The organism is Soonwooa sp. (assembly GCF_032062245.1).
GTDB lineage: Bacteria > Bacteroidota > Bacteroidia > Flavobacteriales > Weeksellaceae > Soonwooa.
The window spans coordinates 1-57,671 of sequence record NZ_DAMBQF010000011.1; the positions used below are offsets into that span (position 1 = coordinate 1).

The 57,671-nt window shown below is 35.0% G+C and carries 54 protein-coding genes and 1 pseudogene (1 of these 55 running past the window's edge); 31 read left to right on the forward strand and 24 right to left on the reverse strand.

Going from position 1 to position 57,671, the window contains the following annotated elements; genetic code table 11:
- Positions 1–59: 59 nt before the first annotated feature.
- The 6 genes from RT037_RS07445 to pyrH form a co-directional block, all read right to left on the reverse strand.
- Positions 60–2,534 carry a tetratricopeptide repeat protein gene (locus tag RT037_RS07445; RefSeq protein ID WP_313029537.1) on the reverse strand — a complete coding sequence of 825 codons (2,475 nt, stop codon included), beginning with the start codon at positions 2,532–2,534 and terminating at the stop codon, positions 60–62.
- 150 nt (positions 2,535–2,684) lie between these two features.
- A complete protein-coding gene (locus tag RT037_RS07450; RefSeq protein WP_313029540.1) occupies positions 2,685–6,374 on the reverse strand; it encodes a phosphoribosylformylglycinamidine synthase in 3,690 nt (1,229 codons plus the stop codon).
- A gap of 344 nt (positions 6,375–6,718) precedes the next feature.
- Positions 6,719–8,146, reverse strand: a complete 1,428-nt coding sequence (gene purB / locus RT037_RS07455; RefSeq protein ID WP_313029542.1) for an adenylosuccinate lyase — start codon at positions 8,144–8,146, stop codon at positions 6,719–6,721.
- Positions 8,147–8,248: 102 nt separating this feature from the next.
- Positions 8,249–9,757 (reverse strand): FMN-binding glutamate synthase family protein, encoded by a 1,509-nt coding sequence (locus RT037_RS07460; protein WP_313029544.1) that lies wholly within the window; start codon positions 9,755–9,757, stop codon positions 8,249–8,251.
- 227 nt (positions 9,758–9,984) lie between these two features.
- On the reverse strand, positions 9,985–10,539 hold the full coding sequence (frr, locus tag RT037_RS07465) for a ribosome recycling factor (protein WP_313029546.1): 555 nt from the start codon (positions 10,537–10,539) through the stop codon (positions 9,985–9,987).
- A 101-nt stretch (positions 10,540–10,640) separates the two neighbouring features.
- Positions 10,641–11,345 carry a UMP kinase gene (gene pyrH / locus RT037_RS07470; protein WP_313029548.1) on the reverse strand — a complete coding sequence of 235 codons (705 nt, stop codon included), beginning with the start codon at positions 11,343–11,345 and terminating at the stop codon, positions 10,641–10,643.
- A gap of 165 nt (positions 11,346–11,510) precedes the next feature.
- On the opposite strand from pyrH, the gene porQ reads away from it, so the two are divergent.
- From porQ to RT037_RS07495, 5 genes are all read left to right on the forward strand, one after another.
- Positions 11,511–12,530 (forward strand): type IX secretion system protein PorQ, encoded by a 1,020-nt coding sequence (gene porQ, locus RT037_RS07475; RefSeq protein ID WP_313029550.1) that lies wholly within the window; start codon positions 11,511–11,513, stop codon positions 12,528–12,530.
- 92 nt (positions 12,531–12,622) lie between these two features.
- Entirely contained in the window at positions 12,623–13,294 is a 672-nt protein-coding gene (cmk, locus tag RT037_RS07480) for a (d)CMP kinase (protein ID WP_313029552.1), read from the forward strand.
- Positions 13,295–13,402: 108 nt separating this feature from the next.
- The gene (locus RT037_RS07485; RefSeq protein WP_313029553.1) at positions 13,403–13,780 is read left to right on the forward strand and encodes a YtxH domain-containing protein; all 378 of its coding nucleotides are present in this window, start codon (positions 13,403–13,405) and stop codon (positions 13,778–13,780) included.
- Positions 13,781–13,869: 89 nt separating this feature from the next.
- Positions 13,870–14,178, forward strand: coding sequence for a phage holin family protein (locus RT037_RS07490; protein WP_313029557.1), 309 nt, complete (start codon positions 13,870–13,872; stop codon positions 14,176–14,178).
- Positions 14,179–14,180: 2 nt separating this feature from the next.
- The gene (locus RT037_RS07495; RefSeq protein WP_312324154.1) at positions 14,181–14,675 is read left to right on the forward strand and encodes a phosphoribosyl-ATP pyrophosphatase; all 495 of its coding nucleotides are present in this window, start codon (positions 14,181–14,183) and stop codon (positions 14,673–14,675) included.
- A gap of 13 nt (positions 14,676–14,688) precedes the next feature.
- Here RT037_RS07495 and RT037_RS07500 read toward each other — a convergent pair whose 3' ends face one another.
- The gene (locus tag RT037_RS07500; RefSeq protein ID WP_313029561.1) at positions 14,689–15,426 is read right to left on the reverse strand and encodes an RNA methyltransferase; all 738 of its coding nucleotides are present in this window, start codon (positions 15,424–15,426) and stop codon (positions 14,689–14,691) included.
- On the opposite strand from RT037_RS07500, the gene RT037_RS07505 reads away from it, so the two are divergent.
- The 5 genes from RT037_RS07505 (at position 15,412) to RT037_RS07525 (ending at position 21,096) form a co-directional block, all read left to right on the forward strand.
- Positions 15,412–18,027 carry a BamA/TamA family outer membrane protein gene (locus RT037_RS07505; RefSeq protein WP_313029564.1) on the forward strand — a complete coding sequence of 872 codons (2,616 nt, stop codon included), beginning with the start codon at positions 15,412–15,414 and terminating at the stop codon, positions 18,025–18,027. The genes RT037_RS07500 and RT037_RS07505 overlap by 15 nt on opposite strands.
- 204 nt (positions 18,028–18,231) lie before the next feature.
- Positions 18,232–18,507, forward strand: a complete 276-nt coding sequence (locus tag RT037_RS07510) for a hypothetical protein (RefSeq protein ID WP_313029566.1) — start codon at positions 18,232–18,234, stop codon at positions 18,505–18,507.
- A gap of 3 nt (positions 18,508–18,510) precedes the next feature.
- Positions 18,511–18,798, forward strand: coding sequence for a cell division protein ZapA (locus tag RT037_RS07515; RefSeq protein ID WP_079665886.1), 288 nt, complete (start codon positions 18,511–18,513; stop codon positions 18,796–18,798).
- Between the two features lie 232 nt (positions 18,799–19,030).
- Positions 19,031–20,602, forward strand: a complete 1,572-nt coding sequence (gene rny / locus RT037_RS07520) for a ribonuclease Y (RefSeq protein WP_313029568.1) — start codon at positions 19,031–19,033, stop codon at positions 20,600–20,602.
- Between the two features lie 338 nt (positions 20,603–20,940).
- Complete coding sequence (locus RT037_RS07525) at positions 20,941–21,096, forward strand: hypothetical protein (RefSeq protein ID WP_313029570.1); 156 nt, start codon at positions 20,941–20,943, stop codon at positions 21,094–21,096.
- A gap of 189 nt (positions 21,097–21,285) precedes the next feature.
- On the opposite strand, the gene RT037_RS07530 is transcribed toward RT037_RS07525, so the two are convergent.
- Genes RT037_RS07530 through RT037_RS07555 form a run of 6 tightly spaced genes read right to left on the reverse strand, consistent with a single transcriptional unit; the run spans position 21,286 to position 26,904 of the window.
- A complete protein-coding gene (locus RT037_RS07530; protein ID WP_313029573.1) occupies positions 21,286–23,814 on the reverse strand; it encodes a YfhO family protein in 2,529 nt (842 codons plus the stop codon).
- A gap of 26 nt (positions 23,815–23,840) precedes the next feature.
- Positions 23,841–24,068 carry a hypothetical protein gene (locus RT037_RS07535; RefSeq protein WP_313029576.1) on the reverse strand — a complete coding sequence of 76 codons (228 nt, stop codon included), beginning with the start codon at positions 24,066–24,068 and terminating at the stop codon, positions 23,841–23,843.
- Between the two features lie 60 nt (positions 24,069–24,128).
- On the reverse strand, positions 24,129–25,172 hold the full coding sequence (locus tag RT037_RS07540) for a DUF6263 family protein (RefSeq protein WP_313029580.1): 1,044 nt from the start codon (positions 25,170–25,172) through the stop codon (positions 24,129–24,131).
- A 33-nt stretch (positions 25,173–25,205) separates the two neighbouring features.
- Positions 25,206–25,949 carry a 23S rRNA (guanosine(2251)-2'-O)-methyltransferase RlmB gene (gene rlmB / locus RT037_RS07545; RefSeq protein WP_313029583.1) on the reverse strand — a complete coding sequence of 248 codons (744 nt, stop codon included), beginning with the start codon at positions 25,947–25,949 and terminating at the stop codon, positions 25,206–25,208.
- An 18-nt stretch (positions 25,950–25,967) separates the two neighbouring features.
- Complete coding sequence (locus RT037_RS07550; protein ID WP_313029584.1) at positions 25,968–26,426, reverse strand: hypothetical protein; 459 nt, start codon at positions 26,424–26,426, stop codon at positions 25,968–25,970.
- Between the two features lie 4 nt (positions 26,427–26,430).
- Complete coding sequence (locus tag RT037_RS07555; protein WP_313029585.1) at positions 26,431–26,904, reverse strand: DinB family protein; 474 nt, start codon at positions 26,902–26,904, stop codon at positions 26,431–26,433.
- A gap of 265 nt (positions 26,905–27,169) precedes the next feature.
- On the opposite strand from RT037_RS07555, the gene RT037_RS07560 reads away from it, so the two are divergent.
- From RT037_RS07560 to RT037_RS07600, 9 genes are all read left to right on the forward strand, one after another.
- Positions 27,170–28,174, forward strand: coding sequence for a MoxR family ATPase (locus RT037_RS07560; RefSeq protein ID WP_313029587.1), 1,005 nt, complete (start codon positions 27,170–27,172; stop codon positions 28,172–28,174).
- A 61-nt stretch (positions 28,175–28,235) separates the two neighbouring features.
- Positions 28,236–29,099, forward strand: a complete 864-nt coding sequence (locus RT037_RS07565) for a DUF58 domain-containing protein (RefSeq protein WP_313029589.1) — start codon at positions 28,236–28,238, stop codon at positions 29,097–29,099.
- Between the two features lie 27 nt (positions 29,100–29,126).
- Entirely contained in the window at positions 29,127–30,032 is a 906-nt protein-coding gene (locus tag RT037_RS07570; RefSeq protein ID WP_409529548.1) for a hypothetical protein, read from the forward strand.
- 22 nt (positions 30,033–30,054) lie between these two features.
- Positions 30,055–31,050 (forward strand): VWA domain-containing protein, encoded by a 996-nt coding sequence (locus RT037_RS07575; RefSeq protein ID WP_312323187.1) that lies wholly within the window; start codon positions 30,055–30,057, stop codon positions 31,048–31,050.
- Between the two features lie 4 nt (positions 31,051–31,054).
- Positions 31,055–32,062 (forward strand): VWA domain-containing protein, encoded by a 1,008-nt coding sequence (locus tag RT037_RS07580; RefSeq protein ID WP_313029592.1) that lies wholly within the window; start codon positions 31,055–31,057, stop codon positions 32,060–32,062.
- A gap of 149 nt (positions 32,063–32,211) precedes the next feature.
- Positions 32,212–32,958, forward strand: a complete 747-nt coding sequence (locus RT037_RS07585) for a tetratricopeptide repeat protein (protein ID WP_313029595.1) — start codon at positions 32,212–32,214, stop codon at positions 32,956–32,958.
- The gene (locus RT037_RS07590) at positions 32,958–34,727 is read left to right on the forward strand and encodes a BatD family protein (RefSeq protein WP_313029596.1); all 1,770 of its coding nucleotides are present in this window, start codon (positions 32,958–32,960) and stop codon (positions 34,725–34,727) included. Before RT037_RS07585 ends, RT037_RS07590 begins: the two co-directional genes overlap by 1 nt.
- 45 nt (positions 34,728–34,772) lie before the next feature.
- Positions 34,773–35,375, forward strand: coding sequence for a MarC family protein (locus RT037_RS07595; protein ID WP_312323258.1), 603 nt, complete (start codon positions 34,773–34,775; stop codon positions 35,373–35,375).
- An 11-nt stretch (positions 35,376–35,386) separates the two neighbouring features.
- A complete protein-coding gene (locus RT037_RS07600) occupies positions 35,387–35,581 on the forward strand; it encodes a hypothetical protein (protein WP_313029599.1) in 195 nt (64 codons plus the stop codon).
- 69 nt (positions 35,582–35,650) lie between these two features.
- Here the strand turns inward: RT037_RS07600 and RT037_RS07605 are convergent, their stop codons facing one another.
- On the reverse strand, positions 35,651–37,324 hold the full coding sequence (locus RT037_RS07605) for a glutamine--tRNA ligase/YqeY domain fusion protein (RefSeq protein ID WP_313029601.1): 1,674 nt from the start codon (positions 37,322–37,324) through the stop codon (positions 35,651–35,653).
- A gap of 225 nt (positions 37,325–37,549) precedes the next feature.
- On the opposite strand from RT037_RS07605, the gene RT037_RS07610 reads away from it, so the two are divergent.
- From RT037_RS07610 to RT037_RS07625, 4 genes are all read left to right on the forward strand, one after another.
- Entirely contained in the window at positions 37,550–38,227 is a 678-nt protein-coding gene (locus tag RT037_RS07610) for a response regulator transcription factor (RefSeq protein WP_300674115.1), read from the forward strand.
- 73 nt (positions 38,228–38,300) lie between these two features.
- On the forward strand, positions 38,301–39,362 hold the full coding sequence (locus RT037_RS07615; protein WP_312323256.1) for a sensor histidine kinase: 1,062 nt from the start codon (positions 38,301–38,303) through the stop codon (positions 39,360–39,362).
- A gap of 179 nt (positions 39,363–39,541) precedes the next feature.
- Entirely contained in the window at positions 39,542–40,123 is a 582-nt protein-coding gene (locus tag RT037_RS07620) for an IS1096 element passenger TnpR family protein (protein ID WP_312323254.1), read from the forward strand.
- An 80-nt stretch (positions 40,124–40,203) separates the two neighbouring features.
- Entirely contained in the window at positions 40,204–41,553 is a 1,350-nt protein-coding gene (locus tag RT037_RS07625) for an alpha-amylase family glycosyl hydrolase (RefSeq protein WP_313029606.1), read from the forward strand.
- A gap of 6 nt (positions 41,554–41,559) precedes the next feature.
- Here RT037_RS07625 and RT037_RS07630 read toward each other — a convergent pair whose 3' ends face one another.
- Together RT037_RS07630 and RT037_RS07635 are read right to left on the reverse strand one after the other, a co-directional pair.
- Positions 41,560–41,856 carry a hypothetical protein gene (locus RT037_RS07630; protein ID WP_312324326.1) on the reverse strand — a complete coding sequence of 99 codons (297 nt, stop codon included), beginning with the start codon at positions 41,854–41,856 and terminating at the stop codon, positions 41,560–41,562.
- 20 nt (positions 41,857–41,876) lie between these two features.
- On the reverse strand, positions 41,877–42,833 hold the full coding sequence (locus RT037_RS07635; RefSeq protein WP_313029610.1) for a hypothetical protein: 957 nt from the start codon (positions 42,831–42,833) through the stop codon (positions 41,877–41,879).
- A gap of 83 nt (positions 42,834–42,916) precedes the next feature.
- Here RT037_RS07635 and RT037_RS07640 point away from each other — a divergent pair, with 83 nt between their 5' ends.
- The gene (locus tag RT037_RS07640; RefSeq protein ID WP_313029613.1) at positions 42,917–43,282 is read left to right on the forward strand and encodes a hypothetical protein; all 366 of its coding nucleotides are present in this window, start codon (positions 42,917–42,919) and stop codon (positions 43,280–43,282) included.
- A gap of 55 nt (positions 43,283–43,337) precedes the next feature.
- Here the strand turns inward: RT037_RS07640 and RT037_RS07645 are convergent, their stop codons facing one another.
- The 6 genes from RT037_RS07645 to RT037_RS07670 all read right to left on the reverse strand — a co-directional run bounded on the left by RT037_RS07645 (position 43,338) and on the right by RT037_RS07670 (position 50,704).
- On the reverse strand, positions 43,338–44,225 hold the full coding sequence (locus tag RT037_RS07645) for a pirin family protein (protein ID WP_313029616.1): 888 nt from the start codon (positions 44,223–44,225) through the stop codon (positions 43,338–43,340).
- Positions 44,226–44,311: 86 nt separating this feature from the next.
- A complete protein-coding gene (locus RT037_RS07650) occupies positions 44,312–44,527 on the reverse strand; it encodes an N-acetyltransferase (RefSeq protein ID WP_313029620.1) in 216 nt (71 codons plus the stop codon).
- Positions 44,528–44,641: 114 nt separating this feature from the next.
- Positions 44,642–46,093, reverse strand: a complete 1,452-nt coding sequence (locus RT037_RS07655) for an efflux transporter outer membrane subunit (protein WP_313029623.1) — start codon at positions 46,091–46,093, stop codon at positions 44,642–44,644.
- A complete protein-coding gene (locus tag RT037_RS07660) occupies positions 46,074–49,199 on the reverse strand; it encodes an efflux RND transporter permease subunit (protein ID WP_313029625.1) in 3,126 nt (1,041 codons plus the stop codon). Before RT037_RS07660 ends, RT037_RS07655 begins: the two co-directional genes overlap by 20 nt.
- Positions 49,200–49,222: 23 nt before the next feature.
- Positions 49,223–50,305 carry an efflux RND transporter periplasmic adaptor subunit gene (locus RT037_RS07665; protein WP_313029626.1) on the reverse strand — a complete coding sequence of 361 codons (1,083 nt, stop codon included), beginning with the start codon at positions 50,303–50,305 and terminating at the stop codon, positions 49,223–49,225.
- Between the two features lie 60 nt (positions 50,306–50,365).
- Entirely contained in the window at positions 50,366–50,704 is a 339-nt protein-coding gene (locus RT037_RS07670; protein WP_313029628.1) for a hypothetical protein, read from the reverse strand.
- 366 nt (positions 50,705–51,070) lie between these two features.
- On the opposite strand from RT037_RS07670, the gene RT037_RS07675 reads away from it, so the two are divergent.
- From RT037_RS07675 to RT037_RS07700, 7 genes and pseudogenes are all read left to right on the forward strand, one after another.
- On the forward strand, positions 51,071–51,418 hold the full coding sequence (locus tag RT037_RS07675) for a hypothetical protein (protein WP_312322824.1): 348 nt from the start codon (positions 51,071–51,073) through the stop codon (positions 51,416–51,418).
- Between the two features lie 192 nt (positions 51,419–51,610).
- Complete coding sequence (locus RT037_RS07680; RefSeq protein ID WP_313029630.1) at positions 51,611–51,928, forward strand: hypothetical protein; 318 nt, start codon at positions 51,611–51,613, stop codon at positions 51,926–51,928.
- Between the two features lie 278 nt (positions 51,929–52,206).
- Complete coding sequence (locus tag RT037_RS07685) at positions 52,207–53,043, forward strand: hypothetical protein (RefSeq protein ID WP_313029632.1); 837 nt, start codon at positions 52,207–52,209, stop codon at positions 53,041–53,043.
- A gap of 155 nt (positions 53,044–53,198) precedes the next feature.
- Positions 53,199–53,261 (forward strand): annotated as a pseudogene (locus tag RT037_RS13865) (hypothetical protein); the annotation flags it as partial.
- A 117-nt stretch (positions 53,262–53,378) separates the two neighbouring features.
- On the forward strand, positions 53,379–53,594 hold the full coding sequence (locus RT037_RS07690) for a hypothetical protein (protein WP_312322833.1): 216 nt from the start codon (positions 53,379–53,381) through the stop codon (positions 53,592–53,594).
- 6 nt (positions 53,595–53,600) lie between these two features.
- A complete protein-coding gene (locus tag RT037_RS07695; protein ID WP_312322836.1) occupies positions 53,601–53,771 on the forward strand; it encodes a hypothetical protein in 171 nt (56 codons plus the stop codon).
- 484 nt (positions 53,772–54,255) lie between these two features.
- On the forward strand, positions 54,256–55,467 hold the full coding sequence (locus RT037_RS07700) for a site-specific integrase (protein WP_209389117.1): 1,212 nt from the start codon (positions 54,256–54,258) through the stop codon (positions 55,465–55,467).
- A 205-nt stretch (positions 55,468–55,672) separates the two neighbouring features.
- Here RT037_RS07700 and RT037_RS07705 read toward each other — a convergent pair whose 3' ends face one another.
- Together RT037_RS07705 and RT037_RS07710 are read right to left on the reverse strand one after the other, a co-directional pair.
- Positions 55,673–55,918, reverse strand: a complete 246-nt coding sequence (locus RT037_RS07705; RefSeq protein ID WP_313029643.1) for a helix-turn-helix domain-containing protein — start codon at positions 55,916–55,918, stop codon at positions 55,673–55,675.
- 1,152 nt (positions 55,919–57,070) lie between these two features.
- Positions 57,071–57,671: the final stretch of a DUF3320 domain-containing protein gene (locus tag RT037_RS07710; RefSeq protein ID WP_313029647.1), read on the reverse strand. It continues 5,204 nt past the right edge of the window; 601 of the gene's 5,805 nt are visible here — the last part of the coding sequence; its start codon lies beyond the right edge, outside the window; it ends in the stop codon at positions 57,071–57,073.

The following is a 57,671-nucleotide window of genomic DNA, read 5'->3' on the forward strand; positions in this document are numbered from 1 at the left end:
AAAAATAATACTTTTACAAAAACAAAAGTTGCACTAGCAATTTGAGACCACCAAAAGTATTATAAATCGATGTCGTTATCCTCCGCATATTGTCTCCATTTTTCATAAAGTTTGGGATTTGCAAAGTCTCCACCCTCAGAATAATATGCTAAAAGTCGCTCTGTTGCATAAGGATAAGCATGATAGTTATTAGCTTTTTCGTAGTATTTAACGGCTTTTTTCGAATCTTGTTTTACACCATATCCAAAATCATAAAGAATCCCATAATAAATATTGGAATAAGAATCTTCGTAATCTTTTTTAAGATGTTTTAGGACGTTTTCAAAATCGCCTTTTTGATAGTAGATTTCGACAACATTGGCATTGTTACTGTACAACTTTCGGCTGGCCTCCTTGTAATATTCCAAAGCTTTGCCATAATCTTGGTCGACATGTTCTGCGTAAAAATACAAATCTCCAAGATTGCTCATCGCCATTCCATCGCCCAATGATGCCGCTTTTTCGTACATCTCAAACATTTTTGACACATCAAAATCATAACCAATTTCACATTGATAAAAATAACCAAGATTGTTAAATGCAACAGCATTATTAGTTTCGGCAGCTTTTTCCATCCACATTACCGCCTCTTTTGGTCGATAATAATCAGCTTCCTTATCGCTTAACAACAATCCCAATTCTATCATCGAATCTATATCGCCCAATTTTGAAGCATGTGTATAAAGTCGTATGGCGTCGTCAAATTGACCATCTTTTGCATAATTAATAGCCAAATTGAAAATGGTCGGCAAGTCAAATTTTAGTTCATAATCTTCACCAGAATTTTTGGTCCAATTCTCAAAAAAACAATTCCAAAATTTAAAATCTTGACCACGCAAATTGTAACGTTGCTCATTAATTTCACCATATTGCTCATCCGAAATTAACTTAAACTCATGATTTTCTAAAACCCGGAAAACTTGATTATGGTTAAATAAAACAAAATTCTCACCCAAATCTCCATCATTTTTCAAACTAAAAAATGGCTGACAAACCCAATCACATTTTTCGCTCAACTTTCGTCTTTCAACATCAAAAAACTGATTGTACTTTTGTGCTTTAACTCGTAAAAATGTCGCGTTTAAAACTTCAAAAGCTTTGTAATCAGAATTTAATTCAATCCAAAATTGATGTTCCAAAGCATGATACAATCCTTTACCAGAACTGGTTTTTATTCCCCAAGTATTTTTAATAATATATTTAAAATCGTCTAGAAAAACATCTTCGATTTCTTCATTTTCTAAAACATAGACATGCTTAACACCATCAAAAAGTCGCCACTTTTTATCTTTTTTAAAAGCGAAAGATTGATAATCGTCTAATAAAATGACTTTATCGATTTCGGTTTCTAAAATTTCTCCTTTAAAATTAATGATAGAAAACTTAGTCTGGAATTTATTTGGTTTTATTTGATAATAATTTTCTCCGATTTTAGAAATTGATTCTTCAACATATTCACCAACAAAAAAGCCTTTTTTAGTGTAGAATTTTCTTTTCTGAGTGCCTTTTTCTTTTGTAAAAAACAAATCTGAACAATAATCAATATCAAAAATGTTAGAACCTGAAACATTCAAAAGTTGCTGATTTTCGATGCCAAAAACTTGCCATATTCCGTTTTTAGAAACATTAAAATAAGCATAATTCAGAATCTCCAATTCATCGTATTCGCAAGGCAAAATCTGTTGATTCGTGTTACAATTAATAACTCCGATTTTACCATTCATGTGGACTTCCGCCACCGACATTTTATCAAAAGAATTAACATCGTAAGCGTCTTCGTAAATCGTCGGAACCAAAACTTTTCCATCCATGGCGATAAAACCAAAAAGTCCATCCTTTCTAACCAAAGCAATATTCGTATCGCTCCAATCGTAGATTTCATCATAGATTGGATCGATGATTTTAACTCCTTTACTTGTTTCTAAACCAAATTTTCCGTCAACTTCATAAACATTAACATTATTTTTTAAAAACAAATCGTACTCAAAATAACCCAATCCATAGTTAATCCAATCGGTTTCCATAATCTCCTGAAACGACTGGTAACCGGTCATAAAGAACTGCGGATTCAGAAAATTAAGATCTTGATGTTCAATAGCGGTTTCAAAATTTTTCCATTTGTTATCGATTTCCAAAACCCAATCTTTGGCTTGCTCTTTCGGAGATTCTTCATTCATCGTGAAGACGTCGCTGCCATCAATCTGAAATGTATCAAACGGCAAATCCTCCAAAAACTGGAACATTTGGTTGACAGGCTCATAATAAAACTTCTTGTAATGCCATTGGTAAGTGTCCGCGATTAGGTTAAAAAAACTTCGCAAACGACTGATACCTTCTTGTTTATCCGCAAACAATTGCTTGCCTTTTGCGCGCAAATTCCCCGAAACAAGCGGAACCAACAACAACGGAATTTCGTAATTCCACTCACCAAGATAATTGGGAAAAGTTTCTTTGCTTTTACTGTCGAGATTGTATAAATAAATGCGATGTGCCAATGTCTAAATTTTAAGTTCTAAAAATAAGAATTCCTTTTTCAAAAAGCTAAAAACTGTCTAACAATCGATGTTAAATAAATTTTAAAGTTGATAAAAAAACAAAAATCCGCCTTCGAAAAGACGGATTTTGATATCATTTATAAACTGATTTTATTTAAAATACTCCACTCCATTTTTGAAAATGTTGTGGTAATTTGCAGTTGGAATATTCTTCATTAAACCTTCAGCAAAACGTTCTGGATGTCCCATTCTTCCGAAAATCTTTCCGTCCAAACTCGTGATTCCTTCAATTCCGAATAAAGAATTATTTGGATTAAACGGCATTCCGTGTGCGATGTTTCCATCAAAATCGATGTATTGCGTTGCGATTTGTCCGTTTTTGTAAAGTTCGGTCAACACTTCTTCCGAAGCCATAAAACGACCTTCTCCATGAGAAATCGGAATCGTATATTCCAAACCTTTCATGCCTTTTAACCAAGGAGAATCTTCGTTTACGACTTTCACGTTCACCATTTGAGAAATATGTCTTCCGATGGCGTTGTGCGCCAAAGTTGGCGAATTTTCATCCAAATCACGGATTTCACCGTAAGGAAGCAAACCAGATTTCACTAAAGCTTGAAAACCGTTACAAATTCCTAAAATCATTCCGTCGCGTTGCAATAAAGTGTGAACAGCGTCTTTCATCTTTTGGTTTTTCAAAAGATTCACAATGAATTTTGCTGAACCATCTGGCTCATCACCCGCAGAGAAACCTCCTGAGAAAATCAAAATTTGAGATTGCTCAATTTCTTTTACCCAAGCATCGATGCTTTCACTCAGTTTATTAAAATCAAGATTGATCAACGGCAAACTCGAAACTTCCGCACCTTCTTTTCTGAAAGCATTTTGCGTTTCATACTCACAGTTCGTTCCAGGGAAAACTGGTGCGAAAACTTTAGGTTTTGCTAAGCCATGTTTTTTAAGATTGATTTTTCTTGGATTTGTAGAATTTAAGCTTTCATCAATATTAACAACGATTTTCTCCTTCTCAGAGGTTGGGAAAAGATTTTCGAAAGTTCCAACGAAGTTGGATTTGAGATTCGAGATTTGAGATTCGAGATTGTTGATGGTTAATACTGAATTTTCAACAACATTTCCGATTTTTTGTAAAGCTAGATGAGATAATTCTTCAACAGATTCAATGATTAATCCACCAATATTTTTCTCTAAAATTTGAGTTTCATCTAAAGAAACGGTCGCTCCAAGATTATTCCCAAATGCCATTTTAGCCAATGCAACTGCTACTCCACCTTCTTTGATGGTTTTTGCAGAAACGATGTTTTTTTGTAAAATTCCATCATGAATAAACTCGTACACGTCTTTTAAAACCTCATAATTTGGAAGTCCATTCTCGTCCGTTTGATGGTAAAAATGATACAAATGATTTCCTGCCAACTTGAATTCTGGCGAAATAATATGACGTTTCACGCCGTTTGCACAAGCAAAAGAAATTAAAGTTGGTGGCACATTAATATTCTGGAACGTCCCACTCATCGAGTCTTTTCCTCCAATTGCAGCCAATCCAAGATTCATTTGAGCATTGTAAGCTCCCAACAACGACGCCATTGGTTTGCCCCATTTATCAGGTTGATTTCCTAATTTCTCAAAATATTCTTGGAAACTCAAACGGATTTTTTTGTAATCGCCACCCATCGCAACAATTTTCGAAACGCTTTCTACAACAGCATTTGCAGCACCAACCATCGAGTTTTGACTCGAAATATCGGCATCAAATCCCCAGCTTGCCAAAGAAACGGTTTCAATATTTTCAGCATTCAAAATTGGAAGCGTTTGCACCGAGCCTTCCATTTCTGTCAATTGATATTTTCCTCCCAAAGGCATCGCAACCGTCGTCGCTCCAACCGAAGCATCGAACATTTCTAACAAACCTTTTTGCGAAGCGTTATTTTTATCTTTTAAAATATTTATAAAATTGTCTTCTGTAAACTCTATTTTTTCTGATTTTACATTTTCTAAGTGCAAAATCTCAACTGTTTGTGTTTTTGCACAACCGTTAGTATCCAAGAAATCACGGCTCAAATCTACAATTTTGTTACCTTTCCAGAACATTTGCATTCTTCCAGAATCGGTCACTTTTGCAACGACAACCGCTTTGATATTTTCTTTCTCGCAGAACTCAATGAATTTAGCTTCGTCTTTTGCTTCGATAACAACCGCCATTCTTTCTTGAGACTCGGAAATAGCTAATTCTGTTCCGTTCAAACCTTCATATTTTAAAGGCAAAACATCCAAATTAATTTCCAAAGAATCGGCGATTTCACCAATCGCCACCGAAACTCCACCCGCTCCAAAATCGTTTGATTTTTTGATTAAAGTCGTTACTTCAGGATTTCTAAACAAACGTTGAATTTTACGTTCTTCAACAGCATTTCCCTTTTGAACCTCCGTCGAAAGTGTGTGAATTGAAGTTTCGTCTTGCTCTTTCGAACTTCCCGTTGCTCCACCAACTCCATCACGACCTGTTGCACCGCCTAAAAGCACCACAATATCACCATTTTCAGGCTTTTCACGACGAACCCAAGTTTTCGGAACAGCTCCAACCACGAAACCGACTTCCATTCTTTTTGCTTTGTAGCCTTCATGATAAATTTCATTTACCATAGTTGTCGCCAAACCAATTTGGTTTCCATAAGACGAATAGCCGTTTGCAGCTTGTTTTGTAATCGTTCTTTGAGGAAGTTTCCCAAAAATAGTATCCGAAATTGGCTCTAAAACATTTCCAGCCCCCGTCAGACGCATCGCTTGGTATACAAATGCACGACCCGACAAAGGATCACGAATTGCGCCACCAAGACAGGTTGAAGCGCCACCAAATGGTTCAATTTCCGTTGGGTGATTGTGAGTTTCATTCTTGAATAACAAATACCAAGGTTCTTTTTTACCATCGTATTCAGCTTCGATTTCAATGGTACAAGCGTTGATTTCGTCTGAAACCACAAGATTTTCTAAGTTACCCGTTTTGCGGAAATATTTCGCAGCGATAGTTCCCAAATCCATTAAAGAAATTGGTTTTTTCTCGCGTCCTAAGAATTTTCTTTTTTCTAAATAATCGTTGAAAATGGTTTCTAAAGTCGATTTAAATTGACCTTTAAATTCAATTTCCGTTAATTCTGTTTCGAAAGTTGTATGACGACAATGGTCGCTCCAATACGTATCCAAAACTTTAAGTTCGGTTTCTGTAGGATTTCTATTTTCTGATTTAAAATGAGCTTGAATAAACTCTAAATCGTCCAATCCAAATGCAAAACCTATCTTATCATAGAAGTTTTTCAATTCATCTGAACTCCAATCTTTAAAACCATCATAAACGATGACTGGTTGTGGCTCGTTTTCAGCTGGAATTTCTAATTTCGATAAATCTTTTTCCTTGGATTCTACTTTGTTAATCAACAAATCCTTAATTTTTACCAAATCTGAATCGTTAATTCCTGAAAGTTCGATTAATTTTCCACTTCTAACTGTAGCGTTGCCATTTTGCGTCAACAAAGCAATACATTGCTCCGCAGAATCAGCTCTTTGGTCGTATTGACCTGGAAGAAACTCAGTTGCGAAAAAAGTGTTCTTCGCAGGATTTTCTTCGTGCAGAATATCAGTCACTGGATCCACAAAAGTAGAATTCACCACTTTTTTAAAATCCGCATCTTCAATTCCGAAAATATCGTAAACATTATAAGCTTTCACGCTTTCGATGTTGGGAACGACGTTTAAGATTTCCGAAAAAATCTTTGGACTTTCCACATCAAACAAGCCTTTCTTTTCTACAAAAATTCTTTTATTCATTTTTTATTAGATTCAAGAGCCGAGAATCGAGATTCTAGACTTTACTTTTTACTATATTTCTAATCATAGGATTTTGCCCCTATCTTATTTCGTCACTTCGAGTAGATTTTGAAAAATTCGTATCGAGAAGTTCTAATAAAAGTTCTCGATACATTTTTCTTCACTTTGTTCAGAAAAACACTCGAACTGACATTGTATTTCTACTTTTTGCGGTATGTTTTTCGCAGCCCGACCTGAGTGGAGCTCTTTATTATTTTTTTGAAAAAAAATAATAAAAGCGGGAACGGAGGGCGGAAATAGCTGCCATAATAAATAAAAATGCAGCCGACAAGACTGCATCAAATTTATACTTTTAAATCTGCTTCAAGACCAATAAGTTCCGAGTATTTATCCGTGATAGGCTTCGCCTCGTTTTGGATAAACTCTTCCGTCTGTATCGGCGCAAAACCAATGAAATTTTTCGGGTCCATTACTTCTGCGATCTTCGACTTGTCCATTTTTAGGGAAGTGTCATTCATTAATCTTTCGATTAAGTCGTTCTCTTTTCCTTCCATTTTCACTTTTTTGGATGCTTCCATTGAGTGAACACGGATGATTTCGTGGATTTCTTGACGGTCGCCGCCAGCTTTCACTTCTTCCATAATCACATATTCAGTCGCCATGAACGGTAATTCTTCCATAATGTGCTTGTGGATGCGGTTTTCATACACTACTAATCCGTCCATAATGTTATTCCAAATCAACAAAATGGCATCAATCGCCAAAAATGCTTGTGGAATTGTTAAACGCTTGTTTGCAGAATCGTCCAAAGTACGCTCAAACCACTGTGTAGAAGCCACCATCGCCGAACTTGACGACAACGACATCACGTATTTTGCCAACGCTCCGATTCTTTCAGAACGCATTGGGTTACGCTTGTACGCCATTGCTGATGAACCAATTTGGTTTTTCTCGAATGGCTCTTCAATTTCTTTTAAGTTTTGAAGTAAACGTAAATCATTCGTGAATTTATGCGCAGATTGAGCAATGTTTGACAATAAAGCCACCACTTTTGCATCAATTTTTCTATCGTAAGTTTGTCCAGAAACGCCGAAAACTTTTTCGAAACCGAATCTTCTTGACAATTCTTTATCTAAGTGTTTTACTTTAGAATAATCGCCGTTGAAAAGCTCCAAGAAACTCGCTGCCGTTCCTGTAGTTCCTTTCACACCACGGAATCTCAAAGTTTCTAAGAAAAACTCTAATTCTTCAAAATCCAAAATCAAAGATTGAAGCCACAAAGTTGCTCTCTTCCCAACCGTCGTTAACTGCGCAGGTTGGAAATGCGTGAAGCCCAAAGTTGGCATGTCTTTATATTTAATCGAGAAATCCGATAATTTTTTGATAACGTTTACCAATTGTTTTCTTACAATTTTTAAACCATCTCGGATTTGAATTAAGTCGGTATTATCTCCCACAAACGCCGAAGTCGCTCCCAAATGGATGATTCCTTTCGCCAACGGTGCAACGTCGCCATACGTGTGAACGTGCGCCATCACATCATGACGGAATTTTTTCTCGTAAGCCGCAGCCGCATCAAAATCGATGTTTTCTGCTTCTTCTTTCAGTTGGTTGATTTGCTCGTCTGTGATGTCTAAGCCTAAATCTTTTTCGATTTCTGCCAATGCAATCCACAATTGTCTCCAAGTTCTAAATTTATTATTCGGGGAAAAATTGTAAAGCATTTCCTCACTTGAGTAACGTTCTTCAAGAGGATTTTTGTAGGAATTCATTCTTTCTTTTTACTTTTTTAGATGTACAAAAATAAACAAAAAAAACCTGAATTAAAAGAATTCAGGTTTTATATATTGCTATCAAACAGTCATTAATATCGATTATCTTTTTCTAACATTACCAAGAATGTCTGGAAAATAAGTATCTGATAAATGTTCGAACTCGTCACCTCTCATAAACATTGAGGCGTCAACTTGGTCATAAGATGTTCTACCAGCCGCAGCAATCAACTCATTGCAAGTATGTAATGTATTCTTGTGGAAATGATAAACACGTTCTGCTTTGTCCGTAACATCAAGACCTTTAATCAACATTTTATTTTGCGTTGCAACACCCGTTGGACATGTGTTAGAGTTACATTGTAAAGCTTGGATACAACCCAAAGCAAACATAAATCCACGTGCGTTATTACAAGCATCAGCACCCATCGCAACAGCTCTCAAAATATCTAAAGATGTCAACACTTTTCCTGAAGCGATAATTTTAACTTTATCTCTAACATTAAAGTTTTTCAGCGTTGAGTTTACAAAAATTAAAGCTGGTTCTAACGGCATACCAACACCATCCGAAAACTCAGGCGGCGCAGCACCTGTACCACCTTCAGCACCATCAACAGTAATAAAATCTGGGTAGATTTTAAGAACATTCATTTGTGCACAGATTTCTTCAAATTCTTTAGTATCACCAATACAAAGTTTGAAGCCTACTGGCTTACCACCTGACAAATCTCTAAGTTGTTTTACGAATTGTAATAATCCCGCAGCATTCGAGAATGCATTATGCCCTGGAGGCGACAATACTGTGATACCTGGCTTTACGTGACGGATCGCTGCAATCTCCGGTGTATTTTTAACACCTGGAAGTACCCCACCATGACCTGGCTTAGCACCTTGAGAAAGTTTAATCTCAATCATTTTTACATTATCGATTGTAGCATACTTCGTAAACAATTCAGGGTTAAATTTCCCTTCATCATCACGACATCCAAAATATCCTGTACCAATTTGCCAACACAAATCTCCACCTTCCATATGATATGGAGAAATTCCTCCTTCACCAGTGTTATGATAGAATTGTCCTTTTTTTGCACCTCTGTTAAGCGAGATATGCGCTCTGTCAGACAAAGCACCAAATGACATTGCAGAAATATTAAATAAAGACGCACTGTATGGTTGCAAACAATCTGGTCCACCAATTGTCGTTCTTGGCAATTCGTGCGAAGGTGATTTAGCATAAATAGAATGCTTAATACCTTCGTATTTTCTATTGTTGATTTCTAGTTGAGTACCAAAAGCTACCGTGTCGCTAATATTTTTTGCACGACGATAAGCTGCCGATCTTTGATTTCTTGGGAAAGGTTTACCATCGGTTTCTCTCTCAATGAAATACTGTTGAATTTCGGGAGAAATCCCTTCCAGCATATAACGGAAAAGTCCTAATACAGGGAAGTTTCTCAAAATAGCATGTTTGGTCTGCGTGGCGTTGAAAATACCTAAGATGTAAATAGCAGCCAACGTAATTGGAATCCAATAATGGGCTTTGATAAGAACAGCAATAACTGTCGTTGCAAGGACTAATACCAGTCCCCATGTAAGGAATTTATCTCTCATTTTTAAGGGAAATTAAATTCCAGCAAATATAATATTAATATTTAATAAATAGTAAATAATTACATCATCTTGGACAAAAAAACAGATTGTGAATTTCAAAAAAATTCATAAATAAAATTGAGAATATGTAAATAATTTAAATCTTTAAAATCTTTTTGAAAAAAGTTTAAAAAAACTTCGTTTTTAGTACAAAAAAAAGATTTAGAAAATTTCTAAATCTTTTTTTTTTAAACTTTTAGAATCTCTGCTTCTTTAATTTTGAAAGCGTCATCTACTTTTTTAATATATTGATCTGTAAGATCTTGAATGTCTTTTTCAGCACCTTTTATCAAGTCTTCAGAAACGCCATCCAACTTTTTAAGATCCTTCATACCTTCTTGACGAGCGTTTCTAACAACAATTTTACTTTGCTCTGCTTCGCCTTTGGCTTGTTTTGCTAAATCTCTACGACGCTCTTCTGTTAAAGGTGGAACGTTAAGAATGATAACATCACCATTATTAGAAGGTGCAAATCCTAAGTTAGAGTTGATAATTGCTTTTTCGATAGCACTAACTGCTCCTCTATCCCAAGGTTGAATAGAAATAGTCATCGCATCTGGCACAGATACGTTAGCAACTTGGTTAATAGGTGTCATAGAACCATAATATTCTACCATAACATCTTGTACCATACTTGTTGACGCTCTACCCGCTCTGATTTTTTGAAAAGCATGATCCAAATGCTTAAGCGCAGCATCCATCTCTTCCTTTACTGATGCTGTGATGAGTTCTAATTCTTCCATTATTTATTTAAAGTTTAATAATTAACAATTCTGTTTTAAAATTTGAAATCCTGCAATAATAATTGTTTTAATACAAAAACTCCAAGTTTTTTGATTTATTATTAGTTAACCAATGTACCGATCATTTCGCCATCTACAAGACGTGCAAGATTACCTTGTTTGTTCATATCAAAAACGATAATTGGCAATTTGTTCTCATGACTCAAAGTAAAAGCTGTCATGTCCATTACTTTTAGATTTTTCTCGAAAACTTCCTCGAAAGAAAGACTATTAAATTTAACAGCATCAGCATTTTTTTCAGGATCGCTATCGTAGATACCATCAACTCTTGTCCCTTTCAAGATAACATCAGCATCGATTTCGATAGCACGAAGCGTCGCCGCTGTATCTGTCGTAAAATAAGGATTACCAGTACCTGCTCCAAAAATAACAACTCTACCTTTTTCAAGATGACGAACTGCTCTTCTTTTAATAAAAGGTTCTGCAACTTTATCCATTTCAATCGCTGACTGAAGTCTAGTTTTGATACCAGCATCTTCCAAAGCGCCTTGCAAAGCCATACCGTTGATAACCGTTGCCAACATCCCCATGTAATCGCCTTGTACGCGATCCATACCTTTTGCAGCACCAGCCAATCCTCTGAAAATATTTCCTCCTCCTATAACAATTGCAACTTCGCAACCTTTGTCTACAACTTTTTTAATTTCATCCGCATATTCCTTAAGACGATTGTTATCAATACCGTATTGACGTTCTCCCATCAAGGCTTCTCCACTTAGTTTTAAAAGGATTCTTTTATATTTCATCTTTTCTTTTTTATGAATTTTTAATTAAAAAATAATACGCTGATTACAAGCTTTCATTTTTTTTAAATTTTTACTGCTGCAAATATAAGGAATGCAACAGAATTACGTTATGAAGAAATAAGTTTAACGTCTAAATATTTTGTTAAATTTTAAAAAAATCTATTTTTGCAAATAAGAGAAGTGATTTTGAAGAAGATTTCTATTTTATCTTTAGCGATATGCAGTAGTTTGGTGTATGCACAGTTAGGTACCAATGTATATCCTTTTCTAAATATTCCTGTATCTGCCCGACAATCTGCTTTGGGTGGCGATGCTGTATCCATAAGAGATTACGATGTTAACATGACCGCGGCCAATCCGTCTTTAATGAATTTGGAAATGGATGATATGGTGTCTGTAAACTACGCTTCATATCTTGCAGATTCCAAAATAGGAACTATTAGCTATGTTAAAGATTTGGAACAAGGCCATCTTATTTCTATTAATGCGCGCTATATGGATTACGGAAAAATGCCTCGTACAGACGAAGCAGCCAACATTCTTGGAGATTTTTCTGCGATGGATGCCTCAGTTGGAGCTGGCTATGCTTATCAATTCGAAGACGAATGGACCATAGGTGCCAATGTTAATTTTGTAACTTCAAAAATTGACACCTACAGCTCGATGGCACTTTCTGCAAACGCAGGTGTTACCTATCACAATCCTCGCTCTAATGAGACTTTGACTTTAGTTGCTCGTAATTTTGGTTATCAATTCAAACCTTTTAATGGTGTTCGAGAAGATTTACCTTTTAGAATAGATTTGGGTTACACCAAAATTTTGGATCAATTTCCGGCTGCTATTACTGTGACATTGCACGATTTACAAAAGTTTAACATTTCGCAAGATTTCAATGTTAATGGACAACCTGTCAATTTTGGAAGAAAAGTATTAGATCATTTATCTCTTGGTGTCGAATTGTTTCCGCAACAAGCATTTAATATAAGATTTGGTTATAATGTTAAACGTGGTAACGAAATGGCCATTCTCGATCAAAGAAATTTTTCAGGACTTTCGGCAGGATTTGGAATTAAAATTTCATATTTCAATTTCGATTATTCGCATGCGAGATATCATAATTCATCCAATGTCAATATGTTTGGGCTAAGTGTTGATCTTATCGAAATAAGTGGAAATCGTCGTTAATTTTTTGAACAAATTCTCAAAACCAAATTTCTTTAATCCGCAATAGTTTTTTTCCTTTTTAAAATTTCTAAATTTGTATCAGAAATTCAGAAATGAAAAAAAATTGGGTAATCGCCATCGATGGCTATTCTTCGACTGGAAAAAGTTCTATCTCCAAAGTTATTGCAAAACGCCTTGGTCTTATCCACATGGATACTGGCGCGCTTTATCGTGGTATTACTTATTATGGACTTAGCCATTGTCAAAATGCAGATGACAGTATCAATCTTCAACAATTAATAGATGATCTTCCGAACATCAATTTAGTTTTTGAAAAAAAGAATGAAGAATTACAATTATTCTTAAACGGCACCAATATCGATAAAGAAATACGTCAACCACAAGTATCTGCCAACGTTAGTCAAGTTGCAAAACTTCCTGAGGTGAGAGCTTTCTTACTTAATACTCAAAGAAATATTGCTAAAACTGGAGGTGTTATTATGGATGGTCGCGACATTGGCACAGTGGTTTTACCAGATGCGGATTTCAAGTTTTTCTTAACCGCAAGCACTGATGAACGTGCAAAAAGAAGACATCTAGAACTTCTTAGTTTTGGAGAAAACATCAGCATCGAAGAAGTGAAACAAAATCTTATCGAACGTGACAAAATAGATTCTGAAAGAGAAATCGCGCCACTTCGTCAGGCAGACGATGCCATATTGATAGATAATTCTGATTTGACGAAAGAACAAACTATCGAATTAATGCTTTCATATATAAAGTAATAATAATTTAACAAAGTTTATACAATCTTAAATTTCTTTGGTACATTTGTTGTAACTCATAAAAACATAATTAATCAAGTTAAACATTAATCAAAAAAATCACACATTATGTCTAGAAAAAATAATTCAGCAGGAATTTTAGCAGGCCTATTAGCAGGTGCAGCAGTTGGTGTAGTAATGGGACTTCTTTACGCTCCTGAAGAAGGAAAAGAAACAAGAAAGAAAATTAAAAAGAAAGCTGAGGAAATCAAAGACCAAGCTAACGAACAATATCACAAAACTTCAGAAAAAGTTAAAGAGCAATACGAAAACGTTTCTGACCAAGTGAAAGACAAATACAACGCAATCTCTTCTCAAGTTAAAGATACTGCTAACAACATCGCATCTTCGGTTAAAGAAGGTTACGATAAGTATAAGGATCAAATGGTATCTAAAGCAACTGACGTTGTTAAAGATGTAGAGACAGAACTAGACGGAATGAAATAATCCCCCAATCTAGAGTGAATTATAAAGGAACTTAGTCCACTAAGTTCTTTTTTTTTGTAAATTTTTGTAACTTTACTAAAACATCTATTATGATAGATCTACTTAAGGAATATATTAATAAAAGAATCGACCTTGCAAGGCTTGAGTTGGTAGAAAAATCGTCCTTGTCAACAGGTATTATCACCTTTATTATGACGATGGTTATTGTATTTGCGTTCTTTATTATTTTATTTAATTTTGGAATTGCATTCCTTATTGGGCAAGCATTAGATAATTTTTCGTACGGATTTTTAATCGTTGCAGGATTCTATCTTTTTATTATGATTATCGTGCTTATTATGAGAAAAAAAATCATAAAAAGCGTTGCTAATAATGTACTTAACTTTTTAAACCGTTAATTATGTCACACCAATACAATAATCTAGATGAGTTGAGAAGAAAAAAGGCACTTCTAAGAGATGATATCAAAAACATGGAAGAGCTTTTAACTTTTAAAAACAAAAAAGAAAGTTTGAGCGTGCTGACTAACGGCATTACAGATAAATATCTGAAGGAGTCCGAAGATGATGAAGGCAACCAAACGCTTAGCCTCAATACCAAAAACATTATGCGCGAAGTATCGGAAGGTATTCGAGAAACAACTTCCCCAAAAAGTTTAGTAGGATTAGCCAACAATACCGTAGATTCTGGACTTTTGGAAACTGCAGTTCGTCTAGGAGCTGTAACTCTAGTTGGTAATTATGCCCGCAAAAATCTTAATAACTCTAACTGGAATAAAAAAATAATTGGTCTAGCTTTGGTCTACGTTGCGCCTTTCGCTCTTAAATTTATTAGAGAGAAACTAGAAGATTATCAACGTCACAAAACCACTTCTAGCCTTGAAAAATTGATTTAGTTTTAAATTAAATTTAAACTTGCTGCGAAAATATTTGACCGAGAATAATTCCTGTCGCCATCGATACATTAAGACTTTCGGTAGATTGTTGCTTGCCGAATCTTGGGATGGTGACAATATCAGTCAGTAATTGTTCAACATTAGGACGCATACCATTCCCTTCATTACCTAGTACCAAACTAAATTTTGATGGGAATTTTTTTTTATAGATACTTTCACCCTGCATATCGGTCCCGATAATTGGATATTGATAGGTTTTAAGATAATCTTCCAACTCCACATAACACACGTTAACTCTAGTGAAAGAACCCATGGTTGACATCAAAACTTTCGGGTTATGAAGATCCACAGTATCTTGACTACAAACGATTTGTTCGATACCAAACCAATCCGCCAATCGGATAATTGTGCCCAAATTTCCAGGATCTTGGACACCATCTAATATTATTTGTCGGTCTTTAGAATCGTCGATTTTTGCAGTTTCTAGTAAGCAGACCGCTATGGAGTCTTTAGGGTTTTGTAAAAAACTTATCCTCCTAAGTTCTCTTTCATTAATTTCAAAAATATCGACATTTTTGAATAAACTTTTCAATTCTTCAGGCTTTGTAGAATAAATTTCTAAAATTTTAACACGAGAATTCGCAAGTTCTTTAATAATCTTGTTACTCTCAACCAAAAACAAATTGTATTTTTGTCTAAATTTCTTTTTGTCGAGAGATTGTATTATTTTTATTTTATGAGAAGTAAGCATTTTCGAAAATATTCCCAAAAGTATTATATATTTTGTTTATCAGCAAGTCTGATGTTGTTATTGCTGTATGCATGTAGCACAACAAAGAAGGTCCCAGACGGCGAATACTTGTTGACCAAAAATGAATTCAAATACCAAGATGGGAAAATCCTAAGTGATAAAATTCCAACTTTTGCAGCACAAAAACCTAATAAGAAAACTTTTTTCTTGTTTCCTTTAGGTCTTCTTGCCTACAATGCGGCCAATCCTAAATACGACAGTATTCTTAACGAGTATATGACTTATCCTAATGAAATGAGAAATCAAAAACTTCGTGATTCTCTTTTCATAAAATATAATCATCCAGAGTATGTTGGCAGAAATCTATTTTGGAACAGATTTTGGCACACAGTTGGCGAAAAACCAGTTATCTATAGCGATGGTAAAACTAAAGCTAGTGTTGAGAATATCCAAAACTTCTTAGTCTACAAAGGTTATTGGGATTCTGAAGTTACACACTCTGTAAAAAGAGATTCGGCTGCTAAAAAAGCGGAGGTTAAATATAACATCATCCACAGAGATCCGACTTTTATTAAAGATTATTATTACAATATCACCGATTCGGGCGTTAGAAACATTTACGAAAGAGACATTAAAAAAAGTCTTATTAAAAAAGGAAATATTCTCGATCAAACCGTTCTTGAAGATGAAGTAAAACGCATCACGCAATTGATGAAGGACGAAGGTTATTATAAATTCAATGCGTCTGGAGAACAAATTTATTTTACAGCTGATACACTTTCTAGTCGCAAAGATGTGCCTGTGACAATGGATATCCACAAAGACACGTTGGATGGTGGATTTATTAAACCTAAAATTGGCAACATAGACATTGCTGTTGTCGACAACATTAAAGAATACGAAGAAAAAAGTATTCATAAAGACAGCTTGCGTGGCATCAATATTTATAGAGCTGACACGACATCTTACAAACTCCAATCGCTTTGGCTTCCAATCATATACAAACCTGGCGATAATTATCAGCAACGTGATTTTGATGTAACCAAACGTAACCTAATGGCTATGAATAACTTTACGATTCTACAAGCCATTGATGGTCTACGTAATGAAGGCACAAATAAGCAAAACGATAGCTTAATTGATGTTCGATATATTCTAAAGCCGATGCCAAAATATGATTTTAAAGTCGGAATGGATTTACACTATTCTGAAATTTTAAACTTTGGTTTTTCTCCATCTTTAGAATTAACCTCTCGTAATGTTTTTAAAGGTGCAGAAAACTTAAACATTAGTTTTTCCGGTATTATTGGTACAACAAAAGATCCGAAAAAAGATAAGGCATTATTTAATGCTTACGAATTGTCAACACAAGCGTCGTTGCAAATTCCTCGATTGTGGGTGCCTTTCAAACGTTATTGGAAAGTAATCCCAAAAAGATACTCACCAACATCAAGTATATTTTTAGGCGCAGCAATCCAAAATAATATTGGATTAGGACGTATCAATTTTAATACTGGTCTTAGCTATTATGCCAATGTTAATGATGTTGTTTCGCATAAGTTGACTTTATTTAATACCCAATTCAGTTTTACGCAAAACAAAGAAAACTACTACCAACTATTCTTAGCAGACAACGATATTAGGCAACAAGTTTTCGATTGGTATTTTGTGGAACATCCTAATATCGCAACACAATACAACAATGGTCAAATTGGTATTGATGATGTTTCTAGAATTATTATTCGTGATAATATGTTCCAAAATGGATTAGACCAAACGCAGACTGACACATTTAACTCTTATCGACAATCGCTTGCCAACAAAGACAGACAGACGCAAGACGCTGTCATCTCTTCGCTTATTTACAACTTCATGTATAACGAAATTGGTCAAAAAGCTTACAAAAATCCATTCTATTTTAATGGAAAATTTGAAGTTGCAGGTAATGTACTTGGACTTTTTACTAAAACAACAACGCAAGATGGCGTCATCGGAAATGATACTAAAACAATTTTTAAAATCCCATATTCTCAGTTTGTAAAATTTGATTTTGATTTTAGAAAATACTTCACATTTTTCCAAGATAAAGCGCAACCTCACACGTTAGCCATTCGACAATTTATTGGGATTGGCTTCCCATATGGCAACTCTAACAACATGCCATTTATCCGTTCCTATTTCAATGGTGGATCCAATGACATTAGAGCATGGGTCGCTTTTGGAGGTCTTGGCCCAGCAGATTCGCAACTTGACGAACGCGTAAGATCTTATGCGATGGACAATGTTAAATTGACGACAAGCATCGAATACCGATTACCGATTAATAAGATGTTCGAAGCCGCACTTTTTACAGATGCTGGTAACATCTGGGGATTAAAAGATAATGGATTTGGAGATCAGTTTAAGTTCAGTAAATTCATAAGTCAAATGGGTGTTGGTAGCGGATTTGGACTTAGATTAAACGTTGCTTACATTAAGTTCAGATTAGATTTGGCTTACAAAATGTACGATCCCAACCAACCGGTTGGCGAGCGTTGGGTGATGATGAAAAATAAGCTTCTCCGACCAACTCTCAATTTTGCATTTGGATATCCATTTTAACAATGTAAAACTTTCGTCAATTGGTGAAAGTTTTAGGTTTTTAAAGAAATTACAACACTAAATAATTAATTAACAAGCAATTAAAACTCTTATTAAAAACATTAAATAAAAGCTAAAAATCTTTCTTTTTGTTAAGTTTTTTTATACTTTTGTAATAGTTAGAATTTATCAAACTCGATGCTATCAGAATTAGAAAATAATTTCGTGCAATTAGAAAAGAAAATCGCTAAGTTGCACAAGACACATATCAGTTTATTAAACAAATATGTTGAGCTTTCTAAGGACTATAAGCAATTGCAGGAGGAATTTGATGAAGAGAAAAAAAGAAATCGAGTTTTAGAAGAAGAGCAAAAAGATTTAAAACTTTATTCAGCTATAAGCGGAAATGCAGATCATAATAAATTGATGAAAAATCACCTAAATAAATTGATAAAAGAGGTAGATTTTTGTATTGCAGAGTTACGAAACAGTGGATTATAAGATATGGATATTAGAAGAATTACCATCAACATAGCTGGAAGAGTCTATCCTCTTAACGTCCCCGCTGCCGAAGAAGAAACCCTACGTAAAGTCGGGAAACAAATTGAAACGATGATTAAGGAATTTGAGGCGAATTTTGATGTGCGCGACAAGCAAGATGCTTTAGCCATGTGCGCATTAAAATTAGGAACCAACGCCGAAGTGCACTTAAACAATAATGAAAAGAATTTAACAAATACCAATGACCGTTTGACAAAAATCAACCAGTTATTGGAAGAATTGGAGGACTAAAATCTTCCAAATATACAAGCTGCCTACAATAATTCTAACACAGCAGGTAAACTCAACGCTAAACAATTGCCGAACGAATGTTCATTAGATGGCGCGCTGCCTTGTCGCAGATTACAGATAATGAAAAACAGTTCAAATCGTGTTGATTAGGAGTTTACTCTTAATAATGGATTGTTGTAGGTTTTTTTATGTTTAAAAATTTAAAAATAAATTAAATAACTCACTATAAATTATGATTGCAACCTACATTACTATCGGTATAGTTGCTTTGGTCATAGGTGCGGTTTTAGGAATTATGTATTCTAAAAGCTCACTAAATTCTAAAGGAAAATTCATCCTAGAAGATGCCAAAAAAAGTGCCGAAACTATCATAGAAAAAGCTAACACACAGGCTGAAACTATTAAAAAAGAAAAACACCTACAAGCCAAAGAAAAATTCTTGGAACTAAAATCGGAGCACGACTCTAACATCCAATCTCGCGAAAAGAAAATGCAAGAGATTGAGAAAAGAATCAAGGATAAAGAACACAAACTAAACGAAGAACTTAGCAAAGTTGGTCGTCAAGAAAAAGACCTTGAAAAACAACTTGCTGACTACTCGAAAAAGCAAGAAATCGTAGAACGTAAACAACAAGAGTTAGACGCTGCAACAGCTCAAAAAGTTGAAATGTTAGAAAAAATATCTAACTATACAGCAGAAGAAGCTAAAGAAGAATTGGTAGAAGCCATGCGTGCTGAGGCTAAAACAAGAGCACAAGCTTACGTCCAAAACATTATGGAAGAAGCGCAGCTTAATGCCAAAACTGAAGCTAAGAAAATCGTTATCCAGACGATCCAAAGAATCGGAACCGAGCAAGCTATCGAAAATTCAGTTTCTGTATTCAACATCGAATCGGACGAAATTAAAGGTAGAATCATCGGACGCGAAGGTCGTAACATCCGTGCGCTAGAAGCTGCGACAGGTGTTGAGATTATCGTTGATGACACGCCAGAAGCGATTCTATTATCATGTTTCGATCCTGTAAGAAGAGAAGTTGCAAGACTTTCACTTCACAGATTGGTAACTGACGGCAGAATCCACCCTGCTCGTATCGAAGAAGTGGTACAAAAAACGCAAAAACAAATCGAAGAAGAGATCATCGAAGTTGGTAAAAGAACCATCATCGATCTTGGTATCCACGGGCTTCACCCAGAGTTGGTAAAAATCGTTGGACGTATGAAGTTCCGTTCTTCTTACGGACAGAACTTGCTTCAACACTCTCGTGAGGTTGCAAACATTGCAGCAACAATGGCTGCCGAACTTGGTCTTAATGTCAAACTAGCCAAAAGAGCTGGTCTATTACACGATATCGGAAAAGTTCCTGAGCAAGAATCAGAACTTCCTCACGCATTATTGGGTATGCAATGGGCAGAAAAATTTGGTGAAAACGCAGAGGTTATCAACGCCATCGGAGCGCACCACGACGAGATCGAAATGACATCTCTTCTATCGCCGATTATCCAAGTTGCGGATGCTATTTCTGGAGCAAGACCTGGTGCAAGACGCCAAGTTTTAGAATCTTATATCCAAAGACTGAAAGATCTAGAAGCTGCAGCACTTAGCTTTGACGGTGTGTCTAGCGCTTATGCGATCCAAGCTGGTAGAGAGCTTCGTGTGATGGTGGAAAGTGCAAAAGTCAATGACGAAGTGGCGCATCAATTATCTTACGATATCTCGGAGAAAATCCAAAACGAATTGACTTATCCAGGTCAAGTGAGAGTTACGGTGATTCGAGAAACGAGAGCGGTTAACATCGCAAGATAGTTTTATCAAAATATACATTAAAAGCTAGGTCGTAAGACTTAGCTTTTTTATTTGGGCGGCATCTCGGGCTATTCAGGGGTTTCGTCTTCAGAAGCCAAAGCTTTTGCCATGCTTTTCTTCAGACCACTCCCTGCGGTCGCGCCCTTACTATCCCGGCCGCGACTACTAACCCCCAAAAATAATTACAAAACAAAAAATCCTATCGATCGAAAGGATTTTTTCTATGATTAAATTACATAAGACCTTAGTTTTCCAGTAATAATTCAAAAAACATAATACTAAACAAATATTGCTTTTAAAAGATATTTTTTGTATTTCAGAAATAACAATCATATTTTATGATAACGATAGAGTTTTTAGAATTACTAAAATTTGCTGAGGAAAAAAGAACAATTGAAGTTTATTCAGAGTTTTTAGAACTTGTTGATAAAATAAAAGATAATCCAAATTTGGAAATAAAAATTACTATCCCAAAAGATATAGTCAAAGATTAAATAACATTTAAAAATACAAAATAATGGTCACAAATCGCGCCCCGGATGGAACGGCATGTTGGAGCTCGCGCCGCAGGCGCGGGCAAATGTGGTGGCGCAGCGCAGCGACTAGTGACAGCCGGAAATGGTGCCCAAATAAAAAAGCTGCTTCCGAAGAAACAGCTCCTTATTTTATGTTTTTATAGTTGATTACTCAACTACATTTTGAGATTTTTTGTTCTTATAAAACCATCCAATACCTAACAAACTCAGAATCGCAAAAATGCCAACACTCGCATACGAGAACATTTTGCCTTTTTCGATGACTTCTGGCTCGAATTTCATGCTGATTTGGTGCTTGCCCGCGGGAACATAAACCGCTCTCAGAAGGTAATTAGCTTTGATGTATGGGACCTCGGTCCCGTCGATCATCACCTTCCAACCATGCGGATAATAGACTTCTGAGAAAACCGCCAACTGAGGTGTTTTGGTCTGAGCTTCAAACTCTAAAGCGTTGGCTTCATAAGTTTTTAACTGGATAAAAGCCGTAGAATCTGCTTGTAAATTTTTCCCGCTAAGATAAGACTGATCTTCTTTTCCGATGATTGCAATCTTTTTGGTATCGATATCGCCAATCGATTTTAATTCTTCGTTTGGAGAATTCGCAACTTTGATGTCCGACACAAACCAAGCGTTACCATTCGCATCTGGATTTGGATAACTGATTGGTTGATTTTGGTCACCACCAACAAAGTATTTTGCATTCAGCATATTAAGAACGCGCGGCATTCTGATGCTATCTGTTTGATAAAAATAAGCATTGATCAAATCATCGTAGCGTCTTAATTTAACCGCGTGATAACCGCCAACAGAAGATTTGAAATACGATGTATTGGTTTCGCTAAACGTCCCTAAAGTTGTATTAAAAATTCTGAAATGTGATTGATCTTTTGCTGCAATTGTTTCTAAAACTTTATTGACTTTATCTTGTTGAAGAAGTCCTTGGATGTAAGGATTATCCCCAGCTTTATCCATTAGATATTCCGAATTTTCGGTTTGGAAAGGATTTTGAGCAAATGTCTTATCAGCGAAGTTTCCGTCATTCAGATAACGTTTGTTAACCGTCCACAAGTCGAAGAAACTTACTAAACCAATAATAATTAAAGTGACATTAACCGCCAATTTCTTTTTGAAACTTAAATACATTGCTCCAGCTGTTATAGCAACATAAAGCATGGCTTTAAGCGCATCCGTTTGGAACATTTTGAAACGTTCGTCAACCAAATAACTTAATAAATCTGGTTGTAAATATACTTTTTCATTATCGGTATGAAATCCTAAAATTGCCTTACCTGCAAATAACAAAATTAAAGTTACGCCCAAAACGCCTCCAGTCGTATACATTAAGACTTTTTGTTTGTATTCGTCAGTTAGTTTTTCATCGGTGAAGAATCGATACAAACCAACAATTGCAATTAACGGAAACAATAATTCGACAACGACTAATATCGAAGACGGTGCACGGAATTTATTATACATCGGAACATAATCGATAAATAAATCTGTCAAGAATCCAAAATTACTTCCCCAAGCTAATAGAATTGTTAAAACGGAAGCGCCAAAAATCCAATATCTATACTTTTTCCAAGCGAAGAAAAAACCTAGTAATGCTAAGAAACAGACAACTGCCCCTTGATATGCGGGACCAGAAGTTCCTGGTTGGTCGCCCCAATAAGTTGGACTTACAAAACCTTTCATAAATTGATTATGTTGTGCTTCGCTTGTCACGTTAGATTGATACCATTCTTGGATGTAAGCCATCACCTTGTCAGAGCCTTCTTCTTGACTTGCACCTCCCATTAGTCTTGGGATAAATAAGTTCAAGGTTTCTAATTTACCATAACTCCAAGCTGTGATGCTTTCGCGATCCATTCCAGATTTTCCAGAAGTATGTCTGTCAGAATCTAAGATTTGTTTTCCTCTAACAGTTTCTTTTACGTATTCAGCATTCGCCATGATACGTTGAGAATTCATCCCAACACCTAACACAAACGCCAAAGCTAAAACTCCGGAAGAAATCCCAAAATGCTTCCACGTAATTTTATGTTGGTACGCTCTCACCAATTCCGAAAGGAACAAAAATCCTAAAGCCAAGAATAAATAATAGGTCATTTGTGGGTGATTCGCACTGACTTGTAAGCCCATAAAAATGGACGTCACAATAAAGCCTAGCAAATATTTTTTGCGAACATAGACTAATAATATTCCTGCCAAAAGAGGTGCGAAATAAGCGATGGTGTGGACTTTACCGTTATGCCCAGCCGCAATAATAATATAAAAATAGGTTGACAATCCGAAGAACGTTGCTCCCAAAAGTGCATACTTCCAGTTGCGTGTTGCCACAATTCCTAGAAAGAAAAAGCCTGCAAACAGCAAAAATATATAGTTGGCTGGCTTTGGCAAAAACATAAAAACATCGTCTAACTTTTTGATGACGTCTCCACGGAACTGCGCTCCGGTTTGATAAGTTGGCATCCCCCCAAACATCGCATCACTCCAATAGGTTTCTTGTCCATGCTCAGCGCGATAGTCCAATAATTCTTTAGCACCTCCTTTATAATGCACAATATCAGGCTGAATCATCTCCTTGCCTGACATTATTGGGTTGGCGTACAATACAGCAATTAGCACAAAAATGACGAGACTAACCGCCGCAAAAATCAAATTCTTATTTTTCATATATAATTTGAAATTGGTCGTTGTTTTTATTTCTTTTCTTCTTTTACTTCTTCAAAATCTACGGTTTCGGCGTCCCAGTTTACTTTTTCTTTTAGCTTTTTCTCTTCGCGATTCGACTGCTGACTTTGCTGTTGATTACGAGGATTGAGCGTTGGAAAATTTTTGTAAAACGAATTAAAAAAAATCCTTTTTAAAATATTCCATACAAAGAAAAATATAATGGTTCCTAAAACCAATTCTATTACAAACTTCATAATATTAAAAAATACATATTTAACTTTACTAAAAAAGACCAAGCCTAAGCTTGGTCAAACTTACTTATATGAAGGATTAATGATAATTGACGATGTAGAAGCCTGCGACATGCTTTGACTTTTCTTACCGTCAGAGATCGATTCCTTTTGATTGGTTTTAATGCTGATATTCTGATGCAAAATCCAACCCGTATTACTATCAAAAATAATTTTTCCTGTTTGCGAACCGCCCAAAGACATCGTATGTGTAATACCTTCTTTAGACTGTTTGTCCGATTTTGTTGGGATACTTCCATTAACCGAAATCTCCGCCTTACCGCCTTCAACTTTTGTTAAAGCGTAAGTTGATGTTAGTTTCAAATCACCACCTGGGATAATATCTTCCGAAGCCGTCCACTTCTCTCCTATTTTGACACCTTTTGATGGGATTATTTTAAGATTCTTCTCAAATTGTTCTTTAATAGTTGCTTCGTTAAATCCTTTTTTGAAATTGCCAACAATCTCAGTACGTTGTTTTGCATCTTTAACGAGACCAGACAAAGCTGTCGAAATTTTAGTATAAATTGGATCAAAACCTGTCACCGAAATTATTTTTCCGTTAACATCCATTTTCATTGCCAGTTTATTCCCTGTAATCGCTTTGTTAATCGTGTACATCCCTTTTAGTTGCTCCTCTTTTGGGGCAGCAGCTTTAGTATCCGACACAACCGTTTTTCCGTTAGCACTTGTACTATTTCTTTTAGCAACAAGATTAACCGAAAGATCATAAACATTATCTTTAAAATCGTTAACCGTAATTGTCATCTCGTCTGTAGATTCTGATGTACCAGAAACTGCTTTACCATCTGGTGTTGACACATTTTGGATGTCTCTTTGGTATGCTATTAACGGATAAGTTTTTCCTGTTTCTAAATAGAATTTTTGTTTAAAAATCCCAGCACTATCGACAATTGCTGCTTTGATTTCCTCCTCTGCGGGCACTTCCACCGTTACAGTTTCAGTTTTTCCTGTTTCTGGATTAACTTTAGTAATTGTTTTAGTATTTTCTTTTTTACAAGCTACTAGTGCAACTGTAAACAAAGCTATTCCTAATATCTTTTTCATCAATTTATTTTTTGAACTAAATAAAGTTCGTGTTTATAATGTTTTTGTTAATTTCTGTCTCATCGCTTCGTACAACATCGCACCACAAGCCACTGAAACATTAAGCGACTGTGTTTTACCTTCGATAGGAAGTTTTATTTTTTCATCGCTATGATGCAGAACTTCTTTCGAAATTCCTGTTTCTTCGTTACCCATTACAATTGCGCAAGGTTCTGTAAAGTCCACATCATAGAGCAATTTCTGAGCCTTTTCTGTTGCTGCAAATACTGCTACACCGCTTTGTTGCAGATAATCAACGGTATGCGCCAGATTTTTTTCTTTACAAATTTTAATATTATAGATCGCACCAGCCGAAGTTTTGATAGCATCAGAGTTAATTGGAGCTGCACCTTTCTCAGGGATTACAACCGCATCAACGCCCACACATTCTGCTGTTCTACAGATGGCGCCAAAATTTCTAACGTCAGTTAATCTGTCCAAAATCAAAATAAATGGTACTCTTCCCTCTTCAAAAATTTGAGGTAAAACATCTTCGATACTATGAAAAGGAACATCCGAAATAAAAGCTACAACACCTTGGTGGTTTTTTCTAGTAAAACGGTTCAGCTTCTCTATTGGGACATAATTAGGACGAATTTTATGCTTCGCTAATAAGATTTTTAGTTCTGCATAAATTGGACCTTGCAAAGCATTTTGTACAAAAACTTTATCAATCGTTTTGCCCGCTTCGATGGCTTCTATCACTGGCCTTAGCCCAAATATAAAATCGTCTTTCATTTAATAATAAATAGTTTTTTAATCAATAACAAACACTTTGTATTCGTCATTTTCTGTATTGAATCCGAGTTCTTTCACTCGGCGTAATTCTTCAAAATCTCTCGTCGGAAAGTTGTCATCGAACTGTTTTGTTACAAAGAATTTCCCTTTAAGTTTAACAGGAGTTTTCTTCACAAATTTGTCTCGAACGTCTTCCGAAAAATCTGGCCCTAGTTTCTTTTTGGAGTCTACGTAAAAGCAATGTTCTATCAACTCATTTTTATCAACATACTTTTTAAAATCCTCCAATCTAACAAAATTCGGAAGTTTTTTATCCGGCCAAGTTAAATAGATTACTTCTAGCGTTTCGTTCTTTTTACCAACTGCTTGATAATATTTGAAACGTTCTGGCGTCTTCTCTTTTTTACTCACAATCGTCCATGACTGACTACTCAGCATCATAAAAACTATTGTAAAAATGTAAAGAATCGGCCTCATAGTTTTAGCTTAATCTTTCACCAAGAACTGCACGTTTTTGCGCCAAAATATAACCGTAATGCAAACTTTCGTGCATGTTGTTAAATATAATCGCATCTTGAATTGTTTTTAGATCAATACCAAAACTTGTTGAATATGGGGTGTAATCTGTGAAAAATTCAGCGTCATAATCTTTCATCAAAACTTTTGAAGTTTCAATTAAAAGAAATGATAAATCTTCCATTTCTGTGTTTTCCACATCCATCTTTGCAAAAGTCCCCTTTTTATATTGCTCTACCCAATATTTATCAATACGGAAAGCATTACCACTCAAATAATAATGAAGTAGTTGCTGTGTTGCCACGCAATGCGCAATATTCCAATAGATATTATTGTTAAAACCATCGGGGATCAATAATAAATCTTCCTTTGGCGTGTCTTGTAATATTTCTAAAAGGTTTTTTCTAACCTGACGATGCGCCGAAAAATGATAATTCATTTTAAGTCAATTTTTTAAATTTCAAAATTACTTCAATTATACGAATGTGACAAATGAGAAGCATCTAAAAACAAAGGATTTAGACCTGTATTTTAACATTTAAAACACTTTTTTTTTAATATTCTTTTATAACATAAATCTTTACAAGAATCTCGAAGATTTTTGCAATAAATATTTTTAACAAATATTTAACTCATAATTGGCATTTCTTATGTTGACTAATGCTCGGATTTATGAGACCTTTACCGAATAATTTAAACGAATTATGTCAGAACTGAACCAATCAGAAGATATTAAAAATTTAATGGAAAAAGTAAAAGAACAAAATTACTTTTTCAACCTACTAAAACAAGAAATCAATCGCGCTATTATCGGGCAAGAATATATGGTAGACCGTCTATTAATCGGATTACTTGGCAATGGCCATGTCCTTCTAGAAGGTGTGCCAGGACTTGCAAAAACTTTAGCGATAAAAACACTTGCCGAAGCGGTACATGGACAATTCTCGAGAATACAATTCACGCCAGATTTGTTACCCGCAGATGTTGTTGGGACGATGATTTATAATGTTAAAGAAAATGATTTTTCGATAAAAAAAGGACCTGTTTTTGCGAATTTCGTTTTGGCGGATGAGATTAACCGTGCGCCAGCAAAAGTACAATCAGCACTTTTGGAAGTGATGCAAGAAAAGCAAGTAACCATCGGCGATGAGACGATGCAATTACCAAAACCTTTTTTAGTTTTAGCAACACAAAACCCAATCGATCAAGAAGGAACTTATCTTTTACCAGAAGCGCAAACCGACCGTTTTATGCTAAAGTGTAAAGTCGATTATCCCGAATTAGAAGACGAGCGAAAAATCATGCGTATGATTTCCACTCAAGATATTCCGACAATTCGTCCAGTTGTTTCTTTAGACCAAATTGTGGAAGCTAAAAAATTAATCAACCAAATCTACCTTGACGAGAAAATCGAAAAGTATATTTTGGACATGGTTTTTGCAACGCGTTATCCAGAAAAATATGGTTTAGCAGATCTTAAAAATCTTATCAATTTCGGTGCTTCGCCAAGAGCAAGTATCAACCTTGCTATCGCTTCGCGCGCCAATGCTTTCATCAAAGGAAGAGCTTTTGTAATTCCTGAAGATGTTAAATCTATCGCAAAAGATGTGTTGAGACATCGTATTGGTTTAAGTTTCGAAGCGGAAGCCGAAGAAGTATCACAAGACGAAATTGTTGACAGAATATTATCCAAAATACAAGCTCCTTAACTCAATTTACAATCTTAGATTTTAGAATTAAGATTTACTAAGCATTCCTATATTAACAACAATGGAAATAAAAGATATTGTCAAAAAGGTAAAACAAATCGAAATCCGTACGCGTAAGAAAACGGAATCCAGTCTTATGGGGCAATATCACAGCAATTTCAAAGGTCAAGGGATGACGTTTTCGGAGGTTAGACCTTACCAATTTGGTGATGATATCCGCCGAATCGACTGGAATAAAACGGCACGTTTCCGCGAGCCTTTTATCAAGGTTATGGAAGAAGAACGGGAGTTGACAATGATAATCATGGTTGACATTTCGGCTTCCATGGATTACGGAACGCAACATGGACTAAAGCGTGACTTTGTTGCTGAAGTTGCGGCTTCACTTGCTTTTTCCGCAGTTGGTAATAATGATAAAGTTGGATTAATCCTTTTCGCAGATAAAGTTTACAAAGTGGTCCCTCCAAAGAAAGGTCGCAAACATGTTCTTTCAATTATAAGTCATATTTTGACCGCCGATTATGTACCCTCAAAATCCGATTTGGATGGTGCGCTCAATTATATGATGGGCGTTTTTAAAAGGAAATCTTTTTTGTTTTTGTTTTCCGATTTTCAAGATGAATTCGATCAACGTGTTTTGTCAGTTGCTTCGAAAAAACATCAGCTTTTAGGATTAAGAATTTATGACCAGAAAGATCAAGAAATACCAAATGTCGGTTATGCGTTATTGCAGGATTCGGAAACGGGACAAGACGTTTGGGTCAACACTTCCAATTCTCGCTGGCGGTATGAGTTTGCAGAACATCAAAAACAAAAATTCAGACATTTGCAGGAATCATTTGAGAACAGCGCTGCTAGCTTGATCAACATGACAACCAACGAAGATTATAGCAAATTTTTGTATCAATATTTTCAGAAAAAATAGTTTAACCTCAAAACAGAATTTTAGGCCTTGAAATATTTCAAGTTTTCATATATCACGATTTTAGCTTTTTTAAGTCAAATTTTATTTGGACAAACGCTTTCCTCTAATCTTAGCAACACGACTTTAGCTTTGGGAGAAGTTGGCGAATACAAATTAAAAATCGATAATCTACAAGGTAAAGAAGTCGTCGTAGCACCTAAAAACGAATTGCTTCCTTTTCATTTTGAAGTGGTTAGCGACAGTATTTCGAAACAGCAAAACGAGTATTTTCGAGTTGTAAAATTTCAAATTTTTGATGAAGGAACTTTCAAAATTCCTGCTTTAGACATTAAAATCGGTGATCAAATTCAGAAGACGATTCCTTACGAAATCGAAGTCATCAACACCGCAAAAAAAGACGATGTCATCAACGACATTATGAAAAACAAACAAGTTGATCTTGGCATTAAAGATTATTGGGAGCTATACAAATTCTATATTCTTGCGGCTTTGGTCGTTATTGGGATTATTTTCTTGATTGTTTATTATATTAAATATGGACGAAAAGTAAAAGGCAGTCCGAAAGTGTTGACCAACCAAACGCTTAAAGATCTTGACCGTCTCAAAAAGAAAAACTACATCCAAAATGGCAATTACAGAATGTATTATGTAGAGTTAATCGACATTACACGAGAGTTTTTGACCAAACAATATAAAATCCCAGCCAATGTTTTGCTAACCGATGATCTTATCGATTATATGAAAACTAGCAATATTATTTCGGAACAAAACGAAAAAATTATTGAAGATATTTTCCAACGTGGCGACTTGGTAAAATTCGCTAAAACAATCCCAAATAGCGACATGATGGAGAAAGATTTTAATGATATTAAAACAATGGTGCAACGCTCTACCAAAGATGTGGAAGCCGAACAACTAAGAACTATGAACTAACTGCGCAAGCGACTTTAGAATAATGAATTTCAATTTTGAATTTTATAGCCCTTGGCTGTTGTTACTTTTTTTGGTTTTTGTACCCTTAATCATTCTAGATTTTGGACGAAAAAAACCGAAAGGCATCAAAGTTCCAACAACGCAAGCGATGCGTCCGGCAGGTGGTTTAGGATTGATTATGGCATTTTTAAGATTTTCAAAATATTTGATTTTGTCAGCCTTGATTATTGCAATGGCACGTCCACGGACTTTCACCATAACCGACGACCGCGACGAGACCAAAGGCTTAGATATTATGCTAACAGTAGATGTTTCGTTAAGTATGTTAGCAAAAGACTTAGATCCTGACCGACTTGAAGCTTTAAAAAAGATAGCTAAAAACTTTGTTAATCAACGTCCGAATGACCGTATTGGTTTGGTTGCTTATTCTGGCGAAGCTTATACAAAAGTCCCGATGACGACCGATCATCAAGTTGTTAATGACGAAATATCCGAACTTAGTCCCACCGAATTACAGCCCGGAACGGCGATTGGCGAAGGATTGGTTGTAGCTGTTAACCATTTAAAAGAGTCGAAAGCGAAAAGCAAGATCATTATTTTGATGACCGATGGCGAGAATAATGTCACGAATGCGACACCGCCAGAAATCGCGGCAGAACTTGCTATAAACAATGGTATTAAAGTCTACACCATTGGTATCGGAAGTCGTGGTTATGCGCTTTTCCCAACAGCTACAGATATTTTCGGCGATATTGTTTTCACTGAAAAAGAAACTGATTTGGATGAAAATCTCCTAAAAGAAATTGCAAATCGAACTGGCGGAAAATATTTCCGAGCAACCTCGAATGACAGTCTACAAGAGATTTATAACGACATTAATGGTTTAGAAAAATCAGATATTAAAACTTCAAAACTTTATCAATATCAAGAATATTTCCGAATTTTCCTTTGGATTGCTTTAGGGATTTTATTGTTCGATATTATTTTGAGATGGTTTTTGTACAAAATATTGAGCTAGACAGATGGATTTTTATTTAGATAATTATTGGTACGTTCTACTTTTCCTTTTACTTCCAGTGATTGGATTATTGCTGTTTAGCTTTATTAAATGGAAAAAAAAGAAACGCGAACTTTTTGCAGAAGCTCAATTCAGAGATCAATTATTTGCTAAAACAAGTAGATTTTCGAAGCTATTTCCAGGTTTATTTTTCTTGGCGATTTTATTTTTAATTTTTGCAATGATTGATCTTCTAGGAGGTAAACAAGAAATAAAAACGCAGCAAAAAATGAACAATGTTATATTTTTGCTCGACGTTTCCAACTCGATGAATGCGCAAGACATCCAACCGAGCCGTCTACAACAAGGCAAAGATATTATCATTAATAGTTTTCCGAAAATGAATAATGATCGTGTTGGGATTATTGTTTTTGCGGGTGAAGCTAACTCGATTATGCCTTTAACAACCGATTATAACGCTGCTGAATCTTACATCACGGGCATCGAAACCAGCGTTGTACAAACACAAGGCACCGACTTTTTGAAGGCGATGCAAATGGCGGTTAAAAAATTCAAATCCATACCAAAAGGTGCGAGAAAAGTTGTAATGATCAGCGATGGCGAAAACAATGAAGAAAATGAATCTGCAGCTATAAAACTGGCTAACCAAGAAGGCATTATCGTTTCGACAATTGGTATTGGCGGCGAACAAGGTGCGCCAATTCCGGAATATTACTACGGACAATTGATGGGTTACAAAACCAATATGTCGGGTGAAACCGTCATGACCAAATTGGAAACAAAAGCTTTAAAAAATCTTGCATCCAGCACAGACGGAAGTTATATCGATGGCAACGACTTAGAGTCTGCGGTTGCCAAACTTTCTGATGTTTTGAAAAAGTCAACAAATTCTAACACTTCATATATAAGTTCTCAATCTGCAGAACATTATTATCAATACTTTTTAGGCGTTTCGATTGCGCTGTTTTTACTCATTTATTTATTTAATCCAAAGCGAGATTTAAATATTTAAAAACGGTATTTCGCCTCTTAGCTAGAACAAGTCTAAATAGCAAACTAACAATTCTCCCAAAATATACTATTTATCGGCATATTTAACCCATTTTAACGTTTTAAGAATGGGTTTTTAACAATTAAAGAAATAATTTTGCAGTTATGAATATGAAGTTGATTCTCAGTCTTTTGTTTTTTATAATTCTTGGCCAATTTGGTATGGCTCAGGAAGGTTACAAAACACTTGTATATGAAGGCAATAGACAATTCGACAAAAAAAACTATGATGCTTCTTCTTCCAAATTCCTGGAGGCCGCTAAACTAGACGACAAAAACTTCGACGCACATTACAACCTTGGTAATGCTTTGTACAAAAAGAAAATGTATGAAGAAGCTAAAGCTGAGTTTCAAAAAGCGGAACAGAATGCAAAGAATAAAAATGATAAAGCTGCAGCACAATATAATCTTGGTAATGCAATGATGCAAACCGAGAAAATGGATCAAGCTGCTGAAATGTATAAAAAAGCTTTAAAAAATGATCCTTACAACGAAAGCATTCGTAAAAATTATGAGATTGCAAAGCTGAAAGAAAAAGAAAAAGACAAGAAAAAAGATCAAAACCAAGATAATAAAGGCGGCGATCAGCAAGATCAAAAACAACAAGGCGGACAAAATAACAAAGGTGACCAAAAAGGCAATCAGCCAAATGGATCATCTAAAGATCAACAAGAAAAAGGTGAAGGTGCAGGCGACAAACAATCTACGCAAGAACCAAAAGAAAACGGAAACAAAATTCCGAAAGATATAGAAAACGCTATTTTAAATAAAGTACAGGACAGAGAGAAAGAAACTGCACGACGAATCCTTAACAAGGATGCAAACTCTATCCCACAGTCCAACGAGAAAGATTGGTAATGAAGCACATTTGGTTTTCGTTTGTTTTAAGTATTTTCTCGACCATAACTTGTTATGGTCAAGTCTATATTTCGTCCGAAACCAATGTTAAAGAAACCACTACCAATGATGTTATCAGCCTCACGATTGCGGTAGAAATAAGTGGTGAAGACCAAGTACAAGAATCGCCAATCAAACTTCCGGACTTCCAAAGATTCGATGTTTTAGATTACAATTCTGAACAAAATACAATTATTGATCCTGTTAGAAAAGTTAGGGTTAACCAAATGGTTTATCAATTTTTACTACAACCAAAACAATCTGGTTCTATCAAAATTGGTTCAGCTCTGGTTAAGGTCAATGGCAAAATGTACAAATCTGAGCCATTTGACATTTTGGTAAGAGACGTTTCTAAACGTATACCAGACAACACTCGTAATCTTGCTAGCCAAAATAATCAAACTTACCTTAATGTAAAACTTGACGATCACGAAGTCTATAAAAATCAACCTGTTGTTGCAACTTTGTCAGTAATTACTCGTGACGTCGATAATTTTAGAAAAGTTAAAAATATACAAACGCCGAAGAGCGGTAATATCCTAGTGCAACCAATCAGCTTAACACGTTCTGATATTGAACAAGATTCAAAATCTGGTCTGTTATCGCAAATTGTTGGTATTTATATTATTTTCCCAAAAGAAGCTGGGTCTGTAGAAGTGCCTGCTTTTACGGCAGAGATTGTGGATCAGGGTGCTACAAGACTTACATCCAACAGAACCAATATCTCTGTTAAACATTTACCAGCCGGCGCTCCAGAAGATTTCAACAATTTTGTTGGTAACTTCAGCATCGATATGACAAATGTCGAAAGTCTACCTCAACCAATAGAAATTAACAAACCTCTTGATATTGTTGTAAAACTTATCGGTCGCGGAAATCTATCGGCGCATAATATGCCGAAAATTATTCCGACGGAAGACTATGATGTTTTCCCTCCAAAGTTGGTGAAAAATCTAAAAGTTGAGAAAGAAGGCATCGTTGGTGACATCGAAGCGCATTATGTTATTGTCCCTAAAAAAGCAGGAAATATTGCCATTAAAACCGAAAAAATGGCTTTCTTTAATCCTGAGAAAAAGCTTTATAAAGACCTTGGCGAAAAGTCAATTGTAATACGTGCAATGACATCTTTAGAAATAGAAAATGCTAAATCTACAATGCAAAAAGTTAACGAATATACCAACACTGTTTTGGATAAAGTTAACACGCCAGTTTTGCAAACAGAAACATTAAAACTATCCGAAAATAAAGGCATGAACTGGCAAGTTATTTTCGGAAATTTAGCTTTAATAGGCGCGATGGGAATGGTAATCTATTTGGTTAGAAATCGTTATCAAAAGAAAAAATTAGCAAGTATTATTAAAGAAGAGCAACTGAAATCGAGACCAAAGATTACAACAATCGAAGAGACTGAAGCTTTATTAAGAAGTAAATCTTCTCTTAACTTGACAAGTCACTTTAATTATCTTGAAAATCTATTAATTCAAAAAAAATATTCGGAATTTTTTACTGAGTTTGCAAATCTAGAAGCAGAGGTTGATGCTAAATCAAATCAAAAATTTGGACATCCATACGCTCATCATTTAAAACAGACAAATGAAAATGTATACCAAAAATATACTTTACTAAAAGACTCTCTTAACACTGAGAAGTATTCGCCAATCATTAACGGAGAAAAATTAGATTATATTTTGGTACAAAGTAAAGAGGTTTTTTCAGCAATTGAAAATTAAACAAAAATATTTCATAATTTTGCGAAAAATTAAATTTATATACCTGTGAATTTTTTTGAACATATCTCTTGGAAAGAAACCTTTACGTGTTTCATGGTTTTGTTTGCGGTTATCGACATCATCGGATCGGTACCAATTATCGTTTCGTTACGTCAAAAGTTTGGTAAGATAGAAGCCGAAAAAGCTTCTATTGTTGCGGGAATTATCATGATTGCGTTTTTGTTTATCGGAAAAGAGATTCTAAGATTTATTGGCGTTGACCTCAACTCGTTCGCGATTGCTGGTGCTTTTGTCATCTTTATTATCGCTCTTGAAATGATCTTGGGCATCGAAATCCAAAAATCGTCACAAGCTAATGCCGCATCGATTGTACCAATTGCTTTCCCGTTGGTTGCAGGCGCAGGAACATTGACGACAACACTTTCTCTAAAAGCAGAGTTCCACGAGATTAATATCATTTTAGGAATTATCCTTAACACGATTTTGGTATACATCGTTTTGAGAATTGCACCTTGGATCGAAAAGAAAATGGGTGAAGGATCACTACAAATTTTACAAAAAGTTTTCGGAATTATCCTTTTAGCAATCTCTATTAAATTATTTACTGCTAACTTTGCACAGCTTATTCAGAATTACGTACATTTTTAAAAAATAATATTATGCAGCTGTTTTATAAAATATTCTTAGCCTTATTTGTGATATTTATCGGTATTAACATCTACGGAATTAATTGGAGCGTTGGCATTTTGGATGAAGAAAATTCTAAGTTTATTTTCTCCATTGCAGCTTCACTTATTGGTATTATCGTGATCTACATTATGAGCACTTGGCAAAAAGTTGGTGTTAAAAAATAGTTTTTAAAATTAAACTTAAAATAAAAAAGCTTCTCAATTGAGAAGCTTTTCTTGTATCTAATCCACAAATTATTGCGGTTTGTAACTGTCTTTAAGTGTCACCGTTCTGTTAAACACCAATTGCCCATCGGTAGATGTTTTATCTTTAATAAAGTAACCAATTCTTTGGAACTGGAAATGATCTTCAGTTGTTGCATCTTTCAAACTTGGCTCTCCAAAACCATTTTGAACCTTCAAAGATTCTGGATTGATAAAGTTAAGGAAATCAACATCTTTCTCCGCATCAGGTTGCTCAACCGTAAACAATCTATCGTAGATATTCACTTTAATTGGTAACGCATGTTTTGCAGAAACCCAATGTAAAGTACCTTTTACTTTTCTTTGACTAGCTTCGGTTCCGCTTCCAGAACGGCTATCTTCGTCGTAAGTTGCAAAGATTGTTGTGATGTTACCATCAGCATCTTTCTCCACGCGATTCGCTTTGATGATGTAAGCTGCTTTCAGACGAACTTCGTTACCTAGGCTTAATCTAAAGAATTTCTTTGGTGCTTCTTCCATAAAATCTTCACGCTCGATGTAGATTTCTCTTGAGAAAGGCACTTGACGTGTTCCAGCGTTTTCGTCTTCAGGATTATTTTCAGTTTCTAAAAACTCTTCTTTATCTTCAGGATAGTTTTCTATCACCAATTTCACAGGATCAACAACCGCCATAACACGGGTTGCTACTTTGTTAAGATCTTCTCTAACGAAGAATTCTAACAACTGAATTTCGATAAGGTTTTCACGTTTTGCAACACCTACTCTATCAATAAAGTTACGAATCGCATTTGCTGTATAACCTTTTCTACGAAGTCCAGAAATAGTTGGCATTCTTGGATCATCCCAACCAGTGGTAACGCCTTCTGCTACTAATCTTTGTAATTTACGTTTTGATGTAATCATGTATGACACATTCATACGTGCAAACTCACGTTGTTTTGGTGCAACTTTAGAAGTATCATATACTTGATCCAAATACCATTCGTAAAGTGGACGGTGATTTTCGAATTCTAAAGAACATAACGAATGCGAAACTTGCTCTAGATAATCACTTTCACCATGTGCCCAATCGTACATTGGATAGATCTTCCAAGTATCTCCAGTACGGTGATGCGCACGTTTTAGGATACGATACATAACAGGATCGCGCATGTTCATGTTAGGAGAATTCATATCGATTTTTGCACGAAGACTCATCGCGCCTTCTTCGAATTCGCCATTCTTCATACGCTCGAAAAGATCAAGACTTTCTTCAATTGGACGATTACGATAAGGTGATTCTACACCATCTTCGAAAGGTGTCTTTCTTTGCGCAGTAATATCTTCTGATGATTGCTCATCAACATAAGCTTTCCCTTCTTTGATCAAAGTTACAGCCCAATCATACAATTGCTGGAAGTAGTCAGAAGCATAACGCTCTTCTGCCCAGTTAAATCCAAGCCACTTCACATCTTCTCTGATAGAATCTACGAATTCTTGCTCCTCCTTCTCTGGGTTGGTGTCATCAAATCTTAAATTAACTGGTGCTCCATAACGCAATCCAAGACCAAAATTGATACAAATAGCTTTTGTATGACCAATATGAAGATAACCATTAGGCTCTGGCGGAAAACGGAATCTCAACTTGTCCTTTCCTAAACCATTAGCCAAATCATCTTCAATAATTTGCTCTAAAAAGTTAAGTGATTTTTTTTCTTCTTCCATAAAGTTGTATAATGAGAAAGCAAATTTAAGACTTTTAGTGATAAAACTTGCTATATCGATACTTCGATTGTATTTAGAATCGCTTAAAGTCCAATTCCTGATTTAATTTTAAATTAACATCTATTTAATAATAAGCATAATAAATTAGGATAGATATTAATTTTATGTAAACTACTTAAAATTCAATTCAATTTTTATTAATTTTGAGAAACATAAAATCTAAAAATGAATCGTAAAAAAATCCTTTTGGTTGATGATGAACAGGACATTCTTGAAATGTTATCATACAACTTAGAAAAAGAAGGTTACCAAGTCCACACCGCGTCCAATGGGCAGGAAGGCATCTCCAAAGCAAAAGAAATCATCCCAGATCTTATACTTCTAGACGTAATGATGCCAGAAAAAGACGGCATCGAAACTTGTCAAGAAATGCGTCAAATAAAAGAATTACAAAAAACTTTAATCGTTTTCTTATCAGCAAGAAGTGAAGAATTTTCTCAACTTGCAGGTTACCAAGCTGGTGCCAACGATTATATTATTAAAGTTATTAAACCAAAAGTTTTGGTATCAAAAGTGGCTGCGCTTCTTCAACTAGGTGCAAAAGCTAACGAAAATACCAATTATATCGAGCTTGGCGATTTAATCATCGATAAAGATAACTTCAAAGTAACGAAGGCTAACGAAGAGTTTTTACTTCCTAAAAAAGAGTTTGACCTTTTATTTTTATTAGCTTCTAATACGGACAAAGTTTTTAAAAGAGAAGAAATTCTTGAGAAAGTTTGGGGTAACGACGTTATCGTGGGCGAACGTACAATTGATGTACACATCCGAAGACTTCGCGAAAAGTTAGGTATCAACAGCATACAAACTCTAAAAGGAATTGGATATAAATTGGTTGTGTAGACAATTATTTTTATTAAAATGTAAATAAGCTATAAGATTTTCTAACGAAAATCTTTTTTTATAAATTTATCTCATGTATTCTACTCCAAAAAGGAACTTCAAACTGAACTGGGTTTCGGCTTTAGCCTCATTTGTGTTGGTTGCCATAATCGGCACAGTTATTTCGATTTTTCAAGCTAAAACCCACGACCAATATTTCAAAACTAGAGATTTTAATATCTTCATTGTTTTCACCTTGACTTTGGTGATGATTCTTAATTATTACATCCTCGAGTTTTTATTTAATTATAATAGTAAAAAACAAATTCGACGTATCAAAAAGATACTTCCAGACAACTTTATCCTCGATCATGAACCCGATCTTAGTTTGAAAGAATTCGGAGAACGTGTAACCTTGATGAGCACGCAAAACGACTTCGAAATGGATATGATGAAGGAAATGGAAAACTTCCGAAAAGAATATGTCGGGAACGTTTCTCATGAATTAAAAACGCCTTTATTCTCCATCCAAGGTTATGTGTCGACTTTGCTAGACGGCGGTGTAGAAGATCTTAATATCCGAGACAAATATCTGCAACGCATCGATAGTTCTGTAGAGCGGCTTCTTAACATTGTTAAAGATTTGGATATGATTAACCGCTTCGAAGCTGGCCAAATTGAATTAAATCTTATCAGTTTTGACATCAACGAATTGGTGGAAGAAGTGTTCGATCTCCTTGATCTAGAAGCCAACAGACATCTTATGAAGCTTGAATTACAAAGTACTCAGAAAAAGCTATTGGTACACGCGGACAAAAATAAAATATCGCAAGTCTTTACCAACCTTGTCTCTAACGCTATAAAATATGCAAACCGCGAAGGCGCAAGAATTATTGTAACGACCAAAGAGGAAGCCAAATTTATCTCTATCACCGTGGAAGACAATGGGATGGGAATAAAACCAGAAAATCTTACAAGGATTTTTGAACGTTTCTATCGTGTCGAAGCCAGCCGTAATCGTAAAGATGGCGGATCTGGACTTGGACTAGCAATTGTGAAACACATCTTGGAAGCACATCACCAGAACATTACTGTAGAAAGCGCTTATCTTAGTGGAACAAAATTTAAATTTAGATTAGAAAAATCTTCTTTGTAATATCAAAAAAAATATTAGTTTTAGAGCAGAAATACTTGCAAAAATTTGAAGGTTGAGAAGGGCTAAAATTTAATAAAATATTTTATTAAAAAAAGTATTTTTTTTGGCTTTTATCCTTTCTCAATTGTCATATATTTGCAGCAAAATAATTGTAAAAGTAGATTTTAGAAGAGAAAAAAATGGTTTACAAGATAAGAGTTATTTTAGATGCAAAAGAGAGCATCTTTAGAGACATCGAGATCAAGGACAAACAAACTTTATGGAATTTGCACTTAGGAATCAAAAGTGCTTTCAGTCTTTCGGGGGAAGAACTTTCTAGCTTTTATTTTTCTGATGAAGAGTGGTCCGAAGGTAGAGCCGTACCATTGGAAGATATGAGCGAAGAAGGCGATGGCGAGATTATGTCTGACGTGTATGTCAACGAAGGATTCACACAAAAAGGTGACAAGATGAGATTCCAATACGGATTCTTAGATCTTTGGGAATTTTTCTGTGAATTGATTGACGTTACCGAAGAAAAACCTGCTGTTAATTACCCAATTACTGTGTACAGATTCGGAAATGTTCCTTTAAAAGCACCTAGCAAAAATGGCGTTTCTGGAGGATCTTCAAAAAAATCTGCAATACCTTTTATGGATGATGATTTTGGGTTCGAAGATGATTTCAAATCAGCTAACTTCGATGACGCAGACGAATTCGGAGATGATGACGAGGAAGAAGAAGGATACAATGACGATATCTTCGAAGATGACGAAGATTAATCAAAAATCGAAATAAATAATTAGCCTGATGTTGAGTCAGGCTTTTTTATTTTGTTTATTTTTGAATAAATAAAAATTTAATGAAGAAGATTTTATTGCTTGGTATTGCCTTATCAGCAATTGCTTGCACAACTCAAACCAAAACAAAAACACAGATGACACAACCCCAAGAGTGGAAACATACAACCAATATCTACGAAATCAACACGCGACAATATTCGAAGGAAGGGACTTTCAAAGCGGTTGAAAAAGATCTTCCACGACTAAAAGCGATGGGTGTTAAAACCATTTGGTTTATGCCGATTACGCCAATCGCTCAACAGAACAAAAAAGGGACTCTTGGTAGTCCTTATGCAGCGCAAGATTATACAAGTATTAATCCTGAGTTTGGGACTTTACAAGATTTCAAAGATGTGGTTAACAAAGCGCATAGTTTGGGATTAAATGTCATTATCGATTGGGTGGCAAATCACACAGGTTGGGATCACGTTTGGACCAAATCTAATCCTGATTTTTATCTAAAAGATCCTGACGGAAAATTCCATATTGCGGAAGGTATGGACGATATTATCGAACTCGATTTTAAAAATCCAAACATGCGTCAAGCGATGATCGACGCGATGAAATATTGGGTTAAAGAAACCAATATTGATGGATTCCGTTGCGACCTTGCTAGTTGGGTAGAAGTTGACTTTTGGCAACAAGCACGTCCTGAAGTTGAAAAATTAAAACCACTTTTTTGGTTGGGCGAATTTGATGAGTTGGACACACCAGAATACGGAAAAGTCTTTGACGCCAGCTATTCTTGGAAGTGGATGCATCTAACTAAAGATTATTATCAGAAAAAATTACCACTTCAGGATCTTAAAAACTTACTGCAACAATATTCTAACATTGGCGACAATTCGATGCGCGCGTGGTTCACGACCAATCATGATGAAAATACTTGGAATGGTACCGAATACGAAAAATATGGCGACCTTGCTCCTGCCCTTGCTGTTTTTTCAGCAACTTGGAATGGCGTTCCGTTGTTGTACAACGGGCAAGAATTACCTTTAAAAACAAAACGTCTTGAGTTTTTCGAAAAAGATACAATCCCATGGACTGGGCAAAACGCTTTGAATGATTTTTATAAAACTTTGTTAAATTTAAAATCAGAAAATCCTGCGCTTCGCGGTGGCGATTCCAATGTTACAACCTACTGGATCGAGACTTCCGCTAACGACAAAATCCTTGCCTATCAACGCAAGAATGACAATCGTGAAGTTTTGGTTTTACTAAATATGTCGGCTGATAATGTAGAGTTTAATATCCAAGGGAAAGAAGTTGAAGGCCAGTACAAAAATGTCTTTACACAATCGCCACAAGCCTTAATGGATGGTAGCCTACTTGCATTAAAAGCTTATGATTACTTGGTTTTTGAAAAATAATTTTATTTAAATCACATTTAAAAATAAAAAAGGAGCGTTGATTGTAACGTTCCTTTTTGGTTTATAAAAATTATAAATTTTCGATGCTATCGAAATAGACTTTTCACCTTTTAAGTTTTCTAACTCATTACCATAATTAAAATATTGAAACATCAGTTGCGGCAAACAAAGTTCGAAATTTGGATTATCAGTTTTAGCATCGAATTCCATATCGCCAATATTTGCAGGATATTTTGAAAGCACTTTTTCACTTTGGCAGCTAAAAAGTAGCGGAATCAAAAATAGAAATAAGCTTTTCTTCATTTAATTTAAAAAATAAAAAATTATCGCGTCAACTTGTTAAGGTCGATGAGAAGATAATTGATATTTTGGTTAATCGTTCTGGTTGCCGATTGCATTTGGTTAAGCATCGCCGCACGATTGTTAAGTGCCTCGTTGTCGTACTTTCCGCCATCATTAAAGATCGGAGAAGCATTGGCCGCATCCACATCACCCTCGAATTGATACATAATCCAGCGTTGCTTCATATTCTGTATAATCGAGTGTTCATTAAGATTCGAAAATTTTTTCTCAGTATACATATACCAAATAAAAGGAGGAAAATTTCGCGACTGTAGTTTCTCTTGCCAAATATCACGAAGGATATTTCGAGCATGGATAAACTCGACTTTCTTACCTTTCGGATTGAGTAGAGCAAGACCAAAACCTGCACCAATAAGACCGCCACCAATATCAATAGCTTTGTCCCAACCATCACTTTTTACAAATCCACCAGCTAAAGAACCAAGCGCTCCAACAGCGATAGAATAGACTATCATTTTGTTATTTTTCTTGCTATTAAGACTACTCACATAATTTGCCATTTGTGCAACGCGTTCGCCTTCGCAGTCAAATTCGGCAGCAACAGCATCTACTTCACCTAGCGCTAATGTAATTTTGCCATCTATTTTATCCTTAATTTTCATGATTTTAAGTTGTGACTCGATGCTTGTATCTTTTTTTAATTCTAAAATTTTTTCAACATCATCAAGTGAGTTTAAGGCATTAAGAATCAAAATACTTTGTTGGTTAAAAACGGATCTAAGATGTTGTTTTTCATTAAGTAACGAATCCGAATTAACATGAAGATTAACCTTCTCGTAGTCATAATTGGTTGGCGCTTTGCAATAACTATCGCGAAGGATAATGATATTGGCGTTAATATTTTTAGTCTTTTGCGTTGTACAAGAGTTAAGCCCAACAATGACAAAAGCTAGTAATAATGCGTAGTTTTTCATCATAAATGTATTCTTACACAAATTATAAAAAGATTTTGAATTTGTATTAAAAAAAATACTAATTTTAAATATCAAAAATAAGTGTTATGGGAAATATTATCGTAGGGCTTATGTCTCAACAAAATGATTATCAAAATCTTAGATTTGAGTTAGAGGAATCAGGATTTCGAGATTCCGATTACATTATTTATCGTAATAATGGAGAAAACGACAGTTTTTGGGCAAGTATCTCTGCTAACAATGACCAACAGAAAAACAAAGGCGAAGAAATTTTAAAAAAATTAGATGCAAAAAAATCTTACTATTTTAAAAATGTTGATATCGAAGATGCAAAATCTTTCGATGCGTTAAAAAAAGAAATTGGCATTCGCGCAAAATCAGAAATTCATCCAAGTCCTGATATCAGGCACAGAACACCTCATTATGGATTAAATTCTGAAATTAAATTTTAAAACATAAAAAAAGCTGCTTAACAAAAGGCAGCTTTCTATTTTTCATTTTTAAAAATTATTTAAGAGAAGTCGCTGGTAAAGGCACAAATTCGGTCTCACCAGGAACTTTGGGAAATTTTTGATCCTTCCAATCATGCTTAGCTTGTTCGATTAATTCTTTACTAGAGCTCACAAAATTCCAGTGGATGTAACGTTCTTCAGGAAAAGCTTCACCACCAAAAATATAAACTGTGGTATTTGCAGCCATTTCGAAAGAGCATAATTTGGTATCTTTCGCAATCAAAATCTGTTTTGAATCATAAGCATTTCCGTCATTTTTAATTTGACCTTCCAAAATATAAAGCGCGCTTTCACCATAAAGATGCTCACCGATATTTACCGTTTTAGACTCATCAGAATCGTTGATAATTTCAATAAAATAAAGCGGAGTATGCACTGGCACAGGCGATTCTTTACCAAAAGCTTTACCTGCAATTAATTTTATTTTAAGACCATCTTCTTCCCAAGCAGGGATATCTTTAGCTTCGATGTGATGGAAAGTCGGCTCAGACTCTTCCAAATGTTTTGGCAAGGCAACCCAAATCTGTAAACCATGTAATTTTTTATCAGTATGACGAAGATTCTCGGGTGTTCTCTCAGAATGCGCAACACCTTTACCAGCCGTCATCCAGTTAACCGCTCCGGGCTGAATCTCAACTGCCGAACCAATGCTGTCACGATGAAAAATCGCACCTTCAAAAAGATAAGTTAATGTGGACAAGCCAATATGCGGATGCGGCGGAACATCTATATTCTGATAATCTTTAAGCTCTGCAGGTCCCATGTGATCGATAAAAACAAATGGTCCAACGGATCTTTTTTCAATAAAAGGTAAAAGTCGTCCAACCATAAAATTTCCGATATCTGCGGCACGTTCTGGGATGATGATTCCAATATTTGACATATTATTTTTTATTTAAATTTAAGCTACAATTCTGTTCCACTCCGGATGGTTCTTAATGTATTTGACAACCAAAGGGCAAAGTGCTTTTAGTTTTTACCGCTCGCTTCTATCGCTGCAAGCGTTTTTTCAATAATCGCAGTTGACGCGCCACGACCGTGCAGAGCATCTTCCACTTCGCTATGTACTAACGTAATCGTTGCGTCACTTTCTCTATATACGATGAAAGCTTTAGCACCATCAATTTCTATTTCGTATTGTTTATCCATTTCTACTAACGGAATATTTTCAAATTCTGGTTTCATTTATTTTTTTATTCAAAATTAAATTAAAACAGTAACATATCAATTGATCTATGCTAATAGGAAAATTTTAAACAAAAAAGACTGCCCTCTCGGACAGCCCCACCACATCACATATTAACGATCTAATTTTCCGCCAAGGGCTTTAAATAGAAGAACGTTATTTCTTGTATTCTGGAACTGAAATTCTAATAAATTCAGTTCCGCATTGAGTTTGCTTCGTTGCGAGTTGATTAATTCCATATAATTGGCATAACCCGTGAGATACAAGTCGTTGGAAACCTCAATAGCGTTATCCAAAAATTTAACCTCATCGCTTTTGAGTTTTAAAACTTTTTGAAAAATTTCGGTTTGTTTGAGTATAGATTGCAATTCGTTGTAAGCCGTAGTCACACTTTTTTGATACGTGATAAATGCAATTTCTTGCTCTTTATTAGCGACATTAAAATCATGTTTCAATTGTCCTTTATTAAAAATCGGAACCATCAAACCTCCCAATAATTGACCAGCCAACGAAGCGGGATTAAATAGCTTATCCACTGAAAATGAATTTAATCCGACGTGTGCGCCCAAGTCTATTTTTGGATAAAATGCCGCTCGAGCAGCTTTTGCATCTGCTTGCGTAGCTTCCAAAACAAAATAATTAGAAATAACATCCGGTCTAGAATGTATAATCGAATTAACATCCATCGACTTATTCAACAAAGTTAAATTGGTTGATAAAAGCTGTTTGCTACGTTTAACTTCGCCTCCGTAACGACCTGTTAAAGTCGTAATAGCTTGTTCTACAGAAACAATTTCGGCTTTTATGTGTTCAATCTCGGCAAGCCAATTATTATTCTGCGCTCGAAATTGTTGAACTGCCAATTCGGTTGCCTTCCCTACTTCGCGCTGCGCCGAAACAATTTCGTAAGCGCGTTGTTGAAGTTTGAAATTCTCTTGATAAATATCCAATTTGGTATCCAACGAAACCAATTGATAATACAAGTTGGCGATTTCTGTAAACAACTCAACCTGAATTAATTTTAAACCTTCTTCAGATGCCAAATATTTTTTCTGAGCTGCTACTTTTTGATTTTTAAGTTTTCCCCAAGCATCTATTTCCCAAGAACTTCTTGCGCCCAACCAATAATTTGGTGTTACATTTCTGTTGATTTTTTGATCTTCGGTGATGTTTCCCGACAAATTGGTATCGTAATTTCCAACGCCTTCCATCGTGTATTTTCCGTAATGGTCGCCACTTACAACAGCGCCAACCTCCAAAGATGGCAAAAACGACATTTTTGAACGTTGCAAAAAGCTGTTCGCAATTTCGATGCGTTGCTGTGCAATTTGGAAATCAGGATTAGCTTTCACCACCTCATCAAAAAGATTCAACAATTCGGGGTCGTTGAAATAAGTTCTGAGTTCAACTTGCTGATTCAAATCTAATTTAACATCAGTTTCAGAAACCGTATTTGTTGGAATTTCCTTTGCTTTTTTAATCTCGCCAACTTGGGGGGTAGCGCACGACATCACAACAAGCGATAAGATTCCTATTTTAAAATATTTATTTAGTTCGTTGTTCATTTCGTTCTTTTCTTTGTTCAAGTTTTGCAAAAAAGATGTAAAGTCCTGGGATAATTACCAATCCGAAAACGGTTCCGATAAACATACCTCCCGCTGCAGCAGTACCAATCGAACGGTTACCGATAGCACCCGCTCCAGAAGCAATTACCAACGGAATAAGTCCTGCGATAAATGCAAAAGAAGTCATCAAAATCGGACGAAGTCTTTGTCTTGCACCTTCGATGGCTGCTGGAATAATGTCGTAACCTTCTTTGTTTCTTTGGATGGCGAATTCTACAATCAAAATGGCATTTTTCGCTAAAAGTCCAATCAACATCACGAGGGCAACTTGGGCATAAATGTTATTATCTAAACCAACCGCCATCAAAGCGATGTACGAACCAAAAATCCCTGTCGGTAAACTCAATAAAACGGGTAACGGCAACAAGAAACTTTCGTACTGCGCTGCCAAAAGCAAGTACACGAAAATCAAACAAATGATAAAAATGTAAAAGGTTTGATTTCCAGAAAGGATTTCTTCACGTGTCATACCCGACCATTCAACATCGAAACCACGTGGTAAGCTTTCTTTTGCAATTCTTTCGACAGCTGCAATGGCGTCTCCAGAGCTGTAACCATTGGCAGGTTCACCGTTAATCATCGCTGACATATACATATTGTAGCGCGTTAAAACTTCGGGACCGTAAACTTTTTCAATATTAATAAAGGTTGAAAACGGCACCATTTCGCCCGAATCATTTTTAACAAACAATTGCAAAATACTTTCTGGCGTATCTCTTTGGTCTGGACTTGCCTGAACCATCACTTTGTACATCTGACTAAATCGGATAAAATTGGTTGCGTAATAAGACCCCAACAAAGTCTGCAAAGTTGACATCGCATTATCCACCGAAACACCTTTTTTCGCCGCCATATCATAATCCATCGTGATTAAATATTGCGGGAAAGTGGCATCAAAACTCGTAAAGTTGTTTTGAAGTTCAGGGGCTTCATTTAGTTTTTTAACAAAATCTTTCGTTATTTTATCTGTATTCTCGATACTTCCACCACTTTTGTCCAGCAAGCGAAGTTCGTAACCACTCGTATTTCCAAATCCTGGAACCGTTGGCGGTGCAAAAACTTCAATCTGTGCATCAGAAATATCTTTCGTTTTCTCCGAAAGATCAGCGATAAGGTCGTTTACAGAAATACTTCTTTCTTTCCAATCTTTAAGGTTAATCATCGCCATTCCGTAGCTGGAACCTGCGATTTCGGTAACGATGCTGTAACCCGCCAAAGTAGTTACGTTTTCGACACCTTCAATTTTTTTCGCGATAGTTGTAACTTCATCCAAAACTTTTTCGGTACGTTCAACCGTTGCACCTTGAGGCGTTGTAACACTCACATAAGCCATACCTTGATCTTCCATTGGGATAAATCCTGATGGTAAAAACTTAGCCGTAACCACCATTAATCCTATAAAAAGGAATAAAACTCCAAACGTCACACTTGTTCTGGTCGCAAACTTTGAAAGAATATTTGTGTACCCATTCGTCAGTTTTTCAAAACCTTCATTGAATTTTGCAAAGGATTTGTCAACGATGTTTTTCTTTTTCTCATGCTTGTGAGGTTTAAGAATAATCGCACACAGAGCTGGTGTCAAGGTCAAAGCATTAATCCCTGAAATCACAATACTAATTGCTAAAGTCAATGAAAATTGTCGATAGAATACGCCGACTGGACCATCCAAAAACGCCACTGGGATAAACACCGCCGACATAACAATCGTAATTGCGATAACAGCTCCTGCAATTTCTTTTGTAGCCTCGATAGTTGCATGAAGTGGTGCCATACCTTCTTCCATTTTTACATGGACGGCTTCTACGACGACAATCGCGTTATCGACGACAATTCCGATGGCTAATACTAAAGCAAATAAAGTCAAAAGATTAATTGAGAAATCTAACATTTGCATAAAAGCAAAAGTACCGATAAGTGCTACTGGAACGGCTAAAACAGGAATTAAGGTCGAACGCCAATCTTGCAAGAAAATAAACACCACAATTCCTACCAAAATGAAAGCTTCTATTAAAGTCATTAAAACTGCGCTGATCGACGCATCCAAGAAACGCGAAACATCGTAAGCCATGTTAAACTCCATTCCTGGCGGGAAAGAGGTTTCTTTCAGCTCCGCCATTTTGTCTTTTACGTTTTTAATAACTTCTGATGCATTGGATCCTGGACGTTGCTTCATCATAATCGATGCAGACGGACGACCATCGGTTTTAGAAACCATTCCGTAGTTCATCGCACCGAATTCTACATCAGCAATATCTTTTAATTTTAAAATTGTTCCGCTAGCATCCGAACGAATCGGAATTTCTTTATACTGCTCTGGCTGGAAAAATTTCCCAGTATATTTAATAACATATTGAAGTTGGCTATTGGTTTTACCCGAAGTTTCGCCTACTTTTCCAGGCGCTGCAGAGATGTTTTGCTTTTGTAAAGCTTTCACCACATCCTCCGCCGAAACTTTGTATGCCGTCATTTTTTGAGGATCTAGCCAAACTCTCATCGAGTATTCTTTTTGTCCCATAATTTCGGCACGCCCAACCCCGTCAATACGTTTTAGTTCCTGCAGAACATTGATGTCTGTAAAGTTGTAAATAAATTGCTCGTCTTGACTTTCGTCTGTAGAAGTAATATTAAGATACATCAACATACTGTTCACCTCCTTTTCGGTGGTTACACCTGCACGAATTACTTCTTCTGGAAGCTCATCTAAGATGGTTGTCACACGGTTTTGTACGTTAACCGCCGCTACATCTGGATCGATACCGACTTCAAAGAACACCTGAATTAACGTTAAACCATCATTGGACGTCACAGTTGACATGTACGTCATCCCAGGAACACCATTAATAGCGCGTTCCAACGGTAAGGCCACGGCGTTTGCAGACACTTCGCTATTTGCACCTGTATATTTTGCAGTCACTGTCACCGAAGGCGGAACAATATCTGGGAATTGCGTGATTGGAAGCTTCATTAAAGCCAAAATCCCCATCAACACAATAACAATCGAAATCACCAACGAAAGAACTTTTCGTCTAATAAACATTTCTACCATAATAATTTATTTTTGAATGTTTATTATTTTTTAACTCGAATGGTTTGTCCGTCACGAAGCGCTTGCGTCCCTTCCAGAACTATTCTATCACCCGCTTTAAGTCCAGAATCTAGCATGTAAGAATCGCGCAAGGTGTTTGCAATGGTGATGTTTTTCATTCTGACCTTGTTAGTTGCATCTACAACAAAAACATAGACTTTATCCTGAATAGAAAAAGTCGCTTTTTGAGGAATGATAATTGATTTCGGTTGGAAATCTGAAATCACCAATTTACCCGAAGTTCCGTGTTTAATTAAACGATCTGCATTCGGGAATTCCACTTTATAACGGATGGAACCTGTTGCTTGGTCGATTTCACCTTCTGCGGTTTTAAGAACACCATTAAAATCATACTTAGCACCATTTGGAAGCACCAATTCAATTTTGTTAGAGTTGTTTAATTTATCATTTTTTTGAAGTTCAAAATATAAATTTTCAGGAATTGAGAAATAAGCGTAAATCTGATCTAGATAAGACAAAGTCGTCAACAGCGAGCCATTCTCAACCAAACTTCCATCTTTAAAAGGAATAACGTCGATAACACCATCGAAAGGTGCTGTAATATTGGTAAAACTCACTTTTTGAAGAACCGCTTTACGTTCCGCATCAGCATAAGAACGTCTTGCTTGCGCCGCAGAAAGTTTAGCCTTCATCATGTCTAATTCGTTTTTAGCAACGAAATTTTTATTAAACAAAGATTGCAATTGACTAACCTCAACTTCAGCGATTCTTACATCGGCTTGAGCTTGTTTTAAAGTTGCGTTGGCTTTTAATAAATCTATTTGTAATTCGGCATCGCTAATCTTGAACAACAGTTGACCGCGCTTCACAAATTGACCTTCGTGCGCATAGACGTGTTGCATAATTCCCGACATACGCGAGTGGATCTCGATGTTCTTTTTAGCTTGAATATCAGCAACAAATTGGTTGCTAACAAGTGTATCTTTTTCTTTGATGGTAAGCACAGGAACTGCTTTTACATCATCTTTTTTTGCAGCATTTTCTTTGCCACAAGAGCTTACAGACAATAGCGCAACAAGGCCTATTATCCAATATTTAATTTGCATTGAAATTTAATTAGGTTAAAATACTTTTAAAATAATCTAAGATTGAATTAAAAACAGTTCCTAATAAAGCTGTAAAAGATGGAGAAAAGATTTTACGCCACAATGAAGTCGCGGACTATCATTTGTCAGAAAAGTTAAGTTGTAATCACTTTCAACTTCTAAAAAGTCAAAATAGAAATTTTCAAGATAAATTATCTTTTTTGAAACTTTTGGAACCGTGCGGTTGCCCGAAAAAATATCTTGCTCGTTGTCGCTATGTTGACAAAACTCAGGAACGATAGTATCTTCAGCATAAAGAATCGAATCAGGTGTTTTGGAGACATTAGAATTTCCAAAAACACTGATTGTCGCAAATAATAGTGAGAAAATAAAGAATTTGAATATTCTACTCAGTTTCATAAGCTGCTGTTACAGATATTTTATGCAAAAATAAAACTTAAAGATTATAGATACAAATAATAGAATGTTAAATAATTATAAATAAATTCTATGACAATTGTCAGTTTTGTATTTATTAAAAAATTAAAAACTTATTCTAAATTAAATTTAAAATCATTTTCATTTTGAGTAATATGATTAATATTTCAACTTTTACCATTATTCTTTCTTTCGACTTTATTGAAAATAAAAAATCTGATTTTAGTTTTAAAAAAAAAAATATTTAACAAGCTGAAAATCAGCTAAAGCTATATAATGCAAATTTCTCAATTATAAATTATTATTTTTAAATGAATAGTTTTACATCTGGAACTAAAATTAGCTTATATGAAAGAACTTGTATTTAAATTATTATCCGAAGGTGGAAGCTTAAAAATCGAAAGAGAAAACCATAATCAAGTAGAAAAATTTCTTTATTATCACAACGAATACGATCCTATTGCTGATGAGATCTTGAGCGATTTTGTCACAGAATACGAGAACTTTGAGGACGCTTTTCAAACGATTAATGAAAAATATCCTTGGTTTCGACTGCATTTGGATTTTATTCATGAAGATTACAAAAAATATGTCAAATTGGAATTAATAAAAACTTTGCAACATCATCAAATTCCTGTCAGTGATCTTAACTATCATCTTGATAATTTGAATGATAAGTTAGATTTAGAAGATTGATGAAAAACATTTCCATTATTACGCATTAAATTCTATTTTACAATTTATAAATACTGAATATCAATACAATAACTTTTTTTTTCAATCATTTATTCATTGCTGTTTAATCGCTTAAACAGCACTATTTTCCTTTTATTATAGGAAGAGAATTCATCTTTTTGCAGCGTAAAAAATTAAGAAGCTAAGCCGCAAATGATGAAAAGCATTAAAAATAAAGAATCTATGTTTTCACTTTGTTTAATAACAAGGTGTATATTAACATGTTTCCTTTTGGTTTTATTTTCAACGCCAAGTAGCGCACAAATTTATTTAACAGGAGATGTTAAGATTACTACAACTGATGGCGCCGTTGTGAGTATAAATGTAAATCCTGAAACGGCCAATACATTCGTAACTAGAAAGGAAGCTCAAGAAAAGAAATTACCTAGAAAACACAAAAACCCAATAGAAGCCATTTCCAAATCTAAATCCCAAAAGGGATTAAAAAAAATTAGTGGTTTCAAAAATTAATTTATCTCCCATTGAGTCAACTGCTTCAATGGGAGCTTTTAATGAAAAATGGCAGTTAATATTGATTACAACTCAAACTCTACTTGGACTATTATTTTTTGTATTTCCATTAATTACAAAATTTTTATTAAAAAACTTAAGTCTCAAAAATGACATAAATGATAATGTTTTCAAATGTTTTTGCTTTAATAACATTAATATAAGACCACCTCCTTTATTGTAGTATATTTTACTATGACAAGTAATTTCGCCAAATTATTCAATTAAAAAAAAACAAAATGAAATCAAATATTCTACTTATATCATCCATCGTAATTTCAACTTTTACATTTGCTCAAGAAGGGCGTGTAGGTATTAACACCACATCACCTGCCGCAACATTAGACGTTATCGCATCTCCAACAATTACTACACGGATAGATGGATTTATTGCACCACGATTAACTGGTGAACACTTAAAAGCAAAAGACGCTTTATATACAAATGCTCAAGATGCGGCAATCGTTTATGTTACTGAAGCTTTGACGGCAACTACCGATAAAACCGCTAATGTAACAAAAATTGGTTATTACTATTTTGACAAAACAAAAAGTACTAATGGTCAATGGATTAGAATAATTAATTCAAACACAACCTTGCCATATCAAGAACCATGGAACATTAAAAACACAACAACATCTGCAATCGAGAATACGCAAAACATTTATCAAAAAGGAACAGTTGCAATAAAAAAAATCAAAACTACAAACGGTGCTGATCTAGATATTGCTGGTTCAATAAGAGTCGGAAGTGCTAATAGTATAGCGGTAGTTGGCCAAAACTGTATTGCAGTGGGAAATCGAAACATTGCAAGAAATATAAATTCTGCGGCTTTTGGTGGCGGCAATACAACAAATGGACAATATCCCTTGGTTGGAGGAAAAGACAATATAGTGGGTACTGAATCTGTAAATACAAGTGGATTTTTAACAACTGTTTTCGGCGAAAATAATAAAGTTAATCATATTTTAAGCCTTGTGAATGGATATGCAAATGATTTAACTGGAGCAGATGGCCAAAGAGGTACCAATTTTGTCAACGGAACTCGAAACAAAATTCTATCAAATAGTAGTTGAAATGCTGTGCTTGGTGTCGATAATGAGCTTACAGGAAACACATCCCTTATTGCAGGAGAAAGAAACATTGCATCTGGAGGATATAGCTATACTTTTACGGCTGGATATAACAACAAGATATCTGATTCATATGCTACAGCAATAGGTGTCTTAAAATTTCTCCCGATGTATCTACAGCATCAGGACGATATTCATTTGCTTACGGTTATGCATCAATAGCATCTGGTAACTCATCCGTATCATTCGGTACAAAAAATAAATCAGTAGGTAATGACAGTTTTATTGCTGGAAATACCGGAGAAGCCAATGGAACTGCATCCACTTCATTAGGTTTAATGAATAAATCAGACGCAAACTATTCTGCCGCATTAGGGGGTTACAACGAGTCAGGCGTTGCAGGCACACCAATGACAGCACTCTACAGTATTGCAATGGGAGCGCGAAATAAAACACTAGCTGAGTATGCAACAGCGATGGGATACTACACAGAAGCTCGAGGCGTATCATCAACGTCGGAGGGTTCTTATACAATTGCTTATGATCAAGTATAAACCGCAATGGGACGTTACAATACTGCTAAAAATTCTACTGCAACCTCAGAACGATTATTAACAGTTGGAAATGGAAACTCTTTAGCAAAATCTAACGCTCTTGTGGTTTTGAAAAATGCAAAGATTGGTGTTAATATCTCAAATTTTGAAACCACAAAAGCAGATGCTCAGTTATAAGTTAATGGCTCTGTAAAGTTAGGTTCCTCTTCGACTTGTAATGTTGATAACGAAGGAACAATTCGTTACGATATTGTCAATAAAAACTTCGAAGGTTGTAATGGTACAACATGGTTAAAATTAATAACTAAACTCTATTTTATTATAATTTTATCAACAAATAAATGCCTCCTATTTTAGGAGGTATTTTTATTTAATCCCTTATTAAATTAGTCAAAAATAAAAAATCCAGGACAAAAAAAAGCACCTACATTTCTGTAAGTGCTTGATTTAAAATATGTGGCCCCACTTGGGCTCGAACCAAGGACTTGCTGATTATGAGTCATTTAATTTATTTTTTATTATACTTTACATTGTTTTATTATACTTTATTTTTAACTGATTATCAGTGTTTTACAAAATAAAGTTTCTTATTCTAATTTACTTTTCTTTATATTTGTAGTGCAAATGTTCGTCAAATGTTCGTCAAAAAAAAGTATAAAAAATGACCACTTTTCAGTTTACTTTAAAGAATAACGCTAAATCAAATGGTGAAAAAAGTATCATCATGTCGTTTATCAAAGACAGAAAAAATACAAGTTTGTCACTTCGACATTCATGTACTGACCAACAATGGAGCGCAGAAACGGAACGTGTAAAAAAAAGCCACCCTGATTACGAAAAACTTAATAAGTTTATTGATAAATACAAAGGAATTGCTTCAAAGATCATAGAAGATCTTGAAGATGATAATATTCCCTATACCCTGCAGGATGTAATTTATGAGATTAAGAATTATAAGGGAGACCTGAAAACAATGTCCTACACGAAGTTTCAAGAAATCGTTATTGAAAACCTAAAAAAATCTGATAAAATTGGGTCTGCGCAAGTTGACCAAGATGCATTAAACTCTCTTCAAAAATTTTTTGACAAAAAAGACATCGGTTTTAACGAGATTAAATATCTAACCCTCAAAAAATATGAGGCACATTGTATTGAAAAAGGAAATACACCTGCAACTATCGGAATCCGAATGAGAGCGATTAGAAGCGTTTTTAATCAGGCAATCAAGGCTAAAGTAATCAAGGAAAAACAATACCCTTTCAAGGATTACAAAATTTCCCAAATCAAGAGTAACAGCAAAAAAGAATTCTTGAGCGTGAGCGAAATCGACCTATTAAAAAAATATAAACCAAAGGATCAGTACGAACAATTTGCCAAAGATATGTTTCTGTTCAGTTATTACTCAAGGGGAATTAATTTCATCGATATGATGCAACTCGAAAAGAATGCACTAATCGATAAGAATATTTCTTACTACCGAGAAAAAACAGGGGTTGCCGTTAAATTCAAATTAAATGACATCACAGAAAAAATTCTAACGAAATATAAATCAGAACCCGACTCTAAATTTCTATTATCCATCGTAAAAAACAACAATCCTACAAAAACTTACTTGAAGAATAAGTCTCAAAAGTATTTGACGATTTATGTCAATAAATATTTGAAGGATATAATGAGCAATCTTAAAATCAATAAAAATATCACCTTTTATTGCGCAAGACATTCCTTTGCTACTGCACTTAAGTTTGAAAATGTTTCAATTGAAATTATTCGAGAAGCATTAGGCCACAAGGATATCAATTCGACAATGTCCTATTTGAATTCTCTTCCAGATGCAAAATTGGATAAAATTATTGAGGATATTATTAAATAATATTTTCTTCTTCACTTACAAATTTTACTAATGTGAAATTAGTAAAAGATAATCGGAAACATTCTGATTATCAATTGAATGAATTAAAGGGTATGCATAATTTGCATAATACAATTCACTAATGTTTAAGACGCATTTTTTTGAAATCTCTAATTGCTTCCTGCTCAATCTCATATTTTGACTTAGAACGACATCTTTTTAACCATTAATCAACATCTTTTCGCTTAAACATAAGGATTTTACCTGTTTTAAAAGAAGGAATTTCGCGAGTAGATTTGAGTTTGTAAATTGTTGATTTACTTAAGCGTAAATACTTTGCAAGCTCATCAATTGACAACAATTCATTATCGTGATTAACTTCGTGAACTAATGGGTTTTTTTGCACTAATTCCTGCAGTAAATCTTCGATTTTTTGCAATCGCTCATTAATTAACTCAAATGGATTCTCCATAATTTATCATGATTTTTTTGATTATTATAATTAAAGGTACGATTAAGTAAACAGAAAAAGCAATAACCTCTAGTAGTGTTCAATGAAAATGAACATGAGAATTCATTGAACATATCGCTGAAAATTATTTTTAGTTGCGTGATTTTAAAAATTATAAATATTGCTTATTATCAATGATTTATGAACATTTCTAAGTTTCTTTTTATCACAAATTTTGTAAATATTTGTGGCAAAATAAAGTATAAACGATGTGTAGTTCTTTACTGTTTGAAAACTTAGGTTTACATCATTCTAATCTAAAACTCAATTAAACATGGGTTTATCCCAATTTTATCCCATAAATACGATAAATAAGATGTTTTCTCATATTAACTCTTGGATAAGTACAACATAAGTACGACATCTGAAAAATCTTTATAGGTATGCGCGTTTTGAAAACTTATTGCAAAAATAGGGCTTTTAACACTTATTTTTGCTTTTAGTTTTATTGATTACATTGATTAAAACCAAAAAATTTTTCAAAAAGAAAAAAACAGAAAAAAAAAGAAAACCCTCTACTGGTGGTGAAGCAAAAAAATCCAAAAGGAAACGGAATAAGTCCCGAAGGGTAGCAAATCAAATAAAAGGCGAAGGCCACTAAAAGCTCTTGCCATTATGCCGTAGTCTTTTGGATTTTATTAGCGTTGGCATTATGGAGAGCCAACTAATTTTGTTTTCTTTTATTTGATTTTAATTGGAAATTATTCTTCAATTTTTTAATACCTCCTCGAAAATGAACAGGTATACCAGTCAATTAATTACGATTTTTATGGTACAAAAATGATTGATTAAAATCGGTCAAGATTTTTCCTTCTTCGAAAATAACAATATATGAAAATCAAACAGTTATGATTTTATGGTACAAATATGATTGATAAAAATCGGTCAAAAATATTGCAATTTGTGAAGTAACACACTATATATCATCAGTTTATGACCAAAAATAATAAATTTTATTCATTTCATCAAAAAACAGGGTTTTGTTCAATAAAAAAATGGATATTCAATGACATTGAACGGGTGAAATTATTGAATATTTTGGTTGTTTAATTGCTCTAATCATAAATATGCAATCCTCGTTAAAATAAAAAAATTTATTTCACAACTCCTTTGTTAATTACTCGCAATCTTCACCCTACTTCCATCTATCTCTGCCACTTTTTTTTCTACGGCAAATTTGATTGCATTATCCATCGAGGTTTCAATCTGCATACCCATTTTAGAGTAGCCAAATGTTCGAGTGAGATATCGCATTAAATCGGTTTTTTCAATACTCAAATTATTGATTAATACTTCTTCTAATGCTATTAAAACCTCTTCGGGTGCAATGTCTTCTACTGACCGCTTTTCAATATCATTATTTCGGTAAAATGTGCAGTAAAAATCGGAATTATCTATCCAATAAAAATCTTGATGATGAGTACTTTTTTTAATATTAGTTTCATCAATAATCTCTTGTAAATATCTGTCCAATTTTGCTCCAACTCTGCTTGTATTCCACACATTTAATAATCTTCTGTAAAGTAAATTTTTACTAATCGGGGATTCCGTATTTACAATTTGCTTAATCTGTGAGCGAAGTAAGTTTCTGTTTCCAAAATCGTAAATAGTCTCACTATTTGCATTGGGAACAAGATCTAAAACCGTTGCGACATACTTTTGTTTTTTGTTTGCGTGAACCGCTTCTGCACCATGAGAAGTATGTTGAACTGCT

Bases quoted from the DNA above. Each gene is read 5' to 3' on its own strand.
- RT037_RS07590 (WP_313029596.1), top strand. From the start codon at position 32,958: ATGAAGCACATTTGGTTTTCGTTTGTTTTAAGTATTTTCTCGACCATA.
- RT037_RS07580 (WP_313029592.1), top strand. From the start codon at position 31,055: ATGGATTTTTATTTAGATAATTATTGGTACGTTCTACTTTTCCTTTTA.
- RT037_RS07610 (WP_300674115.1), top strand. From the start codon at position 37,550: ATGAATCGTAAAAAAATCCTTTTGGTTGATGATGAACAGGACATTCTT.
- RT037_RS07495 (WP_312324154.1), top strand. From the start codon at position 14,181: ATGTCACACCAATACAATAATCTAGATGAGTTGAGAAGAAAAAAGGCA.
- RT037_RS07460 (WP_313029544.1), bottom strand. From the start codon at position 9,757: ATGAGAGATAAATTCCTTACATGGGGACTGGTATTAGTCCTTGCAACG.
- RT037_RS07565 (WP_313029589.1), top strand. From the start codon at position 28,236: ATGGAAATAAAAGATATTGTCAAAAAGGTAAAACAAATCGAAATCCGT.
- RT037_RS07600 (WP_313029599.1), top strand. From the start codon at position 35,387: ATGCAGCTGTTTTATAAAATATTCTTAGCCTTATTTGTGATATTTATC.
- RT037_RS07675 (WP_312322824.1), top strand. From the start codon at position 51,071: ATGAAAGAACTTGTATTTAAATTATTATCCGAAGGTGGAAGCTTAAAA.
- RT037_RS07500 (WP_313029561.1), bottom strand. From the start codon at position 15,426: ATGCTTACTTCTCATAAAATAAAAATAATACAATCTCTCGACAAAAAG.
- RT037_RS07450 (WP_313029540.1), bottom strand. From the start codon at position 6,374: ATGAATAAAAGAATTTTTGTAGAAAAGAAAGGCTTGTTTGATGTGGAA.
- RT037_RS07550 (WP_313029584.1), bottom strand. From the start codon at position 26,426: ATGAGGCCGATTCTTTACATTTTTACAATAGTTTTTATGATGCTGAGT.
- RT037_RS07505 (WP_313029564.1), top strand. From the start codon at position 15,412: ATGAGAAGTAAGCATTTTCGAAAATATTCCCAAAAGTATTATATATTT.
- RT037_RS07640 (WP_313029613.1), top strand. From the start codon at position 42,917: ATGGGAAATATTATCGTAGGGCTTATGTCTCAACAAAATGATTATCAA.
- RT037_RS07635 (WP_313029610.1), bottom strand. From the start codon at position 42,833: ATGATGAAAAACTACGCATTATTACTAGCTTTTGTCATTGTTGGGCTT.
- RT037_RS07680 (WP_313029630.1), top strand. From the start codon at position 51,611: ATGATGAAAAGCATTAAAAATAAAGAATCTATGTTTTCACTTTGTTTA.
- RT037_RS07685 (WP_313029632.1), top strand. From the start codon at position 52,207: ATGAAATCAAATATTCTACTTATATCATCCATCGTAATTTCAACTTTT.
- RT037_RS07485 (WP_313029553.1), top strand. From the start codon at position 13,403: ATGTCTAGAAAAAATAATTCAGCAGGAATTTTAGCAGGCCTATTAGCA.
- RT037_RS07575 (WP_312323187.1), top strand. From the start codon at position 30,055: ATGAATTTCAATTTTGAATTTTATAGCCCTTGGCTGTTGTTACTTTTT.
- RT037_RS07585 (WP_313029595.1), top strand. From the start codon at position 32,212: ATGAAGTTGATTCTCAGTCTTTTGTTTTTTATAATTCTTGGCCAATTT.
- RT037_RS07705 (WP_313029643.1), bottom strand. From the start codon at position 55,918: ATGGAGAATCCATTTGAGTTAATTAATGAGCGATTGCAAAAAATCGAA.
- RT037_RS07630 (WP_312324326.1), bottom strand. From the start codon at position 41,856: ATGAAGAAAAGCTTATTTCTATTTTTGATTCCGCTACTTTTTAGCTGC.
- RT037_RS07625 (WP_313029606.1), top strand. From the start codon at position 40,204: ATGAAGAAGATTTTATTGCTTGGTATTGCCTTATCAGCAATTGCTTGC.
- RT037_RS07560 (WP_313029587.1), top strand. From the start codon at position 27,170: ATGTCAGAACTGAACCAATCAGAAGATATTAAAAATTTAATGGAAAAA.
- RT037_RS07490 (WP_313029557.1), top strand. From the start codon at position 13,870: ATGATAGATCTACTTAAGGAATATATTAATAAAAGAATCGACCTTGCA.
- RT037_RS07700 (WP_209389117.1), top strand. From the start codon at position 54,256: ATGACCACTTTTCAGTTTACTTTAAAGAATAACGCTAAATCAAATGGT.
- RT037_RS07695 (WP_312322836.1), top strand. From the start codon at position 53,601: ATGGGACGTTACAATACTGCTAAAAATTCTACTGCAACCTCAGAACGA.
- frr (WP_313029546.1), bottom strand. From the start codon at position 10,539: ATGGAAGAATTAGAACTCATCACAGCATCAGTAAAGGAAGAGATGGAT.
- RT037_RS07670 (WP_313029628.1), bottom strand. From the start codon at position 50,704: ATGAAACTGAGTAGAATATTCAAATTCTTTATTTTCTCACTATTATTT.
- RT037_RS07555 (WP_313029585.1), bottom strand. From the start codon at position 26,904: ATGAATTATCATTTTTCGGCGCATCGTCAGGTTAGAAAAAACCTTTTA.
- RT037_RS07655 (WP_313029623.1), bottom strand. From the start codon at position 46,093: ATGAACAACGAACTAAATAAATATTTTAAAATAGGAATCTTATCGCTT.
- pyrH (WP_313029548.1), bottom strand. From the start codon at position 11,345: ATGAAATATAAAAGAATCCTTTTAAAACTAAGTGGAGAAGCCTTGATG.
- purB (WP_313029542.1), bottom strand. From the start codon at position 8,146: ATGAATTCCTACAAAAATCCTCTTGAAGAACGTTACTCAAGTGAGGAA.
- RT037_RS07665 (WP_313029626.1), bottom strand. From the start codon at position 50,305: ATGCAAATTAAATATTGGATAATAGGCCTTGTTGCGCTATTGTCTGTA.
- RT037_RS07535 (WP_313029576.1), bottom strand. From the start codon at position 24,068: ATGAAGTTTGTAATAGAATTGGTTTTAGGAACCATTATATTTTTCTTT.
- RT037_RS07530 (WP_313029573.1), bottom strand. From the start codon at position 23,814: ATGAAAAATAAGAATTTGATTTTTGCGGCGGTTAGTCTCGTCATTTTT.
- RT037_RS07690 (WP_312322833.1), top strand. From the start codon at position 53,379: ATGAATAAATCAGACGCAAACTATTCTGCCGCATTAGGGGGTTACAAC.
- RT037_RS07540 (WP_313029580.1), bottom strand. From the start codon at position 25,172: ATGAAAAAGATATTAGGAATAGCTTTGTTTACAGTTGCACTAGTAGCT.
- rlmB (WP_313029583.1), bottom strand. From the start codon at position 25,949: ATGAAAGACGATTTTATATTTGGGCTAAGGCCAGTGATAGAAGCCATC.
- RT037_RS07525 (WP_313029570.1), top strand. From the start codon at position 20,941: ATGATAACGATAGAGTTTTTAGAATTACTAAAATTTGCTGAGGAAAAA.
- RT037_RS07660 (WP_313029625.1), bottom strand. From the start codon at position 49,199: ATGGTAGAAATGTTTATTAGACGAAAAGTTCTTTCGTTGGTGATTTCG.
- RT037_RS07650 (WP_313029620.1), bottom strand. From the start codon at position 44,527: ATGAAACCAGAATTTGAAAATATTCCGTTAGTAGAAATGGATAAACAA.
- RT037_RS07645 (WP_313029616.1), bottom strand. From the start codon at position 44,225: ATGTCAAATATTGGAATCATCATCCCAGAACGTGCCGCAGATATCGGA.
- RT037_RS07620 (WP_312323254.1), top strand. From the start codon at position 39,542: ATGGTTTACAAGATAAGAGTTATTTTAGATGCAAAAGAGAGCATCTTT.
- RT037_RS07615 (WP_312323256.1), top strand. From the start codon at position 38,301: ATGTATTCTACTCCAAAAAGGAACTTCAAACTGAACTGGGTTTCGGCT.
- rny (WP_313029568.1), top strand. From the start codon at position 19,031: ATGATTGCAACCTACATTACTATCGGTATAGTTGCTTTGGTCATAGGT.
- cmk (WP_313029552.1), top strand. From the start codon at position 12,623: ATGAAAAAAAATTGGGTAATCGCCATCGATGGCTATTCTTCGACTGGA.
- RT037_RS07515 (WP_079665886.1), top strand. From the start codon at position 18,511: ATGGATATTAGAAGAATTACCATCAACATAGCTGGAAGAGTCTATCCT.
- RT037_RS07605 (WP_313029601.1), bottom strand. From the start codon at position 37,324: ATGGAAGAAGAAAAAAAATCACTTAACTTTTTAGAGCAAATTATTGAA.